This is a genomic window from Streptomyces sp. NPDC102270, from assembly GCF_044766405.1.
In the GTDB taxonomy this organism is placed as follows: Bacteria; Actinomycetota; Actinomycetes; order Streptomycetales; family Streptomycetaceae; genus Streptomyces.
Map to the genome: position 1 here is coordinate 1 of NZ_JBIWLX010000017.1, position 49,295 is coordinate 49,295.

A 49,295-nucleotide genomic window follows, 5' to 3' on the forward strand; every position below is an offset into this window, starting at 1 on the left:
CGTCGCAATCCACACCGAACCGGAAGGCCCTCATCCGTTCAAGATCCCTCAGTCGAGACCTGGCTCACCTGTCCACAACCTCCCAGGACAGAACAGCTAGACGGCCACGTACGTCACCGGATCGCTCCCCGTCACCGCCTCCGCGCGCCCCAGTTTCACCAGCCGCCGCAGATGTGCCTCGGCCTCCGAGACCGCGATGTTCCGTGAGCCGTAGGGGATCTGGTCCCAGGGCCGGTTCCACTCCATGCGCACGGCGAGCTGCCAGGGGGTGAGGGGCTCGGCGAGCAGGGAGCGCAGGTCGGTGAGACGTTCCTCGTGGTGGGTGAGCAACTCCCGTACCCGGGCGCTCGCGTCGGTGAAGACGTGCTGGTGGGCGGGGAGGACCTCGGCGGGGGCGAGCCGGCCCACGCGTTCCAGGGAGTCGAGGTAGTCGCCGAGGGGGTCGGTCACGGTGGCGTCGTCGGGGTCTTCGTACAGGCCGATGTGCGGGGTGATCTCGGGGAGCAGGTGATCGCCGGAGAACAGCCGCCCGTGGCCCGGCAGCCGGGCCGGGTGCTCCTCCTCCAGGTGCAGGCAGACATGGCCCGGCGTGTGTCCCGGGGTCCAGATGGCGCGGAGTCTGCGGCCGGGGAGGTCGAGGAGTTCGCCGGGGACGATCTCGCGGTCGGGCAACGCGGGGGAGAAGCCCAGGAGTTGGCGGCGGCGGGCGGTGCGCAGCGGCGCCACGTGGTCCTCGGGGGCGCCCGCGGCCACCAACTTGGCCGTCATGTAGGTGAACCAGCGCTCGGCCCGGGTCTCCCGAGTGCGCCGCACGATCGCGGAGTCCGCCGCGTGCATCGCGATCCAGGCGCCGGAGGCCTCCCGCACCCTGCCCGACAGCCCGTGGTGGTCGGGGTGGTGGTGGGTGATGACCACGCCGTGGATCTCGCCCACGCCGGTCTCGCACGCGGTCAGCCCCTCGGCGAGGGTGTCCCAGGAGTCCGGGTCGTCCCAGCCGGTGTCGACCAGCACCGGCCCCCGGTCGGTGTCGACGACGTACACCAGCGTGTGGCCGAGGGGGTTGTCGGGGATGGGCACCTGGACGGACCGGACGCCGCCGCCATGGTCGTGCACCTGCGCCATGAGTTCCCCAATCACCGGCTTCTCGCCACTATAACTAGAACGGGTTTCGACGGTAGCCCGAGGTGACCAACAGTCGCGGTGTGCGGCCCGTGGACTCCTCCGGGGGGAACTGGTATCAGTTCCGTATCTGATGGTTCGTCAGCAAGCCGCCCCTGGGAGGCGTTCGCCATGACCGAGCTCGTGGAACACGGACAGCTGTTCATCGGCGGGGAGTTGACCGACCCCCTGGGCAAGGACGTCATCGAGGTGATCTCCCCGCACACCCAGGAGGTCTTCGGACGGGTGCCGCACGCCTCGCGCGCGGACGTGGACGCGGCGGTCGCCACCGCCCGCACCGCCTTCGATGAGGGCCCCTGGCCGCGGATGTCGCTCGACGAGCGCATCGAGGTCGTCACCAGGATCAAGGACGCCATCGCGGTCCGGCACGAGGAGATCGCCCGCGTGATCTCCTCCGAGAACGGCTCCCCGTACTCCTGGAGCGTCCTCGCGCAGGCCCTCGGCGCGATGATGGTCTGGGACTCGGCGATCACGGTCGCACGGAACTTCACGTACGAGGAGCGGCGTGACGGAGTCCTCGGCCGCATCCTCGTGCGCCGTGAACCGGTGGGGGTCGTGGCCGCCGTGGTGCCGTGGAACGTCCCGCAGTTCGTCGCCGCCGCCAAGCTCGCGCCCGCGCTGCTCACCGGCTGCACGGTGGTGCTCAAGCCGTCGCCCGAGTCACCGCTGGACGCGTACATCCTGGCCGAGATCACCAAGGAGGCCGGGCTGCCGGAGGGTGTCCTGTCCATCCTCCCGGCCGACCGCGAGGTCAGCGAGTACCTGGTCGGGCACCCGGGGATCGACAAGGTCTCCTTCACCGGTTCGGTCGGCGCGGGCAAGCGCGTGATGGAGGTCGCCGCCCGCAACCTCACGCGCGTGACACTGGAGTTGGGCGGGAAGTCGGCGGCCGTGGTCCTGCCGGACGCGGATGTCGAGGCGGCCGTCGCCGGGATCGTCCCGTGCGCCTGGATGAACAACGGACAGGCCTGCGTGGCCCAGACCCGCATCCTGTTGCCCCGCTCCCGGTACGACGAGTTCGCCGAAGCCCTCGCCGCGGCGGCGAGTTCCCTGGTCGTCGGCGACCCGCTCGACCCGGCCACCCAGGTCGGCCCCCTGGTCGCCGAACGCCAGCAGCGCCGCAACCTCGACTACATCAGGATCGGCCAGGAGGAGGGCGCCAAGATCCTCACCGGCGGCGGACGCCCGGCCGGCCTGGACCGCGGCTGGTACGTCGAACCGACACTCTTCGGGGACGTCGACAACTCGATGCGGATCGCGCGGGAGGAGATCTTCGGCCCGGTGATCTGCCTCCTCCCCTACGGCGACGAGTCCGAGGCCGTGAAGATCGCCAACGACTCGGACTACGGCCTCTCCGGCAGTGTGTGGACGGCCGACGTCGAGCGCGGCATCGAGGTCGCCCGCCAGGTCCGTACCGGCACCTACTCCGTCAACACCTTCAGCCTCGACATGCTCGGCCCCTTCGGCGGCTACAAGAGCTCCGGTCTGGGAAGGGAGTTCGGTCCGGAGGGCTACGGCGAGTACCTGGAGCACAAGATGATCCATCTGCCGGCCGGCTGGGAGGGGTGAAGGGCGATGGGGGACCGCTGGCACGTCGAGGTCGACCGCTCCCTGTGCATCGGCTCCGCCCAGTGCGTCCACACCGCCCCGGGCGGCTTCCGCCTGGACACCGCCCGCCAGTCCCACCCCGCCGACCCGGACGCCGACGCCAACGAGAAGATCCTGGCGGCGGCGGAGAACTGCCCGGTGGAGGCCATCACGATCACGCTGCTGGAGAGCGGGGAGCCGGTGTTCCCGCCCGAGGAGTAGAGGCCGAGAAAATCATGATGTGAGGGGGTTCATTCCCGGACGAGCGTTCTATTCTGGACATAGGCCTACGAGGCGAGTGAGGGAGTCCGACCGAAGTAGCCGACTCAGGCGAGATGTGAAGGCTTCCGCCAGGGCCGACGTCGACGGTAGGGCTGAGAGGCCGGAGAGCAGCGGGAAGGCTCGACGGCGACCCCGAGAACCTGATCCGGACCATACCGGCGAAGGGAACCCGCCCCGTAGGTCCCTCATGTGCTCCCCGTCGGTGTGAGGGCTTACGCTCCTGCGGTCGTCGTCAGGACATCGCAGGGGTGGGCAAGGGTGGACAAGTCCGAGGCCAGGAAGCTGATCGAGCAGGCGCGTGCCGCCTGGGACGCCGAGGAGTGGCTGCGCGCCGCAGAACTGTACGAGCGGGTGCTCGCGCACTTCCCGGACCTGAAGGCGAGCGCGGTGTGGTGGTACGACGCCGCACTCGCCCACAAATTCCTGCGGAACTGGGCCAAGGCGTACGAGCTGGGCAAGGAGGCCGCGGCCCGCTCCCCGCGCGGCGAGGGCGACCCGGCGTACTGGAACCTCGGCATCGCGGCCACGATCCAGCGCGACTGGGCGACCGCGAGGGACGCCTGGGCCGGCTTCGGCATCGAACTCCCGGACGGTGAAGGGCAGATCGAGGCCCGCCTGGGGTACGCCTGCGTGCGCCTCGACACCGGCGGCGAGCGCGAGGTCGTCTGGATCGAGCGGCTGTGCCCGACCCGCGGCCGTGTCGTCAGCGTGCCCGTGACGGGCGGACGGCGCTACGGCGAGATCGTCGTCCACGACGGCGAACCGAAGGGCGAGCGGACCGTCGAGGGCTCGGCCTACCCCGTCTTCGAGGAACTCCTGCTCTTCGAGGCGTCCGAACTGCCCACCCTGGAGGTCACGGTGGCCGCGGGCGAGGCCGCCGACCTGGAGGCGCTTGTCGAGCTGTTCACCGGCCACGGCTTCGGCGCCGAGCCCGCGAGCAGCGTGCGCATGCTGTGCGCCTGCTGCAGCGAGGGCACCCACGCACAGGAGCGGGCCGTCGAGGCGGGCGCCCAGCAGGTCTCCCTCGCCGCCCCCGAGGAGGAGGCCCGGCGGCTGCTGGAGCAGTGGGCGGCGAAGACGGTGACCGGACGGAGCTGGAGCGGACTCGCGGCCGTCGGCTAGGGCCGGGGCAGGCAACGTTCGCCCGGTCGCGACGCCCGGCACGCCCTCTCGCCGGCACGCCGAGAACAGGGGCCCGGGCGCCGCTCGTCAACGGGCCGACGTCACGTGCTGGGGTGCTGGGCCCGCGGTTCGGTGAGGTCGATCAGTCGGCACACCGTCTCGATGTCGATCTTCACCTGGGCGATGGAGGCGCGGCCCGAGAGCCAGGTGATCAGGGCCGAGTGCCAGGTGTGCTCGATGACGCGGACCGCGGAGAGCTGTTCGGGCGTCGGGTCCTCGAGACCCATGGCGTCCAGGACGATCAGCGTGGTCTGGTGGGAGACCTGGTCCACCTCCGGGCTCACACTGCGGTCCGCGAAGGTCAGCGCCCGGACCATCGCGTCGGCCAGGTGCGGTTCGCGCTGCAGGGCGCGGAAGGCCCGCATCAGGGTCTCCGCGACCCGCTCGGCCGCCGTCTCGCCCTGCGGCGGCTTCTTGCGGAGCGTGCCGTGCATGTGTTCCAGCTGGTCCTGCATGGTGGCGACCAGCAGATGGATCTTGGAGGGGAAGTAGCGGTAGAGGGTGCCGAGCGCCACCTGCGAGGACTCCGCGACCTCCCGCATCTGCACCGCGTCGAACCCGCCGCGGCTCGCCAGCTGCGCGCTCGCGTGCAGGATGCGGCGGCGCCGCGCCTCCTGCCGCTCGGTCAGCGGTGGCGCGGCGGGTCGTGCGCTGCTGGCTTCCATTCCGGCCGGCTTGGCCACCTTGTCCACCTTGGCTTCCGTGACAGTCCGTGAGGGCTCGCGATCACACAGCATGGCAGGATGCCGGGCCGGTGCGCGGTCGCGGTGTTCGTGGCGTGAATCACCTGATCCACCGCTCACAGGACCCCTACCTGCCGGTAGATTCAGAGCCTCCTGAACGATCAAGTCTGAAACTTGTTCTAGATTACCGTCTCGTCGTAATCTCGCGGGACCGTGCAGTCAGAAGGGGGCGCAGAGTGACCGCTGAGGCCAGTCAGGCCGGGGCCTTCGAGGACCTGGCAGTCGACGGCGAGCGACCGCTCCGTATCGCGCTCCTCACCTACAAAGGGAACCCGTTCTGCGGCGGCCAGGGCGTCTATGTGCGGCACCTCTCGCGCGAGTTGGCCCGTCTCGGCCACCGCGTCGAGGTCATCGGCTCCCAGCCGTACCCGGTCCTCGACCCCGGGTACGACGGTCTGAGCCTGACCGAACTGCCGAGCCTGGACCTCTACCGCTCCCCGGACCCCTTCCGCACCCCGAGGCGCGACGAGTACCGCGACTGGATCGACGCCCTGGAAGTCGCCACGATGTGGACCGGCGGCTTCCCCGAGCCGCTCACCTTCTCCCTGCGGGCCCGACGCCATCTCCGGGCCCGCAGCGGTGAGTTCGACGTGATTCACGACAACCAGACCCTCGGCTACGGCCTGTTGGGCGATGTCGGCGCACCGCTGGTGACCACCATCCACCACCCCATCACCGTGGACCGGCAGCTGGAGCTGGACGCGGCCGAGGGCCGGTGGCAGCGGCTGTCCAAGCGCCGCTGGTACGCCTTCACCCGCATGCAGAAGAGGGTGGCCCGCCGCCTCCCCTCGGTCCTCACCGTCTCCGGCACCTCCCGCCAGGAGATAGTCGACCACCTGGGCGTCCGCGACGACCGCATCCACGTCGTCCACATCGGCGCCGACACCGACCAGTTCTCGCCGGATCCGTCGGTGCCCGTCGTGCCGGGCCGGATCGTCACGACCTCCAGCGCCGACGTCCCCCTCAAGGGCCTCGTCTTCCTCGTCGAGGCGCTCGCGAAGGTCCGCACCGAACACCCCGGGGCGCACCTGATAGTTGTCGGCAAGCGGCCGGCCGAGGGCCCGGTGGCGCAGACCATCGAGCGCTACGGCCTCGAAGGCGCCGTCGACTTCGTCAAGGGAATCTCGGACGCGGAACTGGTCGACCTGGTCCGCTCGGCGGAGGTCGCCTGCGTGCCCTCGCTCTACGAGGGCTTCTCACTCCCGGCGGCGGAGGCGATGGCGACGGGCACCCCGCTGGTCGCCACGACCGGCGGCGCCATCCCCGAGGTCGCGGGACGCGACGGCGAGACCTGCCTCGCGGTACCGCCGGGGGACCCGGGCGCACTGGCGACCGCCCTGAGCCGCCTCCTGGGCGACCCGGACCTGAGAGCGCGACTCGGCCGGGCCGGACGTGAGCGGGTACTGGCGAAGTTCACCTGGGCGAAGGCCGCGGAGGGCACGGTAGCCCGGTACCGCGAGGCGATCGCCGGCTCCGCCACCACGCTCCCCGGCCGCCCCGCGGCCTCTCGGGGTGTCGAGCTCGCACCCCCGACCACAGACACCGGTGTCTATCCCGAAAGCAGGGCCACGTGCTGACCGTCGACTTCTCCCGGTTCCCGCTCGCGCCGGGCGACCGCGTCCTGGACCTCGGCTGCGGGGCCGGCCGGCACGCCTTCGAGTGCTACCGGCGCGGCGCGCAGGTCGTGGCCCTGGACCAGAACGCCGACGAAATCCGTGAGGTCGCCAAGTGGTTCGCGGCGATGAAGGAGGCCGGGGAGGCGCCGGAAGGGGCCACCGCCACGGCCATGGAGGGGGACGCCCTCGCGCTGCCCTTCCCCGACGAGTCCTTCGACGTCGTGATCATCTCCGAGGTGATGGAGCACATCCCCGACGACAAGGGCGTACTCGCCGAGATGGTCCGGGTGCTGAAGCCCGGCGGGCGGATCGCCGTCACCGTCCCGCGCTACGGCCCCGAGAAGGTCTGCTGGGCCCTGTCCGACGCCTACCACGAGGTCGAGGGCGGCCACATCCGCATCTACAAGGCGGACGAACTCCTCGCGAAGATCCGCGAGGCCGGCCTCAAGCCGTACGGCAGCCACCACGCGCACGCCCTGCACTCCCCGTACTGGTGGCTGAAGTGCGCGTTCGGCGTCGACAACGACAAGGCGCTGCCGGTGCAGGCGTACCACAAGCTGCTGGTCTGGGACATCATGAAGAAACCGCTGGCCACCCGGGTCGCCGAACAGGCGCTCAACCCACTGATCGGCAAGAGTTTCGTGGCGTACGCGACCAAGCCGCACCTGCCGCGGGTGGACGCCAAGTGACCACTCCCCGGACAGAACACCTCGTCCTGCCCGGGGTCCTCACCGCCGAGCAGGCCGCCGCGACCGTCGCCGGAATCCTGGCCGCGCAGCGCGAGGACGGGGCGATCCCGTGGTTCCGCGGACATCACCTGGACCCGTGGGACCACACCGAGGCCGCGATGGCACTGGACGCCGCGGGCGAACACGAGGCGGCCGAGCGGGCGTACACCTGGCTCGCCCGGCACCAGAACGAGGACGGGTCCTGGTACGCCGCCTACCAGGACGGGGACTTCGCGGACGTCACCGACCGCGGGCGCGAGACCAACTTCGTCGCCTACATAGCCGTTGGCGTGTGGCACCACTACCTGTCCACCGGCGACGACACCTTCCTCGACCGCATGTGGCCGACCGTGTACGCCGCGATGGAGTTCGTCCTGGGGCTCCAGCAGCCGGGCGGGCAGATCGGATGGAAGCGGGAGGACAACGGCAGCGCCCTCACCGACGGGCTGCTCACCGGGTCCTCCTCCGTCCACCACGCGCTGCGCTGCGCGCTCGCGATCGCCGAACAGCGCGAAGAGCCCCAGCCCGACTGGGAGTTGGCGGTCGGTGCACTGCGGCACGCGATCCGTCGGCACCCCGAACGCTTCCTCGACAAGGACCGCTATTCCATGGACTGGTACTACCCGGTCCTGGGTGGGGCGTTGACCGGCGCGGAGGCCAAGTCCCGTATCGAGGAGGGCTGGGAGCGGTTCGTCGTACCCGGCCTCGGGGTGCGCTGTGTCGTCCCCAACCCGTGGGTCACGGGCGGCGAGTCGGCCGAACTCGCCCTGGCGCTGTGGGTCATGGGCGAGTCCGACCGGGCCTTGGACATCCTCCAGTCGATCCAGCACCTGCGGGACGCGGAGAGCGGCCTGTACTGGACCGGGTACGTGTTCGAGGACCGGGCGGTGTGGCCGCGGGAGCTGACCACCTGGACGGCGGGGTCGCTGCTGCTGGCCGTCGCCGCCCTGGGCGGCCACGAGGCCACCTGCGCGGTGTTCAGCGGGGAGCGTCTGCCGCTGGGCCTCGACCCGGACTGCTGCCCCTGAGAACCCGGTCGGGCCTCAGTTGAGAACCCGGCCGGTCTCAGTGGCGGTGGGCGCGGTTGGCGATGGCGTGGCCCACGAACAGGTAGACCACCGCTGCCAGGCCGTAGCCCGCGACGACCCGGGCCCAGGCCTCGTCGAACGTGAAGAGGTCGTAGGACCAGCCGGCGAGCCAGCGAGCGGCATCGTGGATGAACTGCACGAAGTCGTTCGCACGGTTGGCGTCCAGCAGGTACAGCAGGATCCACAGGCCCAGGATGAGGGCCATGATGTCGGCGACGACCGCTATGACCGTCCCGGCTGAGTTGGCACCACGGCGCGTATGAGTGGACATGGTGTTCGAATGGCCGCGAATTCTCCGGCGAAACCTGGCGTCACGCGTTGAGCTCCGCCAGCACCCGCAGCGACTCCCGGTCCGGGGCCAGCGCCAACAGGTCCGTCACCGGCCCCTTGCGCCACGACTCCAGCCGCTCGGCGATGCGTTCGCGCGGGCCGACCAGGGAGATCTCGTCGGCGAACGCGTCCGGCACGGCGAGCACGGCCTCCTCGCGGCGGCCTTCCAGGAACAGCCGCTGGATCCGGCGCGCCTGCTCCTCGTACCCCATGCGGGCCATCAGATCGGCGTGGAAGTTGCGGGCCGCGTGGCCCATCCCGCCGATGTAGAATCCGAGCATCGTCTTCACGGGCAGAAGTCCCTCGGCCACGTCGTCGCAGACCCGCACCTGGGCCATGGGAGCGATGAGGAAGCCCTCCGGTGTTTCGGCGAGCGAGGCCTCGTAGACCTCGGGCCGGTTCGGCGACCAGTACAACGGCAGCCAGCCGTCCGCGATCCGGGTGGTCTGGGCGACGTTCTTCGGTCCCTCGGCGCCCAGGAGGATCGGCAGCTCGGCGCGCAGGGGATGGGTGATCGGCTTGAGCGCCTTGCCGAGCCCGGTGCCGTCCGGGCCCCGGTAGGGGTGGGAGTGGAAGCGGCCGTCCAGCTCGACCGGCGCCTGCCGTCGAAGGACCTGCCGTACGACGTCGACGTACTCCCGGGTCGCGGTCAGCGGCGACTTGGGGAACGGGCGGCCGTACCAGCCCTCGACGACCTGCGGCCCGGACAGCCCGAGACCGAGCATGACCCGCCCGCCGGAGAGATGGTCCAGGGTGAGGGCGTGCATGGCGGTCGTGGTGGGCGAGCGGGCGGCCATCTGCGCAACAGCCGTACCCAGCCTGATGGTTGACGTCCGCGCCGCGATCCAGGTGAGCGGCGTGAACACGTCCGACCCCCACGACTCGGCCGTCCACACCGAGTGATAGCCGAGCCGCTCCGCCTCCTGGGCCAGCGGCACATGGTCGGGGGAGGGGCCGCGGCCCCAGTAGCCGAGCGCAAGACCGAGTCGCACGACGCCTCCTGACGGTATGTCAGTTCTCCGAGCCGCTGGCGAATGTACGGCAACGGCCCCCCGCCCGGAAGGGGCGAGGGGCCGTCCTACGACCTTGGGGACCGCGAGGAAGGGTCAGCCGCGCTGGATGCCGCTCGTGTCCTGCAGCACGCCACGGCGGCCGTCCTGCGTCTGGGCGACCAGAGCCGGACCGCGCTGCTCGACCGCCAGGTACCAGGTGCCCGGGGCGAGTTCGGCGATCGGCGTCGGCGAACCGTCCTCCGCGAACAGCGGACGCGGCACCGGCACCGCGAACCAGAACGGCGAGAACTCCGCCGCCGGCGGCTGCGGGGCCTGCGGCTGCGGCTGCGCGCCGAAGGGCTGCCCCGGCTGCGGCTGACCGCCGTACGGCTGCTGACCCTGCTGTCCCTGCTGACCGGGCTGGCCCGGGTGCCCCTGCTGCCCCGGCTGCTGGGCACCCGGGTAGCCGTAACCACCGGGCGGCTGGGCGCCGTAGGGCTGCGGCTGGGGCGGCTTGGGAGCCGGGACGAGACCGGCCTGGAGGGCGGGGACGAGAGGCGTGGCGACGGCGGCCGCGGCCATGACCAGGGTGGCGACGAGAGCGAGGATCAGGCCGATTCCGGCGCTGACGGTGTCCGAACTGGAGCCGTAGTCCGCGGCGCTCAGCGGGTCGAAGACGTTCCCGAACGCGCTCCAGGCGGCGAACACCGTGAACACGGTGCCCACTTGGCCGAGGTCGAGGCCCGCCACCTTGGGGAGCTGCGGCAGGCCGCGCGACAGGACGACGAGGGCGGCGCCGATGATGCCCGCGAGCACCACCCCCATCACGACCGGACCGCTCGCCCAAGCGGTGGGAAGGTCCGCGTCGTCGGGGGCGCCGTCGACCGAGTACAGATCAAGGAACGACGCGATGAACAGCACCACCGCTGCACCGATCACCACGCCGTCGCCTCGAGTGAGGGAGCGGATATTCACTTCAAGTCCTTCGTAGGTCGTCTCGTCGTCGGTAGACCCTATCGCCCGCCCGGCGGAGCGTACGACGGGATCCGCGCGCTGATCGTCACCCGCGCAGGAAACTCACCAATCCCTCAGAGATTCCTTGCGCGGCCTTCTGCCGCCAGGCCCCGCTCGTGAGCAGGGCCGCGTCCTTGCTGTCACGCATGTTGCCGCATTCGATGAACACCTTGGGAACCTTCGAGAGGTTGAGGCCGCCCAGATCCGTGCGGGTGTCCAGGCCGGTGCCGTGACCGATGTAGTTGGAGGGGGCGGTGCCCGTCTTGCGTCCGAAGTCGTGCGCGATGCTCTTGCCGAGTGCGGCGGAGGGGACGACGATCCGGCGGGTGTCGGCGATGCCCTGGTGGACGCGGCCCGGGAGGATCACGTGGTAGCCACGCTGCCCGGCCCCCGCGCCGTCCGCGTGGATCGACACCACCGCGTCGGCCTTCGCCCTGTTGCCGATCCTGGCCCGCTCGTCCACACAGGGGCCGTAGGGCCGGTTGCCGTCCTGCGTCAGCTTCACCGTCGCGCCCTGCTGCTCCAGCAGCGTGCGCAGCCGACGGGCGACGTCGAGGGTGAACTTGGCCTCCGCGTAACCGGAGTTGGTGGATGTCCCCGTGGTGTCGCACTCCTTGCGGTTCGTGCCGATGTCCACCTTGCGGATGATCTCGGCCGTGTGCCGGAAGTTGGTGGGGCTGTGTCCGGGGTCGATGACGACGACCTTGCCCCGGAGTGAGCCGAGCGGCTTCTTGTCCTCGGCGGTGGTGGAGGAGACGGTCGGCGATGCCCTTGTGGACGCGGCCGTGGTCCCGTTGTTGTCGGCCGCCCCGCTCACCCCCGCGTACACCAGCCATCCGAGCAGCGCGCCCGGCACGAGCACGGCGAGAGCGAAGGTCAGCGGCCGGCGCCGGGGGCGGCGGGGCTGGGAGGAATCGAATTCAGGGCCTGCGTACGACACGTCTGCGACTCTAACGCTGCCCCTGCGGCCCCGCTCTCACATCCCCGCCCGCGTCCGCCGCAACACCCGCAGCGAATCGGTCGCCGAGACCTCCGTGAAGGCGCCGGAGTCGAGGGCCCGGAGGTAGATCCGGTAGGGCGCCTGCCCGGTGAACTCGTCCTCCGGCTCGGGGAACACGTCGTGGATGACGAGCAGCCCGCCCTCGGCCAGGTGCGGGGCCCAGCCCTCGTAGTCGGCGTTGGCGTGCTCGTCGGTGTGACCGCCGTCGACGAAGACCAGGCCGAGAGGCGAGCCCCAGACCTTCGCGATCTGCGGAGAACGGCCGACCAGGGCGACCACGTGCTCCTCCAGCCCGGCCCGGTGCAGGGTCCTGCGGAACGTGGGCAGCGTGTCCATCAGCCCCAGCTCGGCATCCACCGTCTCCGGGTCGTGGTAGTCCCACCCCGGCTGCTGCTCCTCGCTGCCGCGGTGATGATCGACGGTCAGCGCGGTGACACCGGCTTCGCGGGCGGCGTCCGCGAGCAGGATCGCGGAACGGCCGCAGTACGTACCGACCTCCAGGAGCGGCAGCCCGAGCCGCCCGGCCTCCAGAGCGGCCGCGTAGAGGGCCAGCCCCTCACCCAGGGGCATGAACCCCTTGGCGGCCTCGAAGGCGGCGAGGATCTCGGGCTTGGGTGCGGCCGCGGCCATGGGGTGGGTTCCTCTCGGTCGTACGGGCGGGGCAGACGTCGTACGACCGCCAAGCCGCCGTACGCCCCTCCGGACGCCCCATGCTGCCGCACCCTCCGCCCGCCGGGGGACAGGGGGTCGGGAATGTGTTGTGGGGGCACGCGCTGATCGCGGCGAGCGACCTGATGGCGCCTGCCCCGGTCGGCGCGGACGTGGTGGGTTCGACGAGCGCGAGCAGGGCCGCGGGGCGGACGTGGGTTGGATCGGAATCGGCGCCAGGGGCCCTACGGCCTTCCGGGCACCCCCGACGCGACACATCCCCGCCCCCTGAAGTGGGGCGGGGATGTGGGCCGGCTTCGTGTCGGTCAGGCGGTGACCGTCTCGCCCGGCAGGGCCAGGTCGAGGGCGATCGCGCGCTCGTCGCCCGCGTGGGTGGCGGAAGAGGCCAGGGGACCGTGGCCGGCGGCCCGTGCGGCGAGCACGTACGCGCCCCCGCTCGGCACCCCGAGTACGTACGTGCCGTCCTCGTCGGACAGGGTCGCCCCCGCCTGCCGCCCGCGCCGGTCGATCAGCGTGACCTTGGCGCGGGCGACCGGAGCACCGGAGGCGTCGAGGACACGGCCCCGGAACCCTCGCAGTACCGCCTCGGCCTGCTCCAGGTTCGCCTCTTCCTCGCTGCTCGCCCGCAGCTGCGGGGCACGGTTCGGCTTCGGCAGGAACAGGGCCATCAGCAGCCCGACCGCCACCGCGCCGGTCGCGATCAGGAAGGACACCCGGAACCCGTGCATGGTCGGTACCGCGACGCCCCCGACGTTGTTCGCCGTGTTCGCCAGCACCATCCCGATCACGGCGCTCGACACGGACGTGCCGATGGAGCGCATCAGCGTGTTGAGCCCGTTCGCCGCACCCGTCTCCGAGGCGGGGACCGCGCCGACGATCAGGGCGGGAAGAGAGGAGTACGCGAGACCGATGCCCGCGCCCAGCACCACCGCGATGACCAGGCTCTGCCAGGCGGCGCTCATGAGGCCGAGGCCCGCGCCGTAGCCGATCGCGATGATCAGCATGCCGAGGATGAGGGTGACCTTGGGGCCGTACTTCGCCGACAGCCGGGCGTACACGGGGGCGGTGAACATCATCGTCAGGCCCAGCGGAGCGACCAGCAGGCCCGCGACGACCATCGACTGGCCGAGGCCGTAGCCGGTCGCCTTCGGGAGCTGGAGCAGCTGGGGAAGGACGAGCGAGACGACGTAGAACGAGACACCGACCATGATCGACGCCAGGTTGGTGAAGAGGACCGCGGGGCGGGCCGTGGTGCGCAGGTCGACCAGGGGGGCCTTCACGCGCAGCTCCATGACGCCCCACAGGAGGAGGACGACGGCCGACGCGGCGAACAGGCCGAGCGTGGTGCCCGAGGTCCAGCCCCAGTCGCTGCCCTTGGTGATCGGGAGGAGGAAGAGGACCAGGCCGATGGAGAGGCCGATCGCGCCCAGGACGTCGAACGTGCCCTCGGCGCGCGCCGGGGACTCGGGGACGACGAGCAGGGTGAGGGCGATGGCGAGCGCGCCGATGCCCGCGGCGCCGTAGAAGAGGGCGTGCCAGTCGGCGTGCTGGGCGATCAGGGCCGCGAGGGGCAGCGCGAGGCCGCCGCCGACGCCGATCGAGGAGCTCATCAGGGCCATGGCGGAGCCGAGCTTCTCGCGGGGCAGCATGTCCCGCATGAGGCCGATGCCGAGGGGGATCGCGCCCATGGCGAAGCCCTGGAGGGTGCGGCCGGCGATCATGGTGAGCAGGTCGCTGGTGAGGGCGCTGACCAGGGCGCCCACGACCATCACGGCGAGGCTGAAAATGAGCAGGCGGCGCTTGCCGTACAGGTCGCCGAGGCGGCCCATGATCGGGGTGGCGACGGCGCCCGAGAGCAGGGTGGACGTCAGGACCCAGGTGGCGTTGCTCGGCGCGGTGTCCAGCAGCTGCGGCAGGTCCTTGATGACCGGGACGAGCAGGGTCTGCATCACCGCGACCACGATGCCCGCGAAGGCGAGCACCGGGACGACAGCGCCGGACGCTCTCCGGGTGGGCTGGTCGGTCGGCGTGTGCGTCATGTGAGGGAGGCCTCCGGGCCTGGAAGATCGGGTTACGTGTGGCTTGAACTACGTATGCACGGGCAACTATTCCGATGCTTCGGCGTACTAACGATTTCTTTATATTCTCTTGGGGAAGTGGAGGCGGGGTTGAGAGCATGGCGGCCATGCTCGAAGCCGCTGAAGTCGCCCGCAGACCCCGCCGTCCCCGGTCGGCCCCGCCCGCCTGGCTGGTGGTGGCGCTGGCGTGCGCGGGCCAGTTCCTCGTCGTGCTCGACGTGTCCGTGGTCAATGTGGCGCTGCCGTCCATGCGCGCCGACCTGGGCATGAGCGAATCCGGACTCCAGTGGGTGGTGAACGCCTACTCCATCGCCTTCGCCGGGTTCATGCTCCTCGGCGGCCGGGCCGGTGACCTCTACGGCCGCAAGCGGATGTTCCTGGTCGGGCTCGGGCTGTTCACCGTGGCCTCGCTGGCCGGCGGGCTGGCCCAGGGGGACGCCCAGCTGCTGATCGCGCGGGCCGTGCAGGGCCTGGGCGCGGCGGTGCTCGCGCCCGCGACGCTGACCATCGTCACGTCGACCGTCCCGGAGGGGGCCGCGCGGGCCCGGGCCATCGCCACCTGGACGGCCGTGGGAGCGGGTGGCGGCGCCGCGGGCGGATTCGTCGGCGGACTCCTGGTGGACACCCTGTCCTGGCGCTGGGTGCTGCTGATCAACGTGCCCGTCGGCGCGCTGGTCCTCCTGGGCTCCCTGCTGTGGCTGACCGAGAGCCGCAGCGGGGACGGGCGACGCCTCGACCTGCCGGGAGCGCTGCTGATCACCGGGGGGCTCGCGGTACTGGCGTACGGCATCTCGCAGACCGAGGCCGAGGGGTGGACGGCGGCCGCGACCGTGGTCCCGCTGGCCGCCGGACTCGCGCTGGTAGGGGGCTTCCTCGTCGTCGAGTCCCGTACGGCCGCCCCGCTGATGCCCCTCGGACTGCTCAGGGTGCGGGCGGTGGCGTCGGCGAACGCGGCGATGTTCCTGAGCGGCTCCGCGATGTTCTCCATGTGGTACTTCATGACGCTGTACGCACAGAACGTCCTCGGCTACTCGCCCCTGGCCGCCGGAGCCGCACTGATCCCGACCTCGCTGGCGATCGTGGTCGGCTCGAAACTCGCCCCGCGCTTCATGCGCCGGCTCGGGGCGCGGTGGGTGGCCGTGCTCGGTACGGCGGTCGCGGTCGCCGGGTTCGCCTGGCAGTCGACGATGACCGCGGACGGCGGTTATGTGACCGCGATCATGTGTCCCGGGATCCTGATGATGCTGGGCGCCGGTCTCGCCACGACGCCGCTCGCCTCGCTGGCCACGTCGGGGGCGGCGCCGGGGGAGGCCGGGCTGGTGTCGGGGCTGGTCAACACCTCGCGCACCATGGGGGGCTCGCTGGGGCTCGCCGTCCTGTCGACGCTGGCGGCGGCGCGGACGGGGGGAGCGGCTTCGCCGGAGGCGCTGACGGAGGGGTACGCGCTGGCGTTCCGGGTGGGGACAGGGGTGCTGCTCGCCGGGGTGGTGCTGATGGTGGCGTGGCTGCCGAGAAAGATCTCCGCGAACTGAGGCAACGGTCCGGGCCGCCCATGGACTCCTTCAGACATCTAGGAGGTGCCCATGGGGGATCGGAAACAGGCTCGGGACGAGGAGTTCCAGAGCTTTGTCATCGGCCGCTGGCCACGGCTGATGCGGACGGCATTTCTCCTCACGGGGGAGCAGCACGCCGCGGAGGACCTGGTCCAGTCGACCCTGGAACAGGCCTATGTGGCCTGGCGCAGGGTCGGCTCGGCGGACGATCCGGAGGCGTATGTACGGCGCGTGATGATCAACGCGCATGCACGCAAGCACCGCAGGAAGCTCCGGGAGTTCCTGGCGCGGGGGGACGACTTCGGCCTGGTGCGCGAGGTCGCCGACACCGGTGACCGCATCGCCCAGGCCGACGACCGCGGCGCCCTGCTGACGGCGCTGGCCCAACTGCCGCCGCGGCAGCGGGAGGCGGTGGTCCTGCGGTACTGGGAGGACCTCACCGAGACACAGACGGCCGAGGCGATGGGCTGCTCGGTCGGCTCGGTGAAGAGCAACGCGGCCAAGGGGATCGCGAAACTTCGCGCCATACCCGCACTGGCCGACATGGCGACCCAGGGAGGGCGGAAGTGATGAGCGCGGACCGGGAGAAGAGCCACGACATGAGTGACAGCGACATCGCCCTCCTGCTGGCCGACGCCACCGACGGGGTGGAGATCGGCATAGCCCCCTACCAGGCGGTACTCCGCGGGGGCCGCAGGCGCCGAGCCCGCCGCTGGGCGGTGGCCGCGGCCACGGCACTGGTCCTCGCGGGGTCCTCGGCGACGCTCGCGGTGGCGGGGCTGCCGGGCGGGGACGGCGGGCAGGTGGCGAGCCGGCCGTCCGCTTCGGCCGACGCCGACCCGTCCAGGGCCCTGCGCACCACACTGGCGACCGGTACCGACCAGGGCACCAAGTGGCGGGTTCTGCTCGACATGTGGCCGGCCCCGCGTGACGAGCGACAGGCCGATTCCCAGCTTGCCGCCATGGCGCTGCGAGGTGAGACACCGCCGGATGCCCACAAGGCCTCCGACCTGATCGGCAAGATCACCTACTTCGTCTATCGCGACTACGGCGGCCGGACCACGAAGGTCATGGAGAACACGGTCCCCGCGACGGACACCCTCACCGGCACGGATCTCATGTCCGGCTCCCTCCCCCTGGAACGCGGCGACACGAAGGACGTCCGCCTTGTCATCGGCTATGTCGCCAAAACCGCCCAGCGCGTCCTCTGCGCCTGGACGAACGACACGGCGACAGTGGTGGAGAAGGCCGGCTCCGGTACGGGCACCGACGTCCCGGCGATCCGGTCGGCGGCGGGTTCCCCCTACAACTGGTTCGTCTGCCTGGCACCCAAGGGCACCGAGTACAAGACGGCGGAGGTGGTCGAGTAGGGAGCGGCCGGGGTTACCTGTTTCTTGCGAGGAGGCCTCGGCGTTCACGCCGGGGAGGAATCGCATCCGGGTGTCGCGACGCGGAGCGTCGCCGTATGAGCCGGTGATCGCTGGTCGGGTGGTGTCTGTGGGATCGGGGTGCGTTTGTGCGACTGTCGTACGTACGGTCCTTCGGAGGGTTCGGGACGGACCAGTGTTCTGGCCGGAGACCGTGAGGGGCTGCGATGCGAGAGCCAAGCATCGCCTGTCGCTGGGTGAGCGCACCTACACCTGCACCGTGTGCGGAACTGTGTCTCCACGGGACAAGAACTCCGCACGTGTGATGCTCGTCCGTCCTTCTGGAGCGCTGCTCCAGGAGGCGGCCTGAGCCAGGAATCCCCTTCCTTTCAGGGAGGGGCGGATTCAAAGCCACCCCTGCTGCCGGGCCGCCCGTACCGCCTCCATTCGGTTGCGGGTGCCCGTCTTGCCGATGGCGGAGGAGAGGTAGTTGCGGACGGTGGACTCGGAGAGGTGGAGCCTGCCGGCGATGTCGGCGACCGTCGCGCCGTCCGCGGAGGCCTTGAGGACATCGCACTCGCGGGCGGTGAGGGGGTTCGGGCCGGCGCTCAGGGCGGCCGCTGCGAGGGCGGGGTCGATCACGGTCTCGCCGGTCAGCACCCGGCGGATCGAGGCGGCCAACTCCTCGACGGGACCGTCCTTGACGAGGAAACCTGCGGCACCCGCCTCCATGGCCCGACGCAGATAACCCGGCCTTCCGAAGGTGGTCAGGATCAACACCCGGCAGTCCGGCGCCTGGTCGCGCAGTTCGGCGGCGGCGTCCAGACCGCTCATCCCCGGCAGTTCGATGTCGAGCAACGCCACGTCGGGGCGGTGGACGAGCGCCGCGTCCACGATCGCGTCCCCGGCCGCGACCTGCGCCACGACCTCGATGTCCGCCTCCATCCCGAGCAACAGCGCGAGCGCCCCACGCATCATCCCCTGGTCCTCGGCGAGCAGCACGCGGATGGACTTGGCGGGCCGGTGGTCCCGGGGCATCTCGTTCACGGCCCCAGAGTAGGGGGGCGGCGCTCCGGATCCTTGAGAACTGAAGAGTGGAGTGCACAGGGGAAACGAGGAGTCGGCGGCCCCGTGCCCGCGTCACCGGGCCGCGTCACCGATCCGGGATCCGCCGGCGGCCCCCGCCCCCGCGCCCGCCCCCGCAGGCTCACCGGCTCGCGCCGGTTCCACCGACTCGACCGGCAGCTCGACCGGCAACTCGGCCCGCACCACGAACCCTCCCCGTGGCCCCGGCCCGGCCTCCAACCATCCACCGGCCGCCGCCAACCGCTCGGTGAGCCCCTTGAGACCGGTGCCGCCGATGACCGGGGCATGCACGGTGGCGGCGTCCTCAGGGGCGGCGCGCTCACCCACGCTCGGCCCCGTGGCCGCCGCCCCCGGGCCGTCGTCCCGGACGCTCAGCCGCACCCGTTCCGCCGAGCCCCGCACGGAGATCTCGCAGCGCTCCGCCCCGCTGTGCCGGACCGCGTTGGTCACCGCCTCGCGGACCACCCAGCCCAGCAGGGCCTCGGTCTGGGCGGTGAGCAGGTGACCGGAGCGGTGGACGACGGGCTCGATGCCCGCGGCGCGCAGAGCCGAGGCGGCCCGGTCGAGGTCCGTGCTGAGGCTGCCCTCGCGGTAGCCGGTCACCGCCTCACGGATCTCGGTGAGCGCCTGGCGGCCGACCGATTCGATGTCGCAGACCTGGACGAGTGCCGCGTCCAGATCGCGTGGGGCGAGGCGCCGGGCCGCCTCCGACTTCACCACGATCACCGACAGCGTGTGCCCGAGCAGATCGTGCAGATCGCGGGAGAACCGCAGCCGCTCCTCCTCGACCGCACGCCGGGCCAGTTCCTCGCGGGCCTCCCGCAACTGCCGTACCGCTTCGGACAGGGACAGGATCGCGGCCGTCACCATCGTGGAGATCCAGGTGGCGTACGCGGTGTCGAGTCCGCCCCAGCCGTCGCGGAAGACGGAGGCCGCGCCGGCGACCACCGTCACGACCGCTCCCACCCACCGCAGGTGCGGCAGCCGCACGACCGCGCCCGTGGCGAGCCCGAGCAGGGGGAAGAACAGCAGCCAGTTGCCGCCGTACCCCACCGCCAGACCGCAGGTGACCAGTCCCATCAGCACCAGGGCGACCCGGGTGGAGACCGCGTCCCGGGTCTCCTTGTGGAAGGCGCGAAAGGCGACGTAGATGTAGAGCGAGTTGAACGTGAGCAGCCCCAGGCCGCCGATCCAGGGGTTCGCGGCCTTGCCCTGGAAGAGGTTGGAGAAGGCGCCCATCCCCAACAGCAGCCACGGCAGCAGACCGAACCCGCTGCCCAGGCCCGCCTTCGTGTGGACCTCTCCGGCCTCCTGCGCCGCCTTGTACTCGGCCTTGAAACATGCCTTGTTCGCCTTCCAGTCCCGCTGGTGCCTCCGCGCCTCGCGGACCCCCTCGCGGACCTCGCCCACGCGGTGCGAGAGCTTGCGCGACCAGACCATGACCGTTCCCCCGAACCCGCTCGTGTCTCCTGTTGTCATACCGAAGACGCTACGGATCGCGAAGTCCGCCCGGCAGGTGTGCGTGTACGGACTTGGGCAGTACAAATGTCACGGCGCCGGAACCCGGGACAGCCCACCAGGCAGCCACCTGACACACCGTCAGGAGCCTTCACAAGTGCGGTGGGCTCGGCTATACAGAGGGCGCCGGACTGGAACGCGTTCTAGATCGGCCCGCGACGACCTCGGTGCGGCCGACGGTGCGGACGGCCGTACCGAGGTCTTGACCGAGGTCTTGACCGAGCCCCTGTCAGGAGCCGTATGCCCATCGACGCAGCCAAGGCCCTCGCCGCCGAGCCCCGGACCGGCGAGATCTCCTGGAACACCAAGGACGTCCAGCTCTACCACCTCGGCATCGGGGCGGGCTCGCATCCCGGCAAACCCAGCCCCGCCACCGACCCGGACGAACTGCGCTACACCCTCGAATCCCGGCTGCACGTCCTGCCGAGCTTCGCCACGGTGGCGGGCTCGGGATCGCCGGGAGTGATCAGCGGACTGTCCATGCCCGGCATCGACGTCGACCTCGCCAAGGTCCTGCACGGCGGCCAGTCACTGATCGTCCACCGCCCGCTCCCCGCCCAGGGCACCGCGACCGCCACCCACCGCATCGCCGCCGTGTACGACAAGGGCAAGGCGGCCGTCCTGGTCCTGCGGACAGAAGTCGCCGACACCGAGGGCCCGTTGTGGACCAACGACGCCCAGATCTTCGTACGGGGAGAGGGCGGCTGGGGCGGCGACCGGGGACCCTCCGCCCGCCTCGAACCCCCCACCGGCGAACCCGACCGGACCGTGGAACGCCCCGTCCGCGAGGACCAGGCCCTGCTCTACCGCCTGTCCGGCGACTGGAACCCGCTGCACGCCGACCCGGAGTTCGCCAAGGTCGCCGGGTTCGAGCGGCCGATCCTGCACGGGCTGTGCACCTACGGCATCACGCTCAAGGCGGTCGTCGACACGCTGCTCGGCGGGGACGTGACCCGGGTGCGGTCGTACGTCACCCGGTTCGCCGGGGTCGTGTACCCGGGGGAGACCCTGCGGATCCGTATGTGGCACACCCCGCGGTCCACCCGGGTCGCCGTCACCGCCGTGGAGCGCGACGACGCGCCCGTCCTCGCCGACACCGTCGTCGACCACTCCGAACACTCCTGAACCCAGAACGCCGTACGAGGGGAGCCCGCACCATGCGCGCAGCCGTACTGCACGAGATCGGCCAGGAAAAGCTCGAAGTCCTCGATGACGTCGAGGCGGTGGGCTTCGGACCCGGCAGGGTGCGGATCCGGATACGGGCCACCGGACTGTGCCACTCGGACCTGTCCGCGATGGCCGGGGTCCTCCCGCAGCCGGCGCCGTTCGTGCCCGGACACGAAGGCGCCGGAGAGATCGTCGAAGTCGGGGAAGGCGTCAGCCACTTGAAGGCGGGCGACCGGGTCGTCGTCTGCTGGCTGCCGGCCTGCGGCGTCTGTCCCGCCTGCAAGCGGGGCCAGACCGAACTGTGCCTGGCCGGCTTCATGAACGCGGGCACTCCCAACTTCCGGCGCCCCGGCGGCGATGTGTTCGGCTTCGCGGGCACCGGCACCTTCACCGAGGAGGTCGTCGTCGACGCGGGCTGCGCGGTGCCGATCCCCGACGACGTGCCCTTCGACATCGCGGCGCTCATCGGCTGCGGGGTCACCACCGGGCTCGGCGCCGCGCTCAACACCGCGGACGTGGAGGCCGGTTCCTCGGTCGCCGTCATCGGCTGCGGCGGCGTCGGCATCTCCGCCGTCCAGGGCGCCCGCCTCAAGGGCGCCGCCGAGATCGTCGCCGTCGACCCGGTCGCCTCCCGCCGTGAGGCCGCCCTGAGGTTCGGCGCCACCCGGGCCGTCTCCCCGGACGAACTGGCCGACGCCAAACAGCAGGTGACCGCGGGCGAGGGCTTCGACTACGTCTTCGAGGTCGTCGGCAAGTCCGCGACCGCCAGGACGGCGTACGAGACCACCCGGCGCGGCGGCACCCTCGTGATCGTCGGCGCGGGCGCCATGGACGACAACCTCCAGCTCAACATGTTCGAGCTGTTCTTCGACGAGAAGCGCATCCTGCCGTCCCTGTACGGCGGCGGGGACGTCCTGCGCTCCTACGAGCGGACCATCGCCCTGTGGCGGGCCGGCCGCGTCGACCTGGACGGCCTGATCACCCACCGGGTGCCGCTGAGCGAGATCAACGAGGCGCTGGACCAGATGCGCTCGGGGACCTCACTCCGTACGTCCATCGAGATCTGAGGGTCCGCGATGACCCTGCCACTGCCACTCGACGGGCTCGCGGCGATCGTCACCGGCGCCGGCCGGGGTCTTGGCCGCGCTGAGGCGCTGGAGCTGGCCGGGCTCGGCGCGGCCGTGGTCGTCAACGACTTCGGACAGCCCGGCCGGGACGGCTCCGGCGAGGCCTCCGCGGGCCCCGCCGAGCAGGTCGCCGAGGAGATCAGGGCCACGGGCGGACGGGCCGTCGCCCACACCGGGGACGTGGCCGACCACCAACAGGCGCGGCAGCTCGTGGAGTTGGCGATCGAGGAGTTCGGCAAGCTCGACATCCTCGTCAACAACGCGGGCATCCTGCGGGACCGCATGATCTTCTCCATGACCGAGGGCGAGTGGGACGCGGTGATCCGGGTCCACCTCAAGGGCCACTTCAACACCACCCGGTTCGCGTCCGCGCACTGGCGCGAGCGGTCCAAGGCGGCGGGCGGGCCGGTGTACGGCCGTATCGTGAACACCTCCTCGGAGGCGTTCCTCGCCGGGTCCGCCGGGCAGCCCAACTACGCGGCGGCGAAAGGCGGGATCGTCGGGCTCACCACCTCGACGGCCCTCGCCCTCGCCAAGTACGGCGTCACCGCCAACGCCATCTGCCCGCGTGCCCGCACCCGGATGACCGAGGACGTCTTCTCGGGCGCCGGCTTCGAGCAGCCCGAGTCGGGACTCGACCCCCTCGCCCCCGAGCATGTCGCCCCACTCGTCGGCTACTTGGCCTCACCCGCCGCCGAGCGCGTCAACGGCCAGCTGCTCGTTGTCCACGGAGGGATGGTCACCATCGTCGAACGGCCCCGGGTGCAGGCGAAGTTCGACAGCAAGCAGGACACCTTCACCTACGACGAACTGGACGCCCTGCTCACCCCCCACTACGCGCGGCGGCCGGCGGGGGAGACCTTCGCGGCGGCCGAAGTGCTGGGACTCAAACGGGAGTAGACGCGCAACGGCCCTGTCTCCCGTAAGGAAAACAGGGCCGTGTGTCGTCGTCCGACCTCAGGCCGCGGCCTCGGTCTGCTCGACCGACTTGCGGTGACGGCCGCGGGGGGCCGTGTCGCTGTCCTGGACCGAGACCGGACCCCGGTGCCTACCGTGGCCCGTGGACTCCTGGACGTCGGCGGTCGACTGGTTCCTGCTGGCGTCGCTCATGGAAGTAATTCACCCCGTCAACATGATCTTTCTTACAGCGGGGGGAGTTTAACCGGCACACCACAGGGCGAATCCAGGTGGCCGGACCAACCGGCACTACTTCGTTACAAGACTGCCCAACGGGGCTTGCTGCAGGGGCACAGGGCGTGCCACGACGGGCTCCGGAGGACCCGGTTCGGGCGACTGCGCGACCGTGACGCCGGCACCGTCACGGCCACTGCTGCCGTCGCCACCACCGCCCTCCGGATCCTCCGGGCCCGCGCCCCCCGCGTCCCCCGTTCCCCCCGGGCCCTCCGCTTCCCCGGCGAGGGCCCCGTTCCCCGATGCCGCCGCCCACCGCGCCACCCCGCACGGCGCGTCCGGCGTGGCGTACGGCAGGAGCAGCTCCCCGTCCTCGGTCCACAGCCCGGCACCCGCCAACCACCCCTCGGGCGCCGGAAGATGCAGGACCTGCCGGCCGGCCGGCCGCCACACGCCCAGCCAGCTGCCCATCGAGCCGTCGACGCGCAGCGCCACCCCGCAGCTCTCCGGCATCAGCACCTGCCCCGGCTGGATCGCGAACGGCGTCACCGCGCAGCCCGGCACCCGCAGGCACTCCGGGAAGCGCACCGGCAGTGTGCTGCCCAGCACCCCCCAACCCAGCCGCGCGCACCCCGGCGACGGTGCGTCCGAGGAGATCAGCAGCAGTCCGCTGTCCGGGTCGGCCAGCAGCAGCCGGTCGTCGCTGCCGTCGGCGATCTGCAGCAGCGGCGACACCTCCCCGCCCCGCTCCAGATCGACCACGACCGCCTTGGTCCGCCCGCCGGCCTCCCGGTCCAGGGCCAGCATCCGCCCGGCCCGGTCCAGCCACACCCCGCCCGAACAGCGCCCCGGGACCTCCGCGAGATGCTCCGGCCCGAAGGCACCGCCCGCCACCAGCCACACCGCACTGGAGTACGGACCCACGGCAAGGGCGTACGCCTTCTCACCGCCCGGAGCCGGCGGCAGCAGCCGTAGGACCGTCCCCGCGTCCGGGCACTCGACCGCGCCCAGCGGCAGCTCGCCGGTCTGCGGCCCGGTCGGGTAGAGCAGCGAGAAGGCGTGCCGCCCGTCCGCGAACCGCCTGATCAGCACCCGCCCGTCGCCCATCGGCTGCACCTCGGTGCCGGGCTCCTCGGGCTGGTTGCCGGGCAACGGCACCGCGTAGGGCTCGGGGCCGTCCAGGGTCCAGCGCTCCGGGAACCAGGACTCGCCGTGCCCGGCGAGGCGGGCCGCGTAGGAGCCGTCGACGGTGATCACACACCCCGCCCGCGGGGTCTCCCCGTTCCCGGTCTCCGGTGTCTGCCCGTCGCTCCTGGTCCACGGTGTCTGCCGGTCGTTCCCGCTCTCCGGTGTCTGCCGGTCGTTCCCGCTCCGCGGTGTCTGCCCGTCCTCGGTGATCGCGTCCTCCGTCCGCGGGGTCTCCCCGTCCGCGCTCTCGGCGTCCTCGGCGTTCTCCTCGTTCGCCGCCGCAGGTTCGATGGCACACGCCGTCATCGTCCGGTCACCTCCGGCGACGAAACTAGTTTTCGCACGCACAGACGTGGGACGGGCGGGCTTCCGCTTCACACAAAGGGGTGGCCCAGGAACGATTCGCCTGAGGAAACCGGGGCGACTGTGCTGAGCGGGACAGCCGTGGGCAGCTCGGGTTCAGCGGGACAGGCCAGGCAGGTAGCCTTTCCCCGTGCCCCGTCTGTCTGAAGTCATCGCCGCGCTGGAGAACCTGTGGCCCGCCGAGCGGGCCGAGTCCTGGGACGCGGTCGGCACAGTCGTGGGCGAACCCGACCAGGAGGTCACGCGGGTCCTCTTCGCCGTCGACCCGGTCCAGGAGATCGTCGACGAGGCGGTGAAGCTGGGCGCGGACCTGCTGGTCACCCACCACCCCCTCTACCTGCGCGGTACGACCACCGTGGCGGCCTCGCACTTCAAGGGCCGGGTCGTCCACACCCTCATCAAGAACGACATCGCGCTGCACGTGGCCCACACCAACGCGGACACCGCCGACCCGGGCGTCTCGGACGCGCTCGCCGGCGCGCTCGACCTCCGTGTCGTAGGGCCGCTGGTGCCGGACCCGACGGACCCGGAAGGGCGCCGGGGGCTGGGCCGCGTGTGCGAGGTGGACCCCCCGACGACCGTCCGCGAGCTCGCCGAGCGAGCCGCCGCACGCCTGCCGGCCACCGCGCAGGGCATCCGCGTCGCCGGCGACCCCGAGGCCACCGTCCGCACGGTCGCCGTCAGCGGCGGCTCCGGCGACAGCCTCTTCGACCAGGTCCGCGCGGCCGGCGTCGACGCCTTCCTCACCGCGGACCTGCGCCACCACCCCGTCTCCGAGGCCCGCGCCCACAGTCCTCTCGCGCTGCTCGACGCGGCGCACTGGGCCACCGAGTGGCCCTGGTGCGAGCTGGCCGCCGCCCAGCTCGACGAGATCTCCGACCGCCACGGCTGGAACCTGCGCGTGCACGTCTCCAAGACGGTCACCGACCCCTGGACCAGCCACTCCCCTTCACCTGGAGCCCCCAACTGAACGCCGCGCCCGCCGACCAGATCCGACTCCTCGACGTCCAGGACCTCGACGTCCGCCTCCAGCAGCTCGCCCACAAGCGCCGGTCACTGCCCGAGCACGCCGAGATCGAGTCGCTCACCAAGGACGCCACCCAGCTGCGCGACCTGCTCGTGGCCGCGCAGACCGAGGCGAGCGACACCGCCCGCGAGCAGACCAAGGCCGAGCAGGACGTGGACCAGGTGCGCCAGCGCGCCGCCCGCGACCAGCAGCGCCTGGATTCCGGGGCCGCGACCTCGCCCAAGGACCTGGAGAACCTGCAGCGCGAGATCACCTCCCTCGCCAAGCGCCAGGGCGACCTCGAGGACGTCGTCCTGGAGGTCATGGAGCGCCTGGAGTCCGCGCAGGAGCGGGTGGCCGAGCTGACCGAGCGGGTCGCCTCCGTCCAGTCGAAGATCGAGGACGCCACCGCCCGCCGGGACGCGGCCCTCCAGACGCTCGACGGCGACATCGCCTCCGCGACCAAGGAGCGCGAGGTCATCGCGGCCTCCGTCCCCGCCGACCTGCTCAAGCTCTACGACAAGCTCCGCGCGCAGCAGGGCGGCATCGGTGCGGCCAAGCTGTACCAGCGCACCTGCCAGGGCTGCCGCCAGGAGCTCGCCATCACCGACATCAACGAGATCCGCGCGGCCGCGCCGGACACCGTGGTGCGCTGCGAGAACTGCCGCCGCATCCTGGTCCGCACGTCCGAGTCGGGTCTGTAGGCGGTCGTCGGCGTGCGGGAGTTCATCGTCGAGGCGGACGGCGGCTCGCGGGGCAACCCCGGGCCGGCCGGCTACGGCTCCGTGGTGCGGGACGCGGCGACGGGGGAGACGCTGGTCGAGACATACGAATACCTCGGCACCGTCACCAACAACGTCGCCGAGTACCGGGGACTGCTGGCGGGCCTGCGTGCCGCACACGACCTCGACCCCTCCGCCCGCGTCCACGTCCGCATGGACTCCAAGCTGGTCGTCGAGCAGATGTCGGGGCGCTGGAAGATCAAGCACCCCGACATGAAGCCGCTCGCTCTGGAGGCGGGAAGGGTCTTTCCGTCGGAGCGGGTGACGTACGAGTGGATCCCGAGGGAGCAGAACAAGCACGCGGACCGGCTGGCGAACGAGGCGATGGACTCGGGGGCGTCGGCGAGTTCGGTACGGAAGCCGTCGTCTTCGGCCGCTGCTTCTGCTTCTCCTTCTGCTTCTTCTTCTGCTGATGCCAAGTCTGAGGCGGACCGGCGTGCTGCCAAGGCGGTCGCCGGCCCAGGGTGGGCGCCCGCCGACATGGGGGCCCCGGCCACCTTCGTCCTCCTGCGGCACGGAGAGACGCCCCTGACCCCCCAGAAGCGGTTCTCGGGCAGCGGCGGCACCGATCCCGCCCTCTCCGAGATCGGCAGGGAACAGGCGGAACGCGCGGCGGCGGCGCTGGCCCGCCGAGGCACGATCCAGCACATCCTCGCCTCGCCCCTGACCCGTACCCGGCAGACCGCCGAGGCCGTGGCCGACCGGCTCGGTCTGGAGGTCACCGTCGAGGACGGCCTGATCGAGACCGACTTCGGCGCCTGGGAGGGCCTCACCTTCGGCGAGGTGCGCGAGCGCTACCCGGACGACCTGAACACGTGGCTGTCCGACCCGGAGGCCGAACCCACCGGCGGCGGCGAGAGCTTCGCGGCCACGGCGACCCGGATCGCGGCGACCAGGGACAAGCTCGTCGCGGCGTACGCGGGCCGTACGGTCCTGCTCGTCACCCACGTCACCCCGATCAAGACGTTCGTCCGCCTCGCTCTCGGCGCCCCGCCCGAGTCCCTGTTCCGCATGGAACTCTCGGCGGCGTCCATGTCGGTGGTCGCGTACTACGCCGACGGCAACGCGAGCGTGCGGCTTCTCAACGACACGTCACACCTGCGTCCGTAGCCGGGACGCCTCCCGGGCCAGCCTCTCGACCCGTCCCCAGTCCCGCGCGGCGACCGCGTCCTCCGGGAGCATCCAAGTCCCGCCCACACAGCCGACGTTGGGCAGGGACAGGTACTCGGGGGCGTTCTCCGGCCCGATCCCTCCCGTCGGACAGAACCGCGCCTGCGGCAACGGCCCGGACAGGGACTTCAGATAGGCCGTACCCCCGGCCGCCCCCGCCGGGAAGAACTTCATCTCCCGCACCCCCCGCTCCAGCAGCGCCACGACCTCCGAGGTCGTCGACACCCCCGGCAGGAACGGCACCCCGGACCCCCGCATCGCCTCCAGGAGTACGTCCGTCCAGCCCGGGCTGACGAGAAAGCGCGCGCCGGCGGTCACCGAGTCGGTCACCTGGGCCGGCGTGATGACGGTCCCGGCCCCGACCACCGCGTCCGGCACCTCCTCGGCGATCACCCGGATCGCGTCCAGCGCGGCCGGCGTCCGCAGCGTCACCTCGATCGCGGGCAGCCCGCCGGTGACGAGGGCGCGCGCGAGCGGCACGGCGTCGGCGGCGTCCTGGAGCACGACGACGGGGACGACGGGCGCGAGGTCGAGCAACGAGGCGTGCGACAGGGAGGCCATGGCGTCATCGTGCCGAAGCGCTGCGATGCACGCAATGGTCGTTGCATTCCTTGCAACGGAACGTCAGTGGATCTCGTCCACCAGCACATCCAGCGCCCACGCCTGCCCCGCCTTGGCGGGCGCCGACGCCTCCACCACGTACCCCAGCTCCCGCAGCACCTCCACCAGCTCGGCCGGCCCCTTCGGCGAGACCCCCGCCGCCAGCAGACTCCGCACCATCCGCCCCTTGGTCGCCTTGTTGAAGTGGCTGACCACCTTCCGCGTCGGCGCGTGCAGCACCCGTACGGTTGCCGTCCGTCCCGCGACCTCACCCTTCGGCTTCCATGCGGCCGCGTAGGCGGAGGACCGCAGATCGAGCACGAGCCCGTTCCCGGCGGCCTCGGTGAGCACGGAGGCCATCGGCTTGCGCCAGTGCGCGCCCAGCGCCCCGAGCCCCGGCAGCCTCACCCCCATCGAGCAGCGGTACGACGGAATCCGGTCCGTCACCCGGACCGCTCCCCACAGCCCCGAGAACACGAGAAGCGAACGCCCCGCACGCCTCTTCGCGGCCGCGTCGAGAGAAGCCAGGTCGAGGGCGTCGTAGAGCACGCCGGTGTAGATCTCCCCGGCGGGCCGCGCCCCCGCGGTCCTCAGCTCGACGTTCTTCGCGACCTCGTCGGCCAGCCCCTCACTCAGCCCCAGCACGTCCCGCGCCTTCTCCTCGTCACCGGCGCACAGCTCGACGAGCGCGTCCAGGACCGCCTCACGGCTCTCGTTGAGCCCCGGCAACGACAGCGACTCCAGCTTCAGCGGGGCGCCACGACCGGAGGACGCCTTGCCTTCGGAGGGAGGCAGCAGGACAAGCACGGAACGTCTCCTTCTGTTTGAGCTCCGGACAGCGTACGGGGCCCGATCTGCTTACCCTCGCTGTATGCCTCGCCGCCACATACGTGTGACCGACGTCCCGCTACGGGCCGCTTTCGCCGCCCTGCGCACCGAACTCGGCGTGCCCTCGGACTTCCCGCCCGAGGTGACGGCGGAGGCGCAACGGGTGCCCGACCCGAAGGGGTACGAGGACGCCACCGACATCCCCCTCTTCACCATCGACCCGCCCGCCTCCACCGACCTGGACCAGGCGATGCACCTCTCCCGGCGAGGCACCGGTTACCGCCTCCGGTACGCCATCGCCGACGTCGCCGCCTTCGTCGTCCCGGGCGGCCTCCTCGACGCGGAGGCACACCGGCGGGTGATGACCCTGTACTTCCCTGACACCCGCATTCCGCTCCACCCGCCGGTGCTGAGCGAGGGCGCCGCGAGCCTCCTCCCGGACCAGGTCCGCCCGGCCGCGCTGTGGACGATCGACCTCGACGCGGAAGGCCGTACGACCGCGGCCGACGTCCGCCGGGCCCTGGTCCGCAGCCGGGCCAAGCTGGATTACGAGGGCGTACAGCGAGCGATCGACTCCGGCACGGCCGAGGAGCCGCTGGAGTTGCTCCGCGTCGTCGGCGAGCTGCGGGAACGGCTGGAGGTCGAGCGCGGCGGGATCTCCCTGCGGATCCCCGAGCAGGAGATCGCCGAGCGCGACGGCACGTACGAACTGTCGTACCGCGCCCCGCTGCCCGCCGACGGCTGGAACGCCCAGATCTCCCTGCTCACGGGCATGGCGGCGGCGGACCTGATGCTCGGATACGGCACGGGAGTGCTCCGCACCCTGCCCGCCGCCCCGGACGGCGCGGTGGGACGGTTGCGCCGCACCGCCCCCGCCCTGCACATCGACTGGCCGCACCATGTGTCGTACGCGGCGCTGGTGCGTTCCCTGGACCCGCGGAACCCTCACCACGCGGCCTTCCTCCAGGAGTGCACGACCCTGCTGCGGGGCGCCGGCTACACGGTCTTCCGGGACGGCGTCCTGCCCTCCCTCACCACCCACGCGGCGGTCGCCGCCCCCTACGCCCACTGCACCGCGCCACTGCGACGTCTGGTAGACCGCTACGCTTCGGAGATCTGCCTGGCTGCGGTGGCGGGGGAGCCGGTGCCGGACTGGGTGCTCGCGGCTCTCGAGGCGCTGCCGCGCGAGATGACCGAAGGCGGTCGGCTCGCTGCCAAGGCGGAACGGGAGTGCGTCGACCTGGTCGAGGCGGCCCTGCTGAAGGACCGGGTGGGGGAGGTGTTCGAGGGCTGCGTGGTGGACATCGACGAAGACCGACCGACGGTGGGGACCGTGCAGTTGGAGACGCCGGCGGTCATGGGCCGGATCGACGGGGAGGATCTGTCGCTGGGCGAGCGCCTCAGGGTGAAGGTCGTCCAGTCGGATCCGGGAACCTCGAAAGTGCGCTTCGCGCCCGCTTGATCGCAGGGCGGTGGGTCCGGCAGGTGAGGGGTGGCCTCGGTGACTGACGTCGCTCATCCTCGTGTGCCACGATCGAGGGAACGGTTCCCGATCTCTCGGGCAGGTGATCTTCCGATGTCCCAGTCTGGCGAGCGACAGAAGGAGGGGCGTGACATGACTGCCATGGCTCATGAGCCGCTCACGCCGGCTGAGGGACTGCTGGAGATCTTCCTGGCCCTCGATACCCCGGAGGGTTTCCGGGCCGAGCTGATCGAGGGGGAGATCGTTGTGACGCCGCCGCCGGACGGGGATCACGAGGACTACATCGGGCTGATCGTGAACCAGGTGATCAGGCGAGCGCAGACGGACATGCAGTTCTCCGGCAACAAAGGGCTGAAGCTGCGGAGCGGAGGCGGCTGCCCGAAGAATCACGTGATCCCGGACGGTACGTTCGCCCCCGCCGAGAGGCGGCTTTTCCGGGGTGCCGACTCCTGGATGCCCTGCGACGGAGTCGCCATGGTCCTTGAGGTGACGTCGACCAAACCGGAGGCGGACCGCGAGGCCAAGCGCCGCTGCTACGCCCGCGGCGGCATCCCGCTCTACCTGCTCGTCGACCGGGAGACCTCGTCGGTCACCCTGTTCGGCGACCCGGAGAACGACGACTACCGCGAACTCTGCACCCGGTCCTTCGGCAAGCCGCTCAGACTCCCCGCCCCGTTCGGCTTCGACCTGGAGACCGCGGACTTTCTCTGAGTGCTGAGGCGTTGCACCCTCTGAGCAAGACGGACAGGGGGACGACCGTGGCGGAACAAGCACTGTGGACGAGAGCACGGCTGGGCCGCTGCGGCCCCCCGCTGGACCTCCTGACCGCCCGCTTCGACCGCCACGTCTACGCCGCGCACACGCACGAGCAGTTCAGCATCGGCATCTGCGTCGCCGGCTCCGAGGTCATCGACTACCGGGGCGACCACCTCCGCCCGGGCCCGGGCTCCATCGTCGTACTGGCTCCCGGCGAAATGCACACAGGCCGCCCCGCCGGCTCCGACGGCGGCTACGCCTACCGAGCCCTGTACCCGGACCCCTCCCTCCTCACCGAAGGCACCCTCGGCGGCGGCCTCCCGTACTTCCGCGAACCACTCCTCGACGACCCCGAACTCGCCACCGCCCTCAGTCGCGCCCACGCCGAACTGAGCGTCTGCCCCGACCCGCTGGAGACGGAGTCCCGCCTCCCATGGCTGCTGACGGCACTGGCCCGCCGCCACTCCTCGGCCCGCGCTTCCGACGATGCCCTGCCGGGCGCCGCCCACATCGCCCACGCGGTACGGGACCGCCTGGCCGACGACCTCCTGGAACCCCCCTCCCTCGCCGAACTCGCCACCGCGTTGGGCCTGTCCCGCTACCAACTCCTCCGAGCCTTCCGTACGACGATGGGGATACCGCCGTACGCCTGGCTGGCCCAGCACCGGGTGCATCGGGCCCGCGGACTACTGGAGTCCGGCCTGAAGCCGGCCGAGGTCGCGGGCCTGGTGGGCTTCGCGGACCAGGCACACCTGACGCGCTGGTTCCGCAGGGTGCTCGGGGTGACCCCGGCGGCATACCGCAACAGCGTTCAAGACGCGGGCCGCTGACGCGCCGAGGATGGCCGCATGACTGCACGCGGCTGGTTCCTGTTCTCCCTGATGGGAGTGGTCTGGGGCATCCCCTACCTGTTGATCAAGGTGGCGGTGGACGCCCCGCTGTCCCCGTCGATGGTGGTGTTCACGCGCTGTGCGCTGGGCGCGGCCCTGCTCCTGCCCTTCGCGATACGGCAGGGCGGCCTGCCCGCCACCGTTCGAACCCACTGGCGCCCGATGCTGGCCTTCGCGTGCATCGAGATCATCGGCCCCTGGTGGACCCTGACCGACGCGGAACGCCACCTGTCCAGCTCGACAGCGGGCCTGCTGATCGCGGGCGTCCCGATCGTGGGAGTGGCCCTGGCCCGCTTCTTCGGCGAAACGGAGAGGCTGGGAGTACGGCGCGTCATCGGGCTCGGCCTGGGCCTGGCCGGCGTAGGAGTCCTCACAGTCCCGCACCTGACAGGTGGGGACGCCCGCTCCCTGGCCGAGGTGCTGATAACGGTGATCGGCTACGCAACGGCCCCGTTGATCGCCGCGCGCTACCTCAAAGACATCCCCACCCTCCAGCTCATCGCCCCCTGCCTGGCCCTCGCGGCCCTGGTCTACGCCCCGGCGGCGGCGATGACCTGGCCGTCGGAGATGCCCTCCGCCTCGGTCCTGACCGCGCTGGCCACCCTGGGAGTGGTCTGCACCGCGGTCGCCTTCGTGGCCTTCCTGGAGCTGATCAAGGAGGCGGGCCCGACGAGGGCAACGGTGTTCACGTACGTCAATCCGGCGGTAGCGGTGGCAGCGGGCGCGATCTTCCTGTCCGAGCCACTGACGGCGACCATCGTCGTGGCCTTCACCCTGATCCTGGCGGGCTCGGTACTGGCGACCGCCTCCGGTGCGGGGGCCGCCGCCCGCCCGGCGCTGGGTCACCCGAGGGGCGAGGCCGCGGACGGGGCCCCAGCCGGACAGAGGCGGGGCGCGCGCCCGGTAACATGGTCGACACGGCAGACGAGCCGGGCGGACGGCCGCGTGAAGTCCCCTCTTGGAGGGCTTCCCGAGGAACGTCCGGGCTCCACAGGGCAGGGTGATGGCTAACGGCCACCCGGGGTGACCCGCGGGAAAGTGCCACAGAAAACAAACCGCCGGGGACTTCGGTCTTCGGTAAGGGTGAAACGGTGGTGTAAGAGACCACCAGTGCCCAGGGCGACCTGAGCAGCTAGGTAAACCCCACCCGGAGCAAGGTCAAAAGGAAACACCCCGGTGTTTCTGCGGGGACGTTCGAGGGCTGCCCGCCCGAGTCCCCGGGTAGACCGCACGAGACCGGCGGCAACGCCGGTCCTAGATGGATGGCCGTCTCCCCGGCCGCCGCGAGGCGGTTGGGCGACAGAACCCGGCGTATAGCCCGACTCGTCTGCCGCTAGCTGCGGTTTTGCCTGGGAAAGGGCCTCTGACCTGCGTCGGAGGTCCTTTCCGATCTTTTTGAGGCTTGCTGCGTTACGCGGCGGAAAGTCCCTGGAGCGGGGGACGCGCGAGGCGTCTGAGCTTGCCGGCCCAGACAGTCGCCGCCATGGGAGTGGTCTTGGCTCGGCGGGATTACGCGGCCCCGGCGTTGACCGTCGTGTCAGTCCGCACGGCCCACTCGGCATGGGCTGCGGTGAGCCGAAGCCACATCGTGCGAGGGCTGGGTCTGCCGCACGATCGGGTGACATCTGAACTGGCTTGCCCTTCAGCAGGGCCATCAGGGGAGCCCAGCAGCGGGGGCATGGATTCCACGTTTTGCGCTACATGTACGCACGGCTGACGCTCAAGCCGGGTGAGTCGATCGTCTCGCTCGCCGCAGCGACCGCACCTCGCTCGGCTCATTTCCTCTGTGGCTGCGCCTGCACCCGCAACTGCAAGGTGCGGTGGCCACCGGCGAGTCCGACAGCGAGTAATCATGGTCGTGTAGTCGGAACTACATGAGTTCGTGCACCTCGGCCCGAGACACCGGATAAATAAGCGACCGCAGCTTCTCTCGGGTCTCCGCGTCCGTCGAGTAGAGGATCGTCCCGACCATCCCCCGCGTCAGCAGCACCTTGTACGTGTTGCGGATGAGGCGGTCGACGTCGTCGTCCGGCGTGGCCTTCGTGAAAGACGGGTCCTTCGACGCCGAGCGGTCCACGACCCAGCAGTCCGTTCGCCAGACCAGGTCGGGGCCGATGATCACGCCGGACCAGTCGTACTCGAAGCCCTGCGCGGTGTAGACGCAGCCGACCTGGCCGAAGCCGGCCGGGTCGGTGGCCCAGAGAGGAGCGGGTGGTGCGCCGAGGGCGGATCGGTCGCCGTAAAGGTTCCAGGGACGGGACCATTGGCCGATCACGACGTCTTCGGGGAGGGTCGTCATGTCGGGGGTGATCTTCGTGGTCCACTTCCAGCAGTAGCCGGCCGACATGCGGGCGCCATAGCCCTCCTCGCGGCGCGCGACGAGGAAGTCCTCCAGTTCCTGCGGGGTCTCGGCGGTCAGTAGTTGCAGCTTGGCGTCGGGTTCCCACTGGCTGGGCGTGCCGCCGTCGAGCCCGAGCAGGTCGATGACCCACTTCTCGTACGCGTCGCTCCCGCCGCACCTGAACTGGCCGTCCAGTTCCACCACAGTGCAGTCGAGGCCCTCTGCGGCGGCGGCCCGTTCGATCTCCTGCCTGGTCCCCATCTCGCCGGGGCGCACTACTTGGTGCTGGTCGAGCAGGAACACGGGGACCCGAGCCGCGTCGATCAGTTCCGCCACTTGGGGGCGTCCGGTGCGGAGGGCCGCCTTGGTGTAGCGGTTGGCAGAGGTCTTCCTCAGACGATGTGCCTCGTCGCAGATCAGCACGTCGAGGTCGTTGGGCTCGGCGTCCATGAAGCTGTTGAAGTACATGAATAGCTGCTGCACTTCACGTTTCTTGTGCCCCGCTACCCTGCGCATCGTCTTGGTGAACGACGCGGACCCGGTAGCGTGCAGTGCGGGTACTCCGCGGCGGTACAGCTCACCGAGGACCGACAGTGCGATGACGCTCTTGCCGGATCCGGGACCGCCGGTCACCACGATCACCTGCTTGTGATTGCCGCGCTTGGCCTTGCGGACGGCGGACATCACCTTCTCGTACGCGACCCGCTGCTCGGCGATGAGCACGAACTGCTCGCGGTCACGGATCTCGGCTGCCGCTACCGACATCAGCTGTTTGGACGGCCGCACCTTGGCGTCGAGCAGTGCGTCGGCCACGTGTGCGCCGGGCTTCGCGGCGAGCCGCGAGCGCAGGAAGTCGAGGAAGGCGCCGCGCTGTTCCCCGGTGTACATCCGACCGTACTGGTTCTCCTCGACGTTCCTCAGCCCAGCGATCTGGAACTCTGTCGCGTTGTGCAGGAACGCCACGCCGGCCAGCGAGTTGGGCAGCCGCTCCAACGCACCGTTGAACGACTTCAGGTACTCGCAGTAGCCCCGTACCTGCTCGATCGGATTGAGGACGGGCTGCGCGTACGCGTCGATCCGGCACAGCAGCGGCTCGTCATCTTCCGGGTAGGCCGTGCTCCACTGCTTGAGTTCGACGACGACGTACGACGGCTCGCCGGTGGTCGGGTGCACACCGGCGAGTACGGCGTCCGCGCGCTTGCTGGTCAGGGGAAGGCTGTACTCGACGAGGACCTCAACGTCGTCGAGTCCGGCCTCGATGAGTGCGTTGACAAGGGCGGGGAGGCTGCGCTCCCAGGACCGTATCTCCGCCTGGGCGGGGCTCCGGCCGTGCTGGTGACGGAAGTTCTCGGTCAGATGCAGCGCCAGCGACCCTTCGAGGAGGCGGGCGGCCACGGACGCCGCGGACTCTCGGAACAGCAAGAAAATGCCCCCAGGCAGCACGAAGAAGACTCGTGCGGGTGGGGGCATGTCCTCCGATGTCCGCTGCGCAAGCGGATCAGGAAGCCCGTCGGGCCGCTGAGATGGTACTCACCATCCTAAGTGAGCGATTCGATCACGGGGAGGGGGCGGGGGAGGGGACGGTTACGTGGAGTCTCGCTCGCCGAGCGCCGCACGTAGCCAATCCAGTGACCCCGTGTCCAACACCGCGTCAGCCAGCGCCTGCGCCGTCTTGGTGACAATCCGCCCTCGGCTGTTGTCGATCCACCGCTGGGCATTGGCGTAGCCATGGTCCCGGTACTCGACGCCCTGGATCATGCACTCCAACTTGTCGGCATCCCGCGCGCAAATCGCTTCCGGGGACTCCTTGGCCTCGTACTCGGCGACCAAGTCACGGACGGCTTCTGCCAGAAGCTCGGGCATGCCGGCGACTTGGTCGGCGGTGATGTCGCGAGGGTCGGCCTCTCCGCCGGTGTACTTCTTGCCGAGGTGGTTGACGTCTCCGGTACGCGTTTCTTGGGAGTCGTGCCAGACGGCGAGGAAGGCGGCCCGGGCTGGGTCGGCGCCCTCCAGTTTCGCGATGATCGTGGCGATGAGGGCGGTGCGCCAGGAGTGCTCGGCGACCGACTCCGGGTGCTGTACGCCGGCCATCCACCATCCGGTGCGAGCGGTGTTCTTCAGGGTCCCCGCCTCGTACAGGAAACGGGCAACCGCGGTCAGGTCCTCGGACACCGTGGGGCTCCTCTCACGCCTCGGCGAGGCGGATCGCGTACCGGATGCTTTCCAACTCCCGTCGACCGCGCGACGAGAGCTCCCTGCTATCCAACATCACGGGGAGCCGGTCGCGCAGAGCCCGGGCTGCCGCACCCGATCGGAGCAGGTTGGGACGGATCTGAAGCAGCGACCACAGGGTGTGGATGTTGAGGTCTACGTAGCCGTGGTGCGGCGCCAGGCCCTGGACGAGGTGCGACAGGAGCTTGTCGCCGGGCCAGGCTGGGGGGCGCGGTCGGCGATGAAGTCGTCCGAGAGCTCCTTGGGGTGCATTTCGCCGACCCAGTACGCCCAGTAATTCAGGTTGGCGGCCTCGCCGGCGTCGTCGTCCGTGAGTGCGGTGCTGATGAAGTGGCTCATGGGGTCGCGGTCGCCCTGCCGGGCGGCCACGGCTGCGACGCTGCGGGCATTGAGCCACAAGGTCAGCCAGTCGTCCGGCCGTTCGGTGCGTTGTTGGTGGGCGAGCCAGTCCGCTGTGTCGGTTTGTGTGTCGTAGCCGGAGAGGTACAGGGCTTGGCGGCGCAGTAGGAATTGTCCTTCGCCACGGGCTTGCTCGGCGGTGCGCCGCAGGGTAGAGAAGAACACCGCACGTTCGGGCTGGCTGAGCTGCGGGCCGGCGGGGGCGGGGCCACGCCGCGGGCGCGATGGCTGGGGTAAATCCCGGATGGGCTGCGGCGGTACGCCGTTGAGGGGCCACGCCAGGATCTCGCCGAGTTCGCGCTGCATCACCATCGCGCCGAGCGGACTTTCCTCGACTGCGGCGTTTTCGTCGAGGACGGTCGCCAGTAGGACGTCCGCCTCTAGAGCGCGTTCAAGGGCCTCGAGGAGTGCGGACGGGGTGTTCAGCTGCATGAGTCGATGACGGTGCATGAGCATCTGACCAACCGGCCGGCGATGGTGTCCGGGGAGACCGTCAGGTGCTCGGCGAGCTCCTCTTGCGTGTAGCCCTGGTGTTCCCTGACGAGACGTAGGACGTACCCCGAGATGAGGCCTGAACGGGGCCGCCCTGGCTTCCCCGTACCGCCGGTCAGGGTTTCTCGTGAGCTTCGCCGCATGGGGTGTCCGTTCTGGGGGTCTGAGAGCAAACCACCTGTACTCACAGTCACTTCAGGCTTTGACGCCGGACTTCTACCGTCGTAGACGTCACTGATCGAGCCTAGTAGGGACGCAATTGCTCATGGACACCGTTATCCATGCACATGACTCGTATGTGTCACCTCGTGGAGTGTTGCCTCCGGTCGACCCAGTGGCCGGGCTGGTGGCACACGCGCGCGCCGACGACGAGCTGGACGTCACCGAGTGGCTCCTGCGGGCTGCCGATCATCCGGCCCGGGCGCGTGCTGAGTGGCAGGCCATGGACGTCGCCCTCCTCCGCTGCGGTGTTGCCTTCTCCGCCATCCGCGTACCGGCCGACGCCGTGTTCGCCGCTGCTCGCAGCGAGGATCGCGGCCGGGTCGACGAGTACCTGGCCACCGCGCTGCACGGTGGACCAGTGTTTGTCGACCGGCAGTCAGGCCGGTACTACTTCCTGGTCCCGGCCGGTGCGTGCGCAACCTGGCAGGTGCCGGACACGGTCTGCCTCGTCGCGGACAGCTTCCTTGGCGTGCCGCACCCGAGCATCGACTCAAGCCGGTACTTGGTCCGATCTTCGTGGTGCGTGCCGCCGGAGCGGCCCGAAGTCGTCTGTCAGGCAGATGTGGTTGCGCAGTTGGTCAACATCGGCCGTTCTCGCCTGATCGCGTTGGAGGAGACCGACTGTGACTGACGGTCGGCCGCTCGACTTCGACATGTTCTGTGAGGCATGGACGGAAGCCTTGGAGCTGACCAGCGGGCTGCCTGCCAAGGTCCCAGAGGGGGCTGAGGTAGACCGACTGAGCGGCAACTTGCGTCGGCACGTGGAGTTGCTGGCCGTTGCTTTGGAAGTGGCGGTCGAAGGGTGGTCGGAGGACACCAGTGACCGTGAGACCTCGCGCTGGCTGCTTGTCCGCACCCGTAAGACTCTCGACGACGGGCCGGGTTCGAACCACCACACGGCTGCTGTCCACCTTGAAGACCTCGCCCTGACCTGCCGGGCCCTGGCCACGCTATGTCGTCGGCATGTCTGCGCGCCCCTCCTGAGCGGTTAGCCCCCGGACGCCTGACCGACCCGCGTGGCTCCTGACTCACCCCAGGCCGATCATGCCGCTCAGTTGAGGACTCTCCTCCTCATCACACCGGGCGTTGTAGCTCTTGACGCTTCCAGTAGGTGCTGTTGTGCAGGCCACCGGGGGCCTTTGATGGGCGCCCGATCTTCCGGTCAACGTCCAGGTCGGAATCACAGCCCTGATCGCATCTCGGCCGTGGCCGGGGTGATGAGAAGCCCCGCCAGACCGGACCCGCGCGCCTCCCTGACCGCCCCGGTCATACGGGCCGCGTAGTCCTGTTCTGTGAGGGGGCCGGGATGTCGTTCATGGCGCCCCTCCGACTGCCGCCGTCGTCCGGTTCATCGTCCGAGGAGGGGGTGCGGGGTCCCGTAGGCCGACCAGGTGACAGAGTCAGACGGCCCCAGGGCCCAGCGAACGCTCCGTCACCCGGCTCAGATGGCGATGGAAGACCCCCCGCGTGTCCGGTGTCAGCGTGCGCAGCGCCACCAGTGCCGTGATCACCACGTCGCACAGCTCACCCTGCACGTCGTCCCAGGTATGGCTGACGCCCTTGCGGGGGTTCTGGCCGATCGCCCCGATGACCGCATCGGAGACCTCGCCGACCTCCTCGGAGAGTTTCAGCATGCGCAGCAGGAGGCCCTCGCGGCCGTTCACCGGCTGATCCCTCTCCAGCCAGGTCCACAGGGCGTCGACGGATGTCCACAGGTCCTCGCGGGACGTGCCGTGCTCACTCATGCGGAGCAGCTTCCCACGGCCTGCAGTCCCCCTCGCCTACTCCGCGAACAACGCCTCTTCCTCCTCGAACAGCGACGCCTGCCCGTCGTCGCCCGCCCCCTCCTTCTCCCGCAGCCGCCGGTTCCGCGCCCCCACGACCAGCGTCGTCACCAGCGCGGTCGCCCCGAGAGCGGCCGGCACCATCCACCCCCGGTTCACCGTGTGGCCGAGCGCGTGGTCCAGGGACAGGCGGCCCGGCCCCGTCACCGCGAGACCCGCCGCCGTGAGACCCAGTGTGGCCGCGTACTCGTAGCCGCCGCCGGTGTTGAAGAAGCCGTTGGGGGCGTGTACCGCGGACGCTCCGGCCATCGCGCCGGCCGCCGCCGCACCTGCTGCCGGGGTCGCCAGGCCCAGCGCCAGCAGCGTGCCGCCGCCCGCCTCGGCCAGGCCCGCCGCGGTGGCGCTGGCCTTGCCCGGCGCGTAGCCGACGGACTCCATGAACTGGCCGGTCCCTTCGAGGCCGCCCCCGCCGAACCAGCCGAGCAGTTTCTGCGCGCCGTGGGCGGCCAGTACACCTCCGGCTCCCAGCCGGAGCAGCAGCAGGCCCAGGTCGCGTCGGTCGTAAGCGCTCACGATGACTCCCAGCAGAAGTGGAAAGAGACCCCCCTCGCGTTTCCACCGTCGCACCGCTCACACCTGCCCGGAAAACCCGCGCCGCCGTTCGGGTGGCGCGGGTGGGGGAGCGGTGTGAGTCTGGCTGGCATGACGATTCAGACCGCGAGGCTCAGCGACCCGGCCGTCCGTGCCTTCGTCTCCGCCGTCAACGCCCATGACCGTGAGGCCTTCCTGGCCCTGCTCGCGCCCGGGGCGACCATGGCGGACGACGGCAGCGACCGTGACCTCGACGAGTGGGTCGACCGGGAGATCTTCTCCTCCCACGGCCATCTCGACGTCGACAACGAGTCCAACGGCGGCCGTTCCCTCCTCGCCCACTACCGCAACGACGCCTGGGGCGAGATGCGCACCCGCTGGCACTTCACGGTCGGGGAGGACGGCAGGATCTCCCGATTCGAGACCGGCCAGGCCTGAATCCCGAGAAAGCCCTTGCCCTGGAGCGCACTCCAACTCCTAGCGTTCTCACCCATGGAGATCACACGCACTCTCGGCCGTTCCGGCATCGAGGTCAGCGCGCTCGGCTTCGGGTGCTGGGCGATCGGCGGCGAATGGCAGGACGCCGACGGACAGCCCCTCGGCTGGGGCAAGGTCGACGACGAGGAGTCCGTACGGGCCGTCCGGCGCGCCCTCGACCTCGGCATCACCTTCTTCGACACGGCGGACACCTACGGCGCCGGACACAGTGAGCGGGTGCTCGGACGGGCGCTGGGCAAGCGGCGGGACGACGTCGTCCTCGCCACCAAGTGGGGCAACGTCTTCGACGAGGACACCCGCACCCTCACCGGCTCCGACCACACCCCCGAGTACGCCCGCCGCGCCCTGACCGCCTCCCTGGAGCGTCTGGGCACCGACCGCATCGACCTGTACCAGCTCCACCTCTCCGACCTCGACCCGGTACTCGCGGCCGAACTCCGGGACCTGTGCGAGGAGTTCGTGAGCGAGGGGCTCATCCGCGCCTACGCCTGGAGCACCGACGACCCGGCCCGGGCCGCGGTGTTCGCGCGAGGGGAGCACTGCACGGCCGTACAGCATGCCCTCAACGTGCTGCAGGACGCGCCCGAAATGCTGTCCCTGTGCGAGGAGTTGGACCTGGCCGGCATCAACCGCAGCCCGCTCGCCATGGGGTTGCTGGCCGGCAAGCGCCAAGGGCCGAAGGACGCCGGTGACATCCGCAGCAAGCCCCCGGCCTGGCTCCAGGGCTTCGGTGACGGTACGTCCGCCGACCGGGAGTGGCTGTCCCGGATCGACGCGCTCAAGGAGATCCTGACGAGCGACGGCCGTACGCTCGCGCAGGGTGCCCTGGCCTGGATCTGGGCCCGCAGCCCCCGCACGGTTCCGATTCCCGGCTTCCGGTCGGTGGCCCAGGCCGAGCAGAACGCGGGCGCGATCGAGAAGGGGCCGCTCACCGCCGAGCAGGTGACCGAGATCAACAAGCTTCTGGAACGGTGAGCGGCCCCCGGCCGGGACGGGCGGCTAGTGCCCCTGCGTCAACGACTGCGACTGCTCGGTCAACGCGATCTGTCCCGCCTTGATGGTCGCCAGCCGTGGCGCCCGCCGAGCGATCGACGAGTCATGCGTGACCAGGACGAACGTCAGCCCGTACTCGTGCCACAGCCCCTCCAGCAACGCCATGATCTCGTCGCGCATCGACTCGTCGAGGTTGCCGGTGGGCTCGTCGGCGAGCAGCACCTTCGGTTTCTTGACCAGCGCCCGCGCGATGGCCACCCGCTGCTGCTGGCCGCCGGACAGCTCGGCGGGCGCGTGGGTGAGCCGTTCGCCGAGGCCGACGGACCTGAGGGCCTCCGCCGCGCGCTCGCGCCGTTCGGCCGGCTTCACGCCGAGCGGCACGAGGGCCGTCTCCACGTTCTCCTGCGCCGTCAGCGTCGGGATGAGGTTGAACGACTGGAAGATGATGCCGACCTTCTCGGCCCGCAGCCGGGTCAGCCTGGCCTCGCTGATCTTCGCGAGGTCGACGCCGTCCAGTTCGACGCTGCCCTCGGTGGGGCGGTCCAGGCCGCCGATCATCTGGAGCAGGGTGGACTTGCCGCCGCCCGTGGGGCCCTGGATGACCAGCTGGTCGCCGTCCTCGATGGTGAGGTCCACGCCGCGCAGCGCCTCCACCGTCTCCTTGCCGCGCGTGTAGCGCTTGGTGACGCCGGTGAGTCTGTACATGAGAACTCCGTAGAGAAGCCGTAGAGAAGCCGTAGATGAACAAGGAGGGGGAAGGCGACAGCCGTCGCGACAGACCGCTGTTACGACACGCTGTGCCGCTGTTACGACGCGCTGTGCCGCCGTTACGACACGCTGCGCAACGCGTCCGCCGGCCGCATCCGGGACGCCCGCCATCCGCCCATCGCGCCGGCGATCAGCCCGCCGGTCACCGCGAGGCCCACCGCGAGCGCGATGGTGGTCATCGAGACCGGCGCGGACAGCGCGATCTCCATGGTGTTCTGGGTGGCCTGCCGGCCGGGACCGCCGCCCCCGCCGGGGCCGCCCGCGCCACCACCGCCGGTGTTGCCGAGCTGCGCGGTCAGCTTGGGGCTGATCGCGGTCACCGTGTACGCGGCCGCGAGGCCCAGTCCGATGCCGAGGGCGCCGCCGAGCAGGCCGTTCACGATCGACTCGCCGACGACCTGCCGGGTGACCCGGCGGCTCGGCCAGCCGAGCGCCTTCAGGGTGCCGAACTCCCGCACCCGGCGCGATACCGCCGAGGAGGTCAGCAGCGCGGCGACCAGGAAGGCGGCGACGAGCACGGCGATGGAGAGCCACTTGCCGACGCTGGTCGCGAGGTCGGAGGCGGTGGACAGGGACCCGGAGACGGTCTCGGCGAGGTCGGCGGAGGTCGTGACGGTCGTACCGGAGATGTTCTTCTGGATCGCCGCCTTGACGGAGTCGATCTGCTGCGAGTCGGTGGCCTTGACGTAGATCGTGGTGACCTGGTTCTTGGCGTCGGCCAGCGTCTGGGCCTGCTTCAGCGGCAGGTAGACGTCGGTGGTGGACTCGCTGCTGTCCGGCGTCGCGATGCCGATGACCGTGTACGTGGTGCCGGAGATCTTCAGGGTCCCGCCGACCTTGAGGGAGTTCTCCTTGGCGTACGCCTTGCTGACGACGGCGACCTTCGCATTGGTCTGCGCGGCGGTGAAGGTCTTGCCGGTGGTGATCTTCGATCCGGCCAGCGGGCCGGGCGTCTGGTCGGTGACGTCCACGCCGGCCACCGAGTAGGAGTTCACGTCGAAGTTGGCGCCGCCGCCCTGGACCTGGGGCGCGGCGGTGCTGTTGCCGCCCGAACCGCCGCCGGAGCCGCCGCCCGGGCCGCCCTGGCCGCTGTTCCCGGTGTTTCCGCCGGAACTCTGCGCCTTGCCCTGGGTGAAGGAACCGTCGACCTTGGTGACGTTCAGCGTCAGCGCGCCCACCGCGCTCGCCACGCCCTTCTGCTGGGCGACCTTCGTGACCACACTGGACGCCAGGGCCTGACCGCCCTGGGTCATGACACGGTCCGAGCTCTGCGTGTCGTCGCTGTCGTTGGAGTTGGCGTCGAACTGGAAGTTCGGTCTGCCCGAACTCCCGGACGTGGGGGCCGACCTGGTCTTGGTGACGGTCATGTCGGTGCCGAGCCCGTACAGCGACTTCAGGACCTTGTCCTGAGCCTGAGTCATGCCGGCCGACACCGAGTTGACGGTGATGACCAGCGCGATACCGAGCGCCAGACCCAGAGCGATGACCAGGGCCGCCTTCTTGCGCCGGCCCAGCTCGCGCTTGAGATAGATGCCAAACATCCCGTTCCTCGAAGGTTCTTGGCGCCCGCTGTGGGCGCGCCCTCAACGTAGGGACGCTGCATTGCGGGGCCGTGAGGAAGGGATATGCGCAGGCTGAGAAGGGATGTGCGTGAGCTGAGAATGTGCGCGGCGGCCGTCCACGGACCGGTGCGTACCTCGCGGTCCCACGCGAGATCCACCCCCACCCGGTCCATGGATGGCCGCCGCGCTCCCCCCTCGGATGCGGTCGTCGGAACGCCACTCCTCAAGTGTGAAGCTCTTGTGGAGGACGCGTGATGAGCATAAGCCGCCAACCGGCCGCAGTGGGGTGGAATCTCGGATTCCGTTTGTGGTAATCGGCTGCTCAGCCACGCCCCACATAGGGCATCGCCGTCGCCAGTACGGTCGCGAACTGCACGTTCGCCTCCAGCGGCAGCTCCGCCATGTGCCGCACCGTGCGCGCCACATCGGCCACGTCCATCACGGGTTCCGGCACGACCTCCCCGTTGGCCTGCAGCGCCCCGGCCCCCATGCCCGCGGTCATGTCGGTCGCCGCGTTCCCGATGTCGATCTGCCCGACCGCGATGCCGTACGCCCGCCCGTCCAGCGACAGCGACTTGGTGAGGCCGGTGAGGGCGTGCTTGGTCGCGGTGTAGGCGACGGAGTGCGGCCGGGGCGTGTGCGCCGAGATCGAGCCGTTGTTGATGATCCGGCCGCCCCGCGGGTCCTGCTCCTTCATCTGCCGGTACGCGGCCTGCGCGCACAGGAACGCCCCGTTGAGGTTGGTGTCCACCACGTGCCGCCACGCGTCGTACGGCAGCTCCTCCACCGGCACCCCGCCGGGCCCGAAGGTCCCCGCGTTGTTGAACAGCAGATCCACCCGCCCGAACCGCTCCACCACGGCGGCGAACAGCGCGGCCACGTCGTCGGGGAGCGAGACGTCCGTCCGTACGGCGAGATGGTCGCCCTCGGGCGCGAGGGCCGCCGTCTCCTCCAGGGTCTCGGTGCGACGCCCGGCCAGCGCCACCGACCAACCCGTCCGCAGCAGTTCCACGGCGACCGCGCGGCCGATCCCGGAGCCCGCGCCGGTCACCACGGCGGTCTTCACGTTCTTGGTGTCCATGAACCCGCAGCGTAGGTGAGACAGGGGCTCACGCCGGCGTGACGATCCCGGCGGTCTCTCCCGGGTAACGCACGCCGATCCGGTCCCGAACCGCGTCCAGCGTCCGCATCACCGCGAGGGTGCCCTCCAGCGGCACCAGCGGGGACTGGGTCTCCCCGGCCCGCAGCGCGCGCATCACCTCGCGAGCCTCGTGCTTGAGGCTGTTGCGGGGCCCGTCGGCCGGGTCGGCGACGAACTCCTCCGGGTCACGCCCGTCCCGGTGCAGCACGAAACGGTCCGGGTGGAAGAAGCCGTTGGGGATGTCGATGCGGCCCAGCGAGCCGGTGACCGACGCGATCGTGGCGGTGCCGCCGGTCAGGGAGCAGTGCAGGGAGGCGAGCGCCCCGCTGTCCCAGGAGAGCAGCGCGCCCGTCTGCAGATCGACGCCCTCCTCGGAGAGCACCGCCTTCGCCGTGACGTCCGAGGGCTCCCCGAGCAGCAGCTGCGCGAACGACACCGGGTACACCCCGAGGTCCAGGAGCGCGCCGCCGCCCTGTGCCGGATCCCGCAGCCGGTGCGCGGGCGGGAAGGGCCCGGCGAGCCCGAAGTCGGCCTGCACGGTGCGGACCTCGCCGATCGCGCCGTCGTCGACGAGGGCCTTGAGCCGCCGGACCAGCGGGTTGCAGTACATCCACATGGCCTCCATGAGGAAGCGGTCGTACTCCTTCGCGAGCGCGACCAGTTCCTCGGCCTCCCGCGCGTTCAGCGTGAACGCCTTCTCGCACAGGACATTGCGCCCGGCGCTCAGACACAGCCCGGCGGCCGCCCGGTGCGCCGCGTGCGGGGTGGCGACGTACACGACATCGATGTCCGCGTCCTCGGCCAGGGCGCCCCACTCGCCGTACGCCCGCTCGATCCCGAACCGCTCCGCGAACGCCTTCGCCGAGGCCTCGGACCGGGAGGCCACCGCGACCACCTCCGCGTCCGGCAGATCCACCAGGTCCGCGGTGAACGCGGCCGCGATCCCGCCCGTCGCCAGAATCCCCCAGCGCACGCTCTGCTCCGTCATCCCGGCTCCACCCTCGCTCACATGACCCTCGCCACCCTGTACGAGCTGAGAGCATAGGTGTCGGATCACGTGGAGAGGGAGGGGCACATGCCCGAGCAGGGGCACCTTGAGCAGCGGGGGCACGTCGAGAGGGCGGACGTACCGAAGGCGGAACCACCGGCGGCCGCCGTGCGCCGCACCGGTCTGCTCGTCACCCTGCTCCTCGGCGGCCTCACCGCCACGCCCCCGCTGGCGATGGACATGTACCTGCCGTCGCTGCCGCAGGTCACCGACTCCCTGCACGCGCCCGCCGCCACCGTCCAGCTCACCCTCACCGCCTGTCTGCTCGGCATGGCGCTCGGGCAGCTGGTGGTCGGCCCGATGAGCGACCGCTGGGGCCGCCGCCGTCCGCTGCTCGCCGGTCTCCTCGCGTACGTGGTTGCCACCGCGCTGTGCGCCCTCGCGCCGACCGTGGAGTTCCTGGTCGGCTTCCGGCTGGTGCAGGGGCTCGCGGGCGCCGCGGGCATAGTGATCGCCCGGGCCGTGGTCCGGGACCTGTACGACGGCGTGGCGATGGCCCGGTTCTTCTCGACTCTCATGCTGATCGGCGGGGTCGCGCCGATCGTGGCACCGCTGATCGGCGGGCAGATCCTGCGGGTCACGGACTGGCGGGGCGTGTTCGTGGTCCTCACGGTCATCGGGGCGCTGCTCGCCGCCCTGGTGTGGGCGAGGCTGCCCGAGACTCTCCCGGCGGCCCAGCGGCGCACCGGCGGCGTCGTCGAGGCCCTGCACTCCATGCGCCGACTCCTCGCCGACCTGCCGTTCACCGGCTACATGCTCACCGGCGGCTTCGCCTTCGCCGCGCTGTTCGCCTACATCTCGGCGTCCCCGTTCGTGATCCAGGAGATCTACGGCGCCTCCCCGCAGACGTTCAGCCTGCTGTTCGGCGTGAACTCGGTCGGCCTCGTCGTGGTCGGCCAGATCAACGGCAAGCTGCTGGTGGGCAGGGTCAGCCTGGAGCGGGTCCTGGGCGTGGGCCTGCTGACCGTGACGGCGGCGGCCACGGCCCTGCTGCTGATGACGACCGGGGTCTTCGGCGAGGTGGGCCTGTTCCCCGTCGCCGCCGGCCTCTTCGTCCTGATGTCCGCGATGGGTGTCGTCCTGCCCAACGCCCAGTCCCTCGCGCTCCTGCGTACCAAGCACTCCGCCGGTTCCGCGTCCGCCCTGCTCGGTACGTCCTCCTTCCTCATCGGCGCGATCGCCTCCCCGCTGGTAGGAATGGCCGGAGAAGGCACGGCGGTCCCGATGGCGGTCGTCCAGCTGGCGGCCGCACTGGTAGCGCTGCTGTGTTTCATGGCAATGTGCCGTCCTTGGAACAGGCGTGCGACTGTGGAGGGAGCAGAGAACTGAGCGCACCGAGACTGCGCACCGACACACCGGAGCGGGCCGGGCTCGACCCCGGGGAACTCCGGCATCTCGTCCGGGACTTCCACGCCCTCACCGCCGGCGAACGCCCCTGGGCCCCCGGCGCCGTCCTGGTCGCGGGGCGCGGCCCGGTGATCGCCGTGGAGGAGGCGTCGGGCTGGGCGGTCCGTTACGCGTCCTACGACCCCGCGGCCGACGCGGGTGTCGAACTGCCCCCCGGGGCGCGCGTCCCCGCCCGGGTGGACACCCCCTTCGACCTGGCGTCCCTCACCAAGCTGTTCACGGCCGTGGCGGCGGTGCAGCAGATCGAGCGGGGCACGCTGGGCATCGACGCGCGGGTGGGCGCCTACCTGCCCGACTTCACGGCGGCCGTGACCCACGGGATCACCGTCCGTGAACTGCTCACCCACACCTCGGGACTGCGCCCCGAACTCCCGCTCCACGACTGCGACGACGACGAGGACCGCCTGAACCTCCTGCGCGCCGAGCCGCCCGTCGGGGTCCCCGGCACCTACACCTACTCCGACCTCAACCCGCTCCTCCTCCAGCACGTCCTCGAACGGATCACCGGCCGCCCTCTCGACGTCCTCGTCCACGAGGGCATCACCCGCCCCCTCGGCATGATGTCCACCCGCTTCGGCCCCTGCGCCGGGGCGGCGGCCACGGAGGACCAGCGCCGGCCGTGGGCCAAGGCGGACCGGGGGATGCTGCGGGGTCAGGTCCACGACGAGAACGCGTGGGCGCTGGGCGGGGTGGCGGGCCACGCGGGTCTCTTCTCGACCGCGCGCGACCTAGCGGTCTTCTGCCGGACCCTGCTGGCGGGCGGCGCGTACGGGCCCGCCCGCATCCTCGGCCCGGACTTCGTGGAGCTGCTGCTGACTCCACCGGGGCTGGGGTTCGCCATCGACCAGAAGTGGTTCATGGGGGAGCTGGCGGGCCGGGGAGCGGCGGGCCACACGGGCTTCACGGGCACGTCCCTGGTCCTGGACCCGGCGACCGACACCTTCGTGGTGCTCCTGGCCAACACCGTGCACCCGAGAAGACGCCCACCGGACAACCGGCCGCGCGCGGAGGCGGCGACGAGGGTGGCGCGGGCGGTGCGGGGGGCGGGGGCTTACTGACCCCAGCCGACGAGACCCTCCGCAGTGTGACCTGGTGTCGGCCGGGGTGGCTCCCGGCCGAGGGGGGGTGGGTGGTCAGGGGGTCTGCGGGTTGCCTGCCGGGGCGGGGGCGGGGGAGGCCGTGGAGTCACCCCGGCCGGCCGTTCGTGGTGTGACCTGGTGTCCGTCGGCGTGGGTCCCGGCCGAGGGGCGCGGGAGGTTCGCGGGGTGGCCCGCGGGGGTGGGGGCGGCGAAACCGCGGAGTCACCCGGCACCG

General features: G+C 70.9%; 46 protein-coding genes, 1 other RNA gene and 2 pseudogenes. 26 read left to right on the plus strand and 23 right to left on the minus strand.

Features of this window, described 5'->3' with window-relative positions; translation table 11 throughout:
* Window positions 1–96: 96 nt before the first annotated feature.
* Window positions 97–1,122, minus strand: coding sequence for an MBL fold metallo-hydrolase (locus tag ACIRP7_RS32160; RefSeq protein WP_403666345.1), 1,026 nt, complete (start codon window positions 1,120–1,122; stop codon window positions 97–99).
* Between the two features lie 168 nt (window positions 1,123–1,290).
* On the opposite strand from ACIRP7_RS32160, the gene ACIRP7_RS32165 reads away from it, so the two are divergent.
* The 3 genes from ACIRP7_RS32165 (at window position 1,291) to ACIRP7_RS32175 (ending at window position 4,170) form a co-directional block, all read left to right on the plus strand.
* Entirely contained in the window at window positions 1,291–2,748 is a 1,458-nt protein-coding gene (locus ACIRP7_RS32165; protein ID WP_403666348.1) for an aldehyde dehydrogenase, read from the plus strand.
* Between the two features lie 6 nt (window positions 2,749–2,754).
* Window positions 2,755–2,988, plus strand: a complete 234-nt coding sequence (locus ACIRP7_RS32170; RefSeq protein ID WP_403666351.1) for a ferredoxin — start codon at window positions 2,755–2,757, stop codon at window positions 2,986–2,988.
* Between the two features lie 318 nt (window positions 2,989–3,306).
* Window positions 3,307–4,170 (plus strand): tetratricopeptide repeat protein, encoded by an 864-nt coding sequence (locus ACIRP7_RS32175; protein WP_403666354.1) that lies wholly within the window; start codon window positions 3,307–3,309, stop codon window positions 4,168–4,170.
* 101 nt (window positions 4,171–4,271) lie between these two features.
* Here the strand turns inward: ACIRP7_RS32175 and ACIRP7_RS32180 are convergent, their stop codons facing one another.
* On the minus strand, window positions 4,272–4,895 hold the full coding sequence (locus tag ACIRP7_RS32180; protein ID WP_403666814.1) for a TetR family transcriptional regulator: 624 nt from the start codon (window positions 4,893–4,895) through the stop codon (window positions 4,272–4,274).
* Between the two features lie 254 nt (window positions 4,896–5,149).
* On the opposite strand from ACIRP7_RS32180, the gene ACIRP7_RS32185 reads away from it, so the two are divergent.
* The 3 genes from ACIRP7_RS32185 to ACIRP7_RS32195 are packed head-to-tail and all read left to right on the plus strand — an operon-like array spanning window position 5,150 to window position 8,345.
* Window positions 5,150–6,550, plus strand: a complete 1,401-nt coding sequence (locus tag ACIRP7_RS32185; protein ID WP_403666357.1) for a glycosyltransferase family 4 protein — start codon at window positions 5,150–5,152, stop codon at window positions 6,548–6,550.
* Window positions 6,544–7,278: a class I SAM-dependent methyltransferase gene (locus tag ACIRP7_RS32190; protein WP_403666359.1), complete on the plus strand. Its 735-nt coding sequence runs from the start codon at window positions 6,544–6,546 to the stop codon at window positions 7,276–7,278. The genes ACIRP7_RS32185 and ACIRP7_RS32190 overlap by 7 nt, the downstream gene beginning before the upstream one ends.
* A complete protein-coding gene (locus ACIRP7_RS32195; RefSeq protein WP_403666362.1) occupies window positions 7,275–8,345 on the plus strand; it encodes a prenyltransferase in 1,071 nt (356 codons plus the stop codon). The genes ACIRP7_RS32190 and ACIRP7_RS32195 overlap by 4 nt, the downstream gene beginning before the upstream one ends.
* Before the next feature lie 37 nt (window positions 8,346–8,382).
* Here ACIRP7_RS32195 and ACIRP7_RS32200 read toward each other — a convergent pair whose 3' ends face one another.
* From ACIRP7_RS32200 to ACIRP7_RS32225, 6 genes are all read right to left on the minus strand, one after another.
* Window positions 8,383–8,676, minus strand: coding sequence for a hypothetical protein (locus ACIRP7_RS32200; protein WP_403666365.1), 294 nt, complete (start codon window positions 8,674–8,676; stop codon window positions 8,383–8,385).
* 40 nt (window positions 8,677–8,716) lie between these two features.
* Window positions 8,717–9,727, minus strand: coding sequence for an LLM class F420-dependent oxidoreductase (locus tag ACIRP7_RS32205; protein WP_403666368.1), 1,011 nt, complete (start codon window positions 9,725–9,727; stop codon window positions 8,717–8,719).
* A 114-nt stretch (window positions 9,728–9,841) separates the two neighbouring features.
* The gene (locus ACIRP7_RS32210) at window positions 9,842–10,702 is read right to left on the minus strand and encodes a hypothetical protein (protein ID WP_403666371.1); all 861 of its coding nucleotides are present in this window, start codon (window positions 10,700–10,702) and stop codon (window positions 9,842–9,844) included.
* 85 nt (window positions 10,703–10,787) lie between these two features.
* The gene (locus ACIRP7_RS32215) at window positions 10,788–11,681 is read right to left on the minus strand and encodes an N-acetylmuramoyl-L-alanine amidase (RefSeq protein ID WP_403666374.1); all 894 of its coding nucleotides are present in this window, start codon (window positions 11,679–11,681) and stop codon (window positions 10,788–10,790) included.
* Window positions 11,682–11,717: 36 nt separating this feature from the next.
* Window positions 11,718–12,371, minus strand: a complete 654-nt coding sequence (locus ACIRP7_RS32220; protein ID WP_403666377.1) for a class I SAM-dependent methyltransferase — start codon at window positions 12,369–12,371, stop codon at window positions 11,718–11,720.
* Between the two features lie 344 nt (window positions 12,372–12,715).
* Complete coding sequence (locus ACIRP7_RS32225) at window positions 12,716–14,449, minus strand: MFS transporter (RefSeq protein WP_403666379.1); 1,734 nt, start codon at window positions 14,447–14,449, stop codon at window positions 12,716–12,718.
* Window positions 14,450–14,586: 137 nt separating this feature from the next.
* On the opposite strand from ACIRP7_RS32225, the gene ACIRP7_RS32230 reads away from it, so the two are divergent.
* Genes ACIRP7_RS32230 through ACIRP7_RS32240 form a run of 3 tightly spaced genes read left to right on the plus strand, consistent with a single transcriptional unit; the run spans window position 14,587 to window position 17,411 of the window.
* Window positions 14,587–16,020, plus strand: coding sequence for an MFS transporter (locus ACIRP7_RS32230; RefSeq protein WP_403666382.1), 1,434 nt, complete (start codon window positions 14,587–14,589; stop codon window positions 16,018–16,020).
* A 51-nt stretch (window positions 16,021–16,071) separates the two neighbouring features.
* Window positions 16,072–16,611 carry a SigE family RNA polymerase sigma factor gene (locus ACIRP7_RS32235; protein WP_403666385.1) on the plus strand — a complete coding sequence of 180 codons (540 nt, stop codon included), beginning with the start codon at window positions 16,072–16,074 and terminating at the stop codon, window positions 16,609–16,611.
* A gap of 29 nt (window positions 16,612–16,640) precedes the next feature.
* Window positions 16,641–17,411 carry a hypothetical protein gene (locus tag ACIRP7_RS32240; RefSeq protein ID WP_403666388.1) on the plus strand — a complete coding sequence of 257 codons (771 nt, stop codon included), beginning with the start codon at window positions 16,641–16,643 and terminating at the stop codon, window positions 17,409–17,411.
* Between the two features lie 402 nt (window positions 17,412–17,813).
* Here ACIRP7_RS32240 and ACIRP7_RS32245 read toward each other — a convergent pair whose 3' ends face one another.
* Complete coding sequence (locus ACIRP7_RS32245) at window positions 17,814–18,446, minus strand: response regulator (protein WP_403666816.1); 633 nt, start codon at window positions 18,444–18,446, stop codon at window positions 17,814–17,816.
* Between the two features lie 102 nt (window positions 18,447–18,548).
* Window positions 18,549–19,934: a sensor histidine kinase gene (locus ACIRP7_RS32250; RefSeq protein WP_403666819.1), complete on the minus strand. Its 1,386-nt coding sequence runs from the start codon at window positions 19,932–19,934 to the stop codon at window positions 18,549–18,551.
* Window positions 19,935–20,252: 318 nt separating this feature from the next.
* Between ACIRP7_RS32250 and ACIRP7_RS32255 the strand changes: the two genes are divergently transcribed.
* The 3 genes from ACIRP7_RS32255 to ACIRP7_RS32265 are packed head-to-tail and all read left to right on the plus strand — an operon-like array spanning window position 20,253 to window position 23,206.
* Complete coding sequence (locus tag ACIRP7_RS32255) at window positions 20,253–21,137, plus strand: MaoC/PaaZ C-terminal domain-containing protein (RefSeq protein ID WP_403666391.1); 885 nt, start codon at window positions 20,253–20,255, stop codon at window positions 21,135–21,137.
* A 32-nt stretch (window positions 21,138–21,169) separates the two neighbouring features.
* Window positions 21,170–22,246: a Zn-dependent alcohol dehydrogenase gene (locus ACIRP7_RS32260; RefSeq protein WP_403666394.1), complete on the plus strand. Its 1,077-nt coding sequence runs from the start codon at window positions 21,170–21,172 to the stop codon at window positions 22,244–22,246.
* Window positions 22,247–22,255: 9 nt separating this feature from the next.
* Window positions 22,256–23,206: a 3-oxoacyl-ACP reductase gene (locus ACIRP7_RS32265; protein ID WP_403666397.1), complete on the plus strand. Its 951-nt coding sequence runs from the start codon at window positions 22,256–22,258 to the stop codon at window positions 23,204–23,206.
* 57 nt (window positions 23,207–23,263) lie between these two features.
* Here the strand turns inward: ACIRP7_RS32265 and ACIRP7_RS32270 are convergent, their stop codons facing one another.
* Both ACIRP7_RS32270 and ACIRP7_RS32275 read right to left on the minus strand, forming a co-directional pair.
* Window positions 23,264–23,416, minus strand: a complete 153-nt coding sequence (locus ACIRP7_RS32270; RefSeq protein ID WP_352383280.1) for a hypothetical protein — start codon at window positions 23,414–23,416, stop codon at window positions 23,264–23,266.
* Between the two features lie 96 nt (window positions 23,417–23,512).
* On the minus strand, window positions 23,513–24,931 hold the full coding sequence (locus tag ACIRP7_RS32275) for a hypothetical protein (RefSeq protein ID WP_403666399.1): 1,419 nt from the start codon (window positions 24,929–24,931) through the stop codon (window positions 23,513–23,515).
* 187 nt (window positions 24,932–25,118) lie between these two features.
* On the opposite strand from ACIRP7_RS32275, the gene ACIRP7_RS32280 reads away from it, so the two are divergent.
* Genes ACIRP7_RS32280 through ACIRP7_RS32290 form a run of 3 tightly spaced genes read left to right on the plus strand, consistent with a single transcriptional unit; the run spans window position 25,119 to window position 27,886 of the window.
* Window positions 25,119–25,958: a Nif3-like dinuclear metal center hexameric protein gene (locus ACIRP7_RS32280; protein ID WP_403666401.1), complete on the plus strand. Its 840-nt coding sequence runs from the start codon at window positions 25,119–25,121 to the stop codon at window positions 25,956–25,958.
* The gene (locus tag ACIRP7_RS32285) at window positions 25,955–26,698 is read left to right on the plus strand and encodes a C4-type zinc ribbon domain-containing protein (RefSeq protein ID WP_352384323.1); all 744 of its coding nucleotides are present in this window, start codon (window positions 25,955–25,957) and stop codon (window positions 26,696–26,698) included. The genes ACIRP7_RS32280 and ACIRP7_RS32285 overlap by 4 nt, the downstream gene beginning before the upstream one ends.
* 12 nt (window positions 26,699–26,710) lie before the next feature.
* Window positions 26,711–27,886: a bifunctional RNase H/acid phosphatase gene (locus tag ACIRP7_RS32290; protein ID WP_403666404.1), complete on the plus strand. Its 1,176-nt coding sequence runs from the start codon at window positions 26,711–26,713 to the stop codon at window positions 27,884–27,886.
* On the opposite strand, the gene eda is transcribed toward ACIRP7_RS32290, so the two are convergent.
* On the minus strand, window positions 27,869–28,507 hold the full coding sequence (gene eda / locus ACIRP7_RS32295) for a bifunctional 4-hydroxy-2-oxoglutarate aldolase/2-dehydro-3-deoxy-phosphogluconate aldolase (protein WP_403666407.1): 639 nt from the start codon (window positions 28,505–28,507) through the stop codon (window positions 27,869–27,871). The genes ACIRP7_RS32290 and eda overlap by 18 nt on opposite strands.
* A gap of 63 nt (window positions 28,508–28,570) precedes the next feature.
* A complete protein-coding gene (gene yaaA / locus ACIRP7_RS32300) occupies window positions 28,571–29,353 on the minus strand; it encodes a peroxide stress protein YaaA (protein ID WP_403666409.1) in 783 nt (260 codons plus the stop codon).
* A gap of 64 nt (window positions 29,354–29,417) precedes the next feature.
* Here yaaA and ACIRP7_RS32305 point away from each other — a divergent pair, with 64 nt between their 5' ends.
* The 5 genes and pseudogenes from ACIRP7_RS32305 (at window position 29,418) to rnpB (ending at window position 33,833) form a co-directional block, all read left to right on the plus strand.
* The gene (locus tag ACIRP7_RS32305) at window positions 29,418–30,836 is read left to right on the plus strand and encodes an RNB domain-containing ribonuclease (RefSeq protein ID WP_403666412.1); all 1,419 of its coding nucleotides are present in this window, start codon (window positions 29,418–29,420) and stop codon (window positions 30,834–30,836) included.
* Window positions 30,837–30,989: 153 nt separating this feature from the next.
* Entirely contained in the window at window positions 30,990–31,568 is a 579-nt protein-coding gene (locus ACIRP7_RS32310; RefSeq protein ID WP_403666415.1) for a Uma2 family endonuclease, read from the plus strand.
* Window positions 31,569–31,615: 47 nt separating this feature from the next.
* Window positions 31,616–32,443, plus strand: a complete 828-nt coding sequence (locus ACIRP7_RS32315) for a helix-turn-helix domain-containing protein (RefSeq protein ID WP_403666418.1) — start codon at window positions 31,616–31,618, stop codon at window positions 32,441–32,443.
* Between the two features lie 51 nt (window positions 32,444–32,494).
* A pseudogene (locus tag ACIRP7_RS32320) lies at window positions 32,495–33,244 on the plus strand (DMT family transporter); the annotation flags it as partial.
* Window positions 33,245–33,428: 184 nt separating this feature from the next.
* Window positions 33,429–33,833: RNase P RNA component class A (rnpB, locus tag ACIRP7_RS32325), an RNA gene on the plus strand.
* Between the two features lie 540 nt (window positions 33,834–34,373).
* Here rnpB and ACIRP7_RS32330 read toward each other — a convergent pair.
* The 3 genes and pseudogenes from ACIRP7_RS32330 to ACIRP7_RS32340 all read right to left on the minus strand — a co-directional run bounded on the left by ACIRP7_RS32330 (window position 34,374) and on the right by ACIRP7_RS32340 (window position 38,110).
* A complete protein-coding gene (locus ACIRP7_RS32330; RefSeq protein WP_403666420.1) occupies window positions 34,374–36,266 on the minus strand; it encodes a DNA/RNA helicase domain-containing protein in 1,893 nt (630 codons plus the stop codon).
* A gap of 162 nt (window positions 36,267–36,428) precedes the next feature.
* A complete protein-coding gene (locus ACIRP7_RS32335) occupies window positions 36,429–37,016 on the minus strand; it encodes an HD family hydrolase (protein WP_403666423.1) in 588 nt (195 codons plus the stop codon).
* Between the two features lie 13 nt (window positions 37,017–37,029).
* A pseudogene (locus ACIRP7_RS32340) lies at window positions 37,030–38,110 on the minus strand (helix-turn-helix domain-containing protein).
* Between the two features lie 191 nt (window positions 38,111–38,301).
* On the opposite strand from ACIRP7_RS32340, the gene ACIRP7_RS32345 reads away from it, so the two are divergent.
* On the plus strand, window positions 38,302–38,820 hold the full coding sequence (locus ACIRP7_RS32345) for a hypothetical protein (protein ID WP_403666426.1): 519 nt from the start codon (window positions 38,302–38,304) through the stop codon (window positions 38,818–38,820).
* On the plus strand, window positions 38,813–39,181 hold the full coding sequence (locus ACIRP7_RS32350) for a DUF6415 family natural product biosynthesis protein (protein ID WP_403666429.1): 369 nt from the start codon (window positions 38,813–38,815) through the stop codon (window positions 39,179–39,181). The genes ACIRP7_RS32345 and ACIRP7_RS32350 overlap by 8 nt, the downstream gene beginning before the upstream one ends.
* Window positions 39,182–39,589: 408 nt before the next feature.
* Here ACIRP7_RS32350 and ACIRP7_RS32355 read toward each other — a convergent pair whose 3' ends face one another.
* Entirely contained in the window at window positions 39,590–39,934 is a 345-nt protein-coding gene (locus tag ACIRP7_RS32355) for a MazG-like family protein (RefSeq protein WP_403666432.1), read from the minus strand.
* Between the two features lie 36 nt (window positions 39,935–39,970).
* A complete protein-coding gene (locus ACIRP7_RS32360; protein WP_403666434.1) occupies window positions 39,971–40,546 on the minus strand; it encodes a DoxX family protein in 576 nt (191 codons plus the stop codon).
* Between the two features lie 129 nt (window positions 40,547–40,675).
* On the opposite strand from ACIRP7_RS32360, the gene ACIRP7_RS32365 reads away from it, so the two are divergent.
* Window positions 40,676–41,002: a nuclear transport factor 2 family protein gene (locus tag ACIRP7_RS32365; RefSeq protein WP_403666437.1), complete on the plus strand. Its 327-nt coding sequence runs from the start codon at window positions 40,676–40,678 to the stop codon at window positions 41,000–41,002.
* 54 nt (window positions 41,003–41,056) lie between these two features.
* Window positions 41,057–42,037: an aldo/keto reductase gene (locus tag ACIRP7_RS32370; RefSeq protein ID WP_403666439.1), complete on the plus strand. Its 981-nt coding sequence runs from the start codon at window positions 41,057–41,059 to the stop codon at window positions 42,035–42,037.
* A 24-nt stretch (window positions 42,038–42,061) separates the two neighbouring features.
* Here ACIRP7_RS32370 and ACIRP7_RS32375 read toward each other — a convergent pair whose 3' ends face one another.
* From ACIRP7_RS32375 to ACIRP7_RS32390, 4 genes are all read right to left on the minus strand, one after another.
* Window positions 42,062–42,760, minus strand: a complete 699-nt coding sequence (locus tag ACIRP7_RS32375; protein ID WP_403666442.1) for an ABC transporter ATP-binding protein — start codon at window positions 42,758–42,760, stop codon at window positions 42,062–42,064.
* Between the two features lie 122 nt (window positions 42,761–42,882).
* A complete protein-coding gene (locus ACIRP7_RS32380; RefSeq protein WP_403666444.1) occupies window positions 42,883–44,364 on the minus strand; it encodes an ABC transporter permease in 1,482 nt (493 codons plus the stop codon).
* Window positions 44,365–44,707: 343 nt separating this feature from the next.
* The gene (locus tag ACIRP7_RS32385) at window positions 44,708–45,466 is read right to left on the minus strand and encodes an SDR family oxidoreductase (protein WP_403666447.1); all 759 of its coding nucleotides are present in this window, start codon (window positions 45,464–45,466) and stop codon (window positions 44,708–44,710) included.
* A gap of 28 nt (window positions 45,467–45,494) precedes the next feature.
* Complete coding sequence (locus tag ACIRP7_RS32390; protein WP_403666450.1) at window positions 45,495–46,514, minus strand: Gfo/Idh/MocA family protein; 1,020 nt, start codon at window positions 46,512–46,514, stop codon at window positions 45,495–45,497.
* A gap of 87 nt (window positions 46,515–46,601) precedes the next feature.
* Here ACIRP7_RS32390 and ACIRP7_RS32395 point away from each other — a divergent pair, with 87 nt between their 5' ends.
* Both ACIRP7_RS32395 and ACIRP7_RS32400 read left to right on the plus strand, forming a co-directional pair.
* Window positions 46,602–47,903 (plus strand): multidrug effflux MFS transporter, encoded by a 1,302-nt coding sequence (locus tag ACIRP7_RS32395; RefSeq protein WP_403666453.1) that lies wholly within the window; start codon window positions 46,602–46,604, stop codon window positions 47,901–47,903.
* On the plus strand, window positions 47,855–49,039 hold the full coding sequence (locus tag ACIRP7_RS32400) for a serine hydrolase domain-containing protein (protein WP_403666456.1): 1,185 nt from the start codon (window positions 47,855–47,857) through the stop codon (window positions 49,037–49,039). The genes ACIRP7_RS32395 and ACIRP7_RS32400 overlap by 49 nt, the downstream gene beginning before the upstream one ends.
* Window positions 49,040–49,295 lie beyond the last annotated feature (256 nt).

What these genes read in the sequence shown, in the direction of transcription:
- ACIRP7_RS32370 (WP_403666439.1), top strand. Translation starts at nt 41,057, where the DNA reads ATGGAGATCACACGCACTCTCGGCCGTTCCGGCATCGAGGTCAGCGCG.
- ACIRP7_RS32160 (WP_403666345.1), bottom strand. Translation starts at nt 1,122, where the DNA reads ATGGCGCAGGTGCACGACCATGGCGGCGGCGTCCGGTCCGTCCAGGTG.
- ACIRP7_RS32250 (WP_403666819.1), bottom strand. Translation starts at nt 19,934, where the DNA reads ATGGTCTGGTCGCGCAAGCTCTCGCACCGCGTGGGCGAGGTCCGCGAG.
- ACIRP7_RS32310 (WP_403666415.1), top strand. Translation starts at nt 30,990, where the DNA reads ATGACTGCCATGGCTCATGAGCCGCTCACGCCGGCTGAGGGACTGCTG.
- ACIRP7_RS32260 (WP_403666394.1), top strand. Translation starts at nt 21,170, where the DNA reads ATGCGCGCAGCCGTACTGCACGAGATCGGCCAGGAAAAGCTCGAAGTC.
- ACIRP7_RS32365 (WP_403666437.1), top strand. Translation starts at nt 40,676, where the DNA reads ATGACGATTCAGACCGCGAGGCTCAGCGACCCGGCCGTCCGTGCCTTC.
- ACIRP7_RS32225 (WP_403666379.1), bottom strand. Translation starts at nt 14,449, where the DNA reads ATGACGCACACGCCGACCGACCAGCCCACCCGGAGAGCGTCCGGCGCT.
- ACIRP7_RS32395 (WP_403666453.1), top strand. Translation starts at nt 46,602, where the DNA reads ATGCCCGAGCAGGGGCACCTTGAGCAGCGGGGGCACGTCGAGAGGGCG.
- ACIRP7_RS32245 (WP_403666816.1), bottom strand. Translation starts at nt 18,446, where the DNA reads ATGCCCCGGGACCACCGGCCCGCCAAGTCCATCCGCGTGCTGCTCGCC.
- ACIRP7_RS32220 (WP_403666377.1), bottom strand. Translation starts at nt 12,371, where the DNA reads ATGGCCGCGGCCGCACCCAAGCCCGAGATCCTCGCCGCCTTCGAGGCC.
- ACIRP7_RS32180 (WP_403666814.1), bottom strand. Translation starts at nt 4,895, where the DNA reads ATGGAAGCCAGCAGCGCACGACCCGCCGCGCCACCGCTGACCGAGCGG.
- ACIRP7_RS32270 (WP_352383280.1), bottom strand. Translation starts at nt 23,416, where the DNA reads ATGAGCGACGCCAGCAGGAACCAGTCGACCGCCGACGTCCAGGAGTCC.
- ACIRP7_RS32355 (WP_403666432.1), bottom strand. Translation starts at nt 39,934, where the DNA reads ATGAGTGAGCACGGCACGTCCCGCGAGGACCTGTGGACATCCGTCGAC.
- eda (WP_403666407.1), bottom strand. Translation starts at nt 28,507, where the DNA reads ATGGCCTCCCTGTCGCACGCCTCGTTGCTCGACCTCGCGCCCGTCGTC.
- ACIRP7_RS32255 (WP_403666391.1), top strand. Translation starts at nt 20,253, where the DNA reads ATGCCCATCGACGCAGCCAAGGCCCTCGCCGCCGAGCCCCGGACCGGC.
- ACIRP7_RS32165 (WP_403666348.1), top strand. Translation starts at nt 1,291, where the DNA reads ATGACCGAGCTCGTGGAACACGGACAGCTGTTCATCGGCGGGGAGTTG.
- ACIRP7_RS32275 (WP_403666399.1), bottom strand. Translation starts at nt 24,931, where the DNA reads ATGACGGCGTGTGCCATCGAACCTGCGGCGGCGAACGAGGAGAACGCC.
- ACIRP7_RS32305 (WP_403666412.1), top strand. Translation starts at nt 29,418, where the DNA reads ATGCCTCGCCGCCACATACGTGTGACCGACGTCCCGCTACGGGCCGCT.
- ACIRP7_RS32375 (WP_403666442.1), bottom strand. Translation starts at nt 42,760, where the DNA reads ATGTACAGACTCACCGGCGTCACCAAGCGCTACACGCGCGGCAAGGAG.
- ACIRP7_RS32200 (WP_403666365.1), bottom strand. Translation starts at nt 8,676, where the DNA reads ATGTCCACTCATACGCGCCGTGGTGCCAACTCAGCCGGGACGGTCATA.
- ACIRP7_RS32390 (WP_403666450.1), bottom strand. Translation starts at nt 46,514, where the DNA reads ATGACGGAGCAGAGCGTGCGCTGGGGGATTCTGGCGACGGGCGGGATC.
- ACIRP7_RS32235 (WP_403666385.1), top strand. Translation starts at nt 16,072, where the DNA reads ATGGGGGATCGGAAACAGGCTCGGGACGAGGAGTTCCAGAGCTTTGTC.
- ACIRP7_RS32380 (WP_403666444.1), bottom strand. Translation starts at nt 44,364, where the DNA reads ATGTTTGGCATCTATCTCAAGCGCGAGCTGGGCCGGCGCAAGAAGGCG.
- ACIRP7_RS32230 (WP_403666382.1), top strand. Translation starts at nt 14,587, where the DNA reads ATGGCGGCCATGCTCGAAGCCGCTGAAGTCGCCCGCAGACCCCGCCGT.
- ACIRP7_RS32170 (WP_403666351.1), top strand. Translation starts at nt 2,755, where the DNA reads ATGGGGGACCGCTGGCACGTCGAGGTCGACCGCTCCCTGTGCATCGGC.
- ACIRP7_RS32265 (WP_403666397.1), top strand. Translation starts at nt 22,256, where the DNA reads ATGACCCTGCCACTGCCACTCGACGGGCTCGCGGCGATCGTCACCGGC.
- ACIRP7_RS32385 (WP_403666447.1), bottom strand. Translation starts at nt 45,466, where the DNA reads ATGGACACCAAGAACGTGAAGACCGCCGTGGTGACCGGCGCGGGCTCC.
- ACIRP7_RS32240 (WP_403666388.1), top strand. Translation starts at nt 16,641, where the DNA reads ATGAGTGACAGCGACATCGCCCTCCTGCTGGCCGACGCCACCGACGGG.